This window comes from Streptosporangium sp. LJ11, assembly GCF_051918945.1.
Taxonomy (GTDB): domain Bacteria; phylum Actinomycetota; class Actinomycetes; order Streptosporangiales; family Streptosporangiaceae; genus Streptosporangium.
Genome location: NZ_JBPXMB010000010.1, coordinates 228,195 through 283,745, shown reverse-complemented (window position 1 = coordinate 283,745; position 55,551 = coordinate 228,195). Strand labels below are relative to the sequence as shown.

The window sequence follows — 55,551 nt, the reverse complement described above, 5'->3', positions numbered from 1 at the left end:
ACCGCGACGTTCGTCCGCCTCCAGGGCATCGGGCACGTTCGTGTCCACCAGCACCGCCCCGTGCGCGGCACGGTGAAAACGGTCAGCGTCAAGCGGGAAGGCCACCGCTGGTACGTGATCTTGTCGTGCGAGGACGTACCCGCCGAACCGCTTCCCGCGACCGGCGCGGTCGTCGGCATCGACCTGGGGGTGGCGTCGTTGGTCACCACCTCCGACGGAGACCACCTGGACAACCCGCGCCACCTGGCGGCGTCCGCAGACCGCCTCGCCGTCGCGCAGCGGGACCTCGCCCGCACCAAGCGCGGCTCGAAGCGGCGCCGCAAGGCTGTGGCCCGGATCGCCGCCCTGCACGGCAAGGTCCGCCGCCAACGCCTCGACGGCGCGCACAAGGCGGCTCTGCACCTGGTTCGTGACTACGACGTCATCGCCCACGAAGACCTGCGGATCGCCAACATGACCCGCTCGGCGTCCGGCACCGTGGAGACACCCGGCCGGAACGTCACGCAAAAGTCCGGCCTGAACCGCAGCCTCCTGGACGCGGGTTGGGGGGTGTTCCTGCGAATCCTCGCGGACAAGGCTGAAAGCGCCGGTCGAGAGCTGATCGCAGTGAACCCCCGAAACACCTCCCGCACGTGCGCCGCCTGCGGCCACGTCGCGAAGGAGAACCGCCTCACCCAAGCCGGGTTCCACTGTCAGCGGTGCGCTCATACGGCGCACGCCGACGTGAATGCGGCGATCAACATCTTGAGGGCAGGGCTTGCCCTTCGCGACGTCGCGCAAGCGGCTTAACGAGAAGCCGCTCCCTTCAGGGAGCGGAGGAGTCACGTCCAAGGAGAACCGATGAACCCCGTCCTCAGTGATGTCGAGGTCCCCGGCGGCGCGCTGCGTGTCGCCCGCTTCGGCACCGGGCCCCGCGTGATCGTGGCGGTGCACGGCATCACCGCCTCGCTGATGGCCTGGGCCGGCGTCACCCGCCGGCTCCCCGCCGAGTGGTCGCTGGTCGCGATGGACCTGCGGGGCCGCGGCCACAGCGCCGGGCTCCCCGGCCCGTACGGCCTGGCCGCGCACGCCGAGGACGTGAACCTCGTCGCCCGCTCCGTGGGCGCCGAGTCCGGCATCGTGCTCACCGGTCACTCGATGGGCGCCTACGTCGCGGCCCTCGCCGCCGCGGGACACGACTACGCCAGGGTGGTGCTGATCGACGGCGGGCTCCCGCTGCCGCCGCCCCCCGGCGCCGACCCCGACGCGGTCCTGGAGGCCACGCTCGGCCCGGCCCTCGCCCGGCTGGACCAGACCTTCCCGAGCGTCGGCGCGTACCTGGACTTCTTCAAGGCCCACCCCGCCTTCGCCGAGGCGTGGACGGAGGAGGCGGAGGAGTACGTCCGCTACGACGCGTCGGGGCCCGAGGGGGCGGTGCGCTCACGGGTGCGGCGGGAACCGGTCCGCGAGGACGGCCGGTGGATGCTCACCGAGGGCGAGACGGTCGGCGCGGCGCTGCGCGCGATCACCTCGCCCCTGTCGCTGCTGCGCGCCCCGCGGGGGTTGCTGAACCAGCCGGTCGGCATGCTGCCCGACGAGCTGGCCGCCGTGTGGGCCAGGCGGCTGCCCGCGCTGGAGGACGAGGTCGTCGACGACTGCAACCACTACACGATCCTCTTCGACGACCGCTGCGCCTCGCTGATCGCCGAGCACCTCTCCCGCTGAGCCCTCCGGCGGCTCCCACCGAGCTTCCGGCGGGAGCCGGCCGGACCGGGCGCGGGTCAGCCGGCCTGGGCGGGAGTGATCCAGGTGGCCTTGGCCGAGGCGACCAGGGTGCCGTCGGTCTCGTAGACGGCGCTCTCGCCGAAGAGCTTGCGGCCCTCGCGGCCGGTGGCTCGGGCGACGACGGAGTAGGTGCCGCCGGGGTAGATCCGGCGGTGGATCCGCGCGGTCAGGCGGCCCAGCAGGGCGAACTCACCGGGCCCGAAGTGCGCCCAGCCGGTGGGGCAGTCGAGGGCGGCCCACAGGATCGCGTCGGGGACGGTGCCGTCCGCGTCGGTGATGGTCATCGGGACCCGCCAGCCGGCGGCGACCAGGTCGGTGCCGGGCACCGGGCCGGGGAAGATCCGCAGGCCGTCGCCGGGATCGCGCAGGCCGCACGCGAAGCAGCCGGGGAAGGCGTGCCCGACGAGACCGGCGAAGCCGCCCTCGGCCTTCGCGGCCTCGTTGAAGGGCACGAAGGCCGGGACGTCGAACTCCTCGGCGACCGTGATGGCCTCGACGAGGAGCTTCTCACCGTGGGTGAGGGTCGCGGTGTTGGCGAGGTGGCCCAGGGACAGCTCGGTGTCCAGCGGGGTGGGTGCGTGCAGCGTGACCTCGACGGCCGAGTCGTGCCGGGCGCCGTGCAACGCCTCCGAGACCGTACCCGCGATCCAGCCGCCGTTCGCGGAGCCCTCGGGACCACGGAAACGCGCCGGAACGGTCAGCACGGTCTGCAGCTCGGACGTCGTCGTCATGCCGCACCTCCTGTCGCCTTTATGGCGATCAATCCTCAGAAATCACGTTAATCGGACCGACCGATTTTACCGGACTGCTTGTACATACAGCCAACTCGGGCTCGATGACGACCTCATTAGCTGCGGGTAACGCCGGTATGACGTTCGGCGGGCGGTCCCGGAGTACCTCGCCGGGGCGATTCCTCGCCGCGGGGCCCGGGTCACCGCCCCCGCCCTCCGGAGAGGGCGGGATCTTGTCATTCCGCCGAGGGTTTCTCCCTCTGCCGCCGCAGGACTTCCTCTCCTACGGAGCCTCCTGCCACCGGAATCGACAGGGGGCGGGGTCGGACGGCTCGTCGCCGTCCGACCCCGCCCCCTTTACGGTGTAAGAATCAATCTGACCCGGGATTACAGGACCGGCAGGTAGCGCCCCAGCTCGAACTCCGTCACCTGGCGGCGGTAGTCGTTCCACTCGGCGCGCTTGTTGCGCAGGAAGTAGTCGAAGACGTGCTCGCCGAGGGTCTCGGCGACGAGCTCGCTGCGCTCCATGACCGCGATGGCCTCGTCCAGCGACTGGGGCAGCGGCTGGATGCCCAGCGCCCTGCGCTCGGCCGAGGTCAGCGCCCACACGTCGTCCTCGGCGCCGGGGGGCATCTCGTACCCCTCCTCGATGCCCTTCAAACCGGCCGCGAGGATCACGGCGAAGGCGAGGTACGGGTTGCAGGCGGAGTCGAGCGAGCGGAACTCGATGCGGGTCGAGCCGCCCTTGTGCGGCTTGTACATCGGCACCCGGACCAGGGCGGAGCGGTTGTTGTGGCCCCAGGAGACGTAGCTCGGGGCCTCGCCGCCCGCTCCGGCGATCGCCTCGGCGCCGCCCCACAGCCGCTTGTAGGAGTTGACCCACTGGTTGCAGACCGCGGTGATCTCGGCGGCGTGCGTGAGCAGGCCGCCGATGAAGGACCGCCCGATCTTGGAGAGCTGGTAGTCGGCGCCGGGCTCGTAGAAGGCGTTGCGGTCGCCCTCGAAGAGCGACATGTGGGTGTGCATGCCGGAGCCGGGGTGCTCGGTGAAGGGCTTGGGCATGAAGCTCGCCCAGATGCCCTGCTCCAGCGCGACCTCCTTCATGACCAGGCGGAAGGTCATGATGTTGTCGGCGGTGGTGAGCGCGTCGGCGTAGCGCAGGTCGATCTCCTGCTGGCCGGGGCCGCCCTCGTGGTGGCTGTACTCGACGGAGATGCCCATCGACTCCAGCATCATGATCGCGTTGCGCCGGAAGTCGTGTCCCGAGCTGTGCGGCGTGTGGTCGAAGTAGCCGCCGCCGTCGATCGGCTCGGGCCGCTCGCCGCCCTCCGGCCGGCTCTTCAGCAGGAAGAACTCGATCTCCGGGTGGGTGTAGAAGCTGAAGCCCATATCCGAGGCCTTCGCCAGGGTGCGCTTGAGCACCCAGCGCGGGTCGGCGTGCGAGGGCGAGCCGTCCGGCATGAGGATGTCGCAGAACATGCGGGCCGCGCCCGGCGTCTCGCTGCGCCAGGGAAGGATCTGGAAGGTCGACGGGTCGGGCTTGGCGAGCATGTCCGACTCGTAGACCCGGGCGAAGCCCTCGATGGCCGAGCCGTCGAAGCCGATGCCCTCGGCGAAGGCCCCTTCGAGTTCGGCCGGGGCGATGGCCACCGACTTCAGGAACCCGAGCACGTCGGTGAACCACAGCCGGATGAACCGGATGTCGCGCTCCTCAAGGGTACGGAGAACGAACTCCTGCTGGCGGTCCAAGGCTTCTCCTTCATTGCCGACGTGCTGCAACACGCCTAGTGGTCTCCCAGTTTGCCCTCTCAGTGTTTCGCACACGTTACGAGGAAGAACGGTGAGATGTGGCATCCGGCCCGTCGCGCCTCCGCGTGGCGGCCTCCCTCTCCTCCTACAGTGTGCGACCGGAGCCGCTGGAAGTTCGATCCGGGGGGAAACGATGACGCGTACCGAAGTTCACGGACCACCGCACGCGATCTCACCACCGGCCAGGCTCACCGAACGCCTCGCGGCACTGGTGATGCCCTGCCCCGTCCATCCGTCGATACACCTGGTCGAGGCCGCGGCGGCCGACTGGGCGCGCGCGGCCGGGCTGGACCCCGACCCCGCCGCCTCCCGGCTGGCCGGGCGGGCGTTCGCCCGTTGCGAAACCGGCGCGGTCACGCCGCTGGCCCGCTGGCTGACCTGGATGTCGCGCCTGCGCCAGGCCCCCGAGGCCCTCACCCCGGTCCTCGCCGTGGCCGCGGGCGGCGAGCCGGGGCCGGCGCCGCTGGAGCGGGCCTTCTCCGGCCTCTGGGCGGCGTGCGCGCCGAGGATGAGCGGCGCGTGGCGCGAGCGGTTCACGGCCGGGCTGGCCGCCCAGCGCGAGGCGATCCTCCCGCGCGAGCCAGCCGCGGCCCTCTCCCCCGGGACACCCGCGAAGCCGCGCTCCTCCGGGGCACCCGCGGAGCCCTGCTCCTCGGGGACACCCGCGGAGCCGGGCGGGGACGCCTTCGGCCGCTACCTGTTCGACCTGGTGGAACCGTGCCTGGGGGTGGAGGTGCCGGCCCCGGTGTGGCGGAGCCCGCAGTGGCGGGCGCTCGTCGAGGCGAGCGGCAACGTGGCCGCCCGGTGCGAGGAGGCGGTGGCCGGACGCGGCCATGCGGGCACCGTTTTTTTGGAACGCTCCAATCGGGAGGCGGAAGAGTGGATCATCGACAGTGTCGCCACCCGCATGGAGGAGCTGTGGACGGCCGCCCGCGCGATCCCCGCGCTCACGGAGCGGCACGACCTGGGCTTCGCCGCCTCCCGTGAGGTGACGCGGGTGGCATGCGCTTTCTTGACCATCCCTCGGGCTTACCTGGAGTGGCTCCTGGAAACACCTCGCTATCGTCACTTAGGGTAACGGTTCGATTTCGACAAGTAATGCTGGAGTAACGATGAGCACCATGCTCCTCAATCACAAGCTCGACCGTGCCTTCGGGCACATGGACGTCGACGGCAGCGGATCGATCGAGCGCGAGGACCTTCTCGGCCTCGGTGCCCGGATCCTCGTCGGCTTCGGCGAGTCGCCGACCTCCCCGGCCGGTCACAGGCTCGCCCAGGGCTTCGAGGGGATCTGGCGGACCCTGGCCGCGGAGATCGACACCGACGGCGACGGCGCCATCTCGTCCGAGGAGTTCCGCGCGGGCATGACCTCCGCGTTCATCGAGGGCGACCACTTCGACGCGGTGTTCGCGCCCGCCGCCGAGGCGGTGGCCGGCCTGTGCGACACCGACGGCGACGGGGCCGTGGGGCCGGACGAGTTCTGGACCATGATGGCCGCGTTCGGCACCGCGCGCGAGGACGTGCGGGCCACCTTCGAGCGGCTCGACGGCGACGGCGACGGCGTCGTGTCCGTGGGCGAGCTGGTCGAGGCGACCCGGCAGTTCTACACGAGCGCCGATCCGGAAGTGGCCGGCAACTGGCTGTTCGGTCCGCTGTAGTGGCGCTCACCCCGACGTTCGGCGATCCCCTCACCCGTTCCCGACCCCACCCACAGCCCTTGTCGCACTCCATGTCACTTTCCCTGTCCCCTTCCTCCTCTTCGTCCCCCTCGTCCGCCGCGCCCTCCGGAACACCGGGCCACCCGGGGCCGCCGCGGCCCTCGGGAGTGGCCGCGGCGCTGCTGCTGCCCCTCACCGAGCTCGTGCCGGTGATGTCGGCACCGTGCCCGATGCACCCCTCGGTCGACCTGATCGGCACCGAGCTGGCCGCCTGGGCCCGCGAGGCCGGGCTCGAACCTCCCTCCGGCGCCGGATTCGAGCGGATGGCCGGCCGCGCCTTCTGCGGATTCGGCGTGGAGTCGGCGCTGCTGTTCGCCAAATGGCTGACCTGGCTGTTCCACTTCGACGACGAGTGGGACGAGAAGCCCGCCGGGCGCGCGGCCGAGATCGTCGGAGCCACCTTCGCGCGGCTCGACCTCGTCGCACGCGCGCCCGCGCACGCCTCCTCGCCCGTCGAGCTTGCCTTCGGCGACCTCTGGAAGGCCACCACCGGGCGGATGAGCACCCGCTGGCGGCACCGGTTCCTGGCGGGGCTGGCGGCGCAGGGCGAGGCCTGCCGTACCGAGGCCGAGAACCGCTGCGCGGGCCGCGTGCCCTCCCCCGCCGAGTACCCGCGGCTGCGGCGGGGCACCGCCGGCCCCTACCTGTTCGACCTGGTGGAGCCCTGCCTGGGGGTGGAGGTACCCGCGGGACTGCGCGAGAGCACGACCTGGCGGACGCTGGTGGACGCCTGCAACGACGTCACCGCCTGGTGCAACGACGTCGCCTCGCACCACAAGGAACGGGCCAACGGCGACGTGCACAACTACGTGACGGTCGCCGCGACCGCGTTCGGCCTCTCCGACACCGGAGCCGTCGCCTGGGTGAACGACCGGATCGCCGCCCGAGCCGAGGACCTGCGGACCTCCGCACGGCGGCTGCCGGCGCTGTTCGACCGTTTCGGGTTCTCGACCGGCCAGGCCAGGGACGTCAGCAAGGTCGCGTGCGCCTTCCTCACGGCGCCGAGGGCCCAGCTGGAATGGCTCCTGGAGTCCAGCCGGTACGACGTGCCGTGACCCGGTGACCGGCCGCCCCCACCCGCGCGTACGTGCCCGGGCGGGGGCGGGGACCGGCGGGCGAACCGGATCCGAGGCGCCGTACGAGATCCGACCCGCGTTGATCGCTCGTTGATTAAATTGCGGTCTGCGCCGGTTAAGGTCCCTTTAAGCACGAATGAAGGGCCTAAACCATCATGCGCGGGCTGTACCGGGGAATCCCGAGGGTGACGCCCGTCCAGAGGCGGATCACGGCGGTGCTCGCCGCCGCCGCGTCCGTGGCGATGGAGTGCGTCAACATCTGGGTCACGGCGCAGCTCCCGCAGCCTTCCTACACACCGCTGCCGTTCGCGCCCGAGGACGTGGCCGGCGCCGTGTTCCCCATCCTCGGTGCGCTCCTGGTGTTCCAGCGGCCCCGGCTGGTCATCGGCTGGCTGCTCTGCCTGGGCGGGCTGTGCTCCGCGCTGAACAGCCTCACGGTGAACCTCGCGCTCCTGGACACCACGCGAGAGTGGATGGTCCTGCCGAAGGCGATCTGGGCGATCGCCGGGGTGAGCTGGAAGCTGACCATCCTCTTCCTGGTCGTGCTGCTGCCGCTGCTCTATCCGGACGGGAAACTGCCCTCCCCGCGCTGGCGGGCCCTGGTCTGGGGCTCCGTCGCCGTCCTGGCGGCCGACGTGCTCGTCACGGACCTGATGCCCCTCCTCGGACAGCGGCCCGTGGGTTCCTCCCCCCACCTCCTGCGGTTCTCGCTGGACATGCTCACCAACGCGATGATGATCCTGGCCTTCGCCTCGCTGGCCGCCCGGTTCCGGCGGGCCGGTCACGAGGAGCGCGGGCAGATCCTCTGGACGCTGGTCGCGCTCGCCACCGTGATCGTCCCCTGGGTGGTCGGCAACCCGGTGTGGTGGCTGGCGTCGTTCACGATCCCGCTGGTCCCGGTCGCGATCACCTTCTCGGTGCTGCGGCACCGCCTCTACGGAATCGACACGCTCATCACCAGGACGCTGGTCGGCGCGGGCCTGGTCGGCGTGATCGGCGGGGTGTACGTGGCGGTGGGCGCCGCCTCCAGCCTGTTCCTGTCGGACGTGGACCGGATCGGCGGCCTGGTCGCCGCGCTCTGCGCGGGGGCGTTCTTCCACCCGATGCGGCGGCTGCTCCAGCGCGGCGCCGACCGCCTCCTGTACGGCGGCAGGGGCGACCCGGTGGCGCTCGCCGCCGAGCTCGGGCGCAGGCTCCAGCGCACCGATCCCGCGGGGGGACTGGCCGCGGCCCTGGACGTGCTGCGCGACGGCCTGGCGGTCACCGGCACGGGCGTGCGCTTCCAGGGCGGCTGGCCCGAGGAGTCGACGGTGGGGACGCTGGAGGAGGTGGCGCGCGACATCCTGCTGGTCTGGCACGGCGAGCCCGTCGGCCGCCTGCTCATCGGCCCGCCGGGCGCCCGGCGCCTGCCGGCCGCGCACAACGAGCGGGTCATCACCGCGCTCACGCCGTACGTGGCCGACGCCGCCCACGCGGTCCGGCTGGTCGGCGCGCTGCGGCGCTCCCGGGAGCGGATCGTCACCACCCGCGAGGAGGAGCGCCGTCGTCTCCGCCGCGACCTGCACGACGGTCTCGGCCAGTCGCTCAGCGGGATGGCGATGTCCATCAACGCGGCCAGGCTCTCCCTGCGCGCCTCCCCCGAGACGGCCGAGCGCATGCTCGGCGAGCTGCGTTCCGGCATGGACAGCGTCACCGACGACATCAGGCACCTGGTGTACGGCCTGCGGCCGCCGGCGCTGGACGACCTCGGCCTGGCCGGGGCCGTGGCGGAGATGGCGGGCCCCGACGTCGCCGTGGAGGTCAGGGGCGAGCTGCCGGGCCTGCCCGCCGCGACCGAGGTCGCGGCGTACCGGATCGCGCAGGAGGCGCTGACGAACGCGCGCAAGCACGCCGGGGCCGCGACGGTGCGGGTGTCGCTGGAGCGGGGCGAGAACGGCCTGAGCGTCCGGGTGCGCGACGACGGGATCGGCGTCCCCGCCGGGCGTCGCTCAGGGGTCGGGCTGGCGTCGATGCGCGAGCGCGCCGCCGAACTGGGCGGGACATGCGTGATCACGACGCCTCCCGAGGGGGGCACCGTGGTCGAGGCGATACTCCCGGTGAACTTGAATGTGAAGATCTGACCACCGATGATTTCTTACGGCTCGCGAACGATGGTGAGTATTGCCCTATGACGTTGGTTCAGGTAGCCCTACCCTTGCGCCTGCAATGCTGACATTTCGTGCTCTTGGCCCGTTCCAGGCCCTTCATGGTGAGACATCACTCGACCTCGGTGGCCAGCGCCAGATGGCGGTGCTGGCCCGGCTCCTCGTGGCCGGTGGCCGCGCCGTCCCGGTGGCCATGCTCATCGACGAGCTGTGGCCCGGTGAGCCTCCCGCCCAGGCCCTGTCGACCATCCAGGGATACGTGTCGCGGCTGCGGCGCGCCCTGGAACCCGGCCGCGCGCCACGGGAGGAGGCCGAGGTCCTGGTCTCCGCCCCGCCGGGGTACGCGCTGCGCGCCTCGCCCGGCCAGGTGGACACCTGGAGTTTCGAGAGCGCGGTCAAGACGAGCGGCGAGCCCGCCGAGGTGTGGGAGCGCCTGGAGGCGGCCCTCGCCCTCTGGCGCGGCCCGGCCCTGGCCGAGTTCTCCGACCTGCCGTGGGCGGTGAGCGAGGCGGGCAGGCTGGAGGAGCTGCGGCTGATCGCGGTCGAGCGCCGGGCCGACGCGGGGCTGCTGCTGGGACACTCCGGCGCCCTGGTCGCCGACCTGGAGGCGCACGCCTCGGCGCATCCGCTGCGGGAGGAGGCCTGGCGGCTGCTCGCGCTGGCCCTGTACCGCAACGGCAGGCAGGGGGACGCGCTGGGCGCGCTCCGGCGCGCCAGGATGATGCTCCGCGACGAGCTCGGCCTCGACCTGGGCGCCACCCTGCAACGTCTGGAGTCCGACATGCTGGCCCAGGCCGTCCATCTCCATCCGCCCGCGGAGCCGGTACGGGCCGCGGAACCGGCGGCGGCGGCGCGCGTGACGCCCGCCGAGAAGCGGGCGCTGCCGGGGCTGCGGGTCGTGGTGGTGGACGACCAGGCGCTGGTCCGCACCGGCCTGCGCGTGGTGCTGGACAGCGAACCCGGTTTCGAGCTGGTCGGGGAGGCCGAGAACGGCGAGCAGGCGATCACGGTGGTCAGGGAGACCTCCCCCGACCTGGTGCTGATGGACATCCAGATGCCCAGGCTGGACGGGCTGACCGCCGCGCGCAGGATCCTGGCCGACGCGGCGCCGCCGAAGGTCGTGATGATGACCACGTTCGGCACGGACGACAACCTCTACGCGGCGCTGCGGGCCGGGGTGAGCGGGTTCGTCCTCAAGACGTCGGCGCCCGAGCAGCTCATCACCGCGATGCGGGCCGCGCAGGCCGGTGACGCGCTGATCGACCCCGCCGTCACCACCCGCCTGATCGCGGCCTTCGCCGGGCGCACCGACCCGTCGGCGCCACCCGGCCTCGCCGGTCTCGGCGACACGGAACTCGACCTGATGAAGCTGGTCGCCCGGGGGCTGACCAACCGGCAGATCGCGGCGACCCTGGCGGTCCCCGAGCGGTCGGTCTCGCAGTCGGTGGTCAAGCTGCTCGACCATCTCGGGCTGTTCGACCGGGCCCAGCTCGTCGTCACCGCGTACGAGTCCGGGCTGGTCAACCCCGGCGACGTGGGCAGATAGCCGTGTCCCTGCGGCACCGCGACCGCGGCCGGGTGCTCGACGGCACCGGTGGCGTGCCCAGGCGGGTCGTCGACGCGGTCACCGTGGCCGGCACCGTGACCGAGGACGCCCCCGCCTGGCCCGCCACCTCGCTCGCACGCGGGCTGCTGCGCTCCCCGCTGCGGCTCGCCGCCCTCTCCACGGCGCTCCTGTCGGTCGGACTCACCGTGATCGGCCTCGTGCTGCGTCTCGACCTGCCGCCCGGGTGGCAACCACAGGAGCCGGCCACGCCCGACCTGGCGGCGGGACTGACGTTCCCCGTGGTGGGGGCCTTCCTGCTGGCGCACCGCTCGCGTCCGGCCACCGCGTGGCTGATGTGCGCGGGTGGCCTGATGTGCGCGGTCAACTCCTTCTCCGAGGCGGCGATGTTCACCTTCGCCGCGGCGGGCGACATGGAGTCCGCCGGGTACCTCCGCCTGAGCATGATCACGGGAAAGGCGGCCGGCGGGTTCCTGCTGGCGATCCTGTTCCCGCTGTACTCCCCCGACGGCCGGCTGCCCTCGCGGCGGTGGTGGCCGCTGGCGGCGGCCGGCGTGGTCGTGTTCTCGGTGGACATGCTGCTGAACCTCACCCGCCCGGACCCCGACCCGGCGCTCTACCCCTGGCCGCGGGTCATCCCCAACCCGCTCGCGGTGGACTTCCTCGCCCCCCACAACATGGCGGCGCGCGGGGTCACCGCCGTCCTGATCTCGGTCCTCGCGGTCCTGGCGCTGGTCTCCCTGGTGCTGCGCTTCCGGCGGGCGGGCCCCGAGCTGCGCCGCCAGATCGCCTGGCCGGTCTTCGCCTTCGCCGTCTACGTCGCCTTCCTGCTCGCCGGTCCGGCCTGGTGGCTGGCCGGGACGATCTGGACCGGGCTGATCCCGGGGGCCATCGTCTTCTCGGTGCTGCGCTACCAGCTCTACGGCATCGACACGGTGGTGAGCCGCGCCTTCGTCGCCGCCGGGCTGATCGCCGCGGTCAGCGCCATGTACGCGGTCGGCGCGGTCGCCGGGCTCGCACTGTCGGGATACGACCGGATCGGCGGCCTGGTGGCGGCCCTGCTCGCCGGGGTCGTCTTCCAGCCGCTCCGGCACCGGCTCAGGAGCCTGGTCGACCGGCTCATGTACGGCACGCACGGCGACCCGCAGGCGCTCGCCGAGCGCCTGGCCAGAGAGGTCCGCGAGACCGAGCCGGCCAACGCGCTCGCCGCCGTCGCCGCCGTGGTCAAGGACGGGCTGAGCGTCACCGGCGTCGCCGTCGAGGTCTACGAGCCCGGTGCCAGGCAGGTCCAGGTCGGCCTGCTGGGCCCGGCGCCGCGCCGGGTACCGCTGGTCTGGCACGGCGAGCCGGTCGGGCGGCTGCTCCTCGGCTCCCCCGGCCCCCGCAGGTTCGCCGCCGCGCACAACGGCCGGCTGGTCGCGGCGGCCGTCCCGTACGTCGCCGACGTGGCGCACGCCGTGCGGATGACCGCCGACCTGCAGCGCTCCCGGGAGCGCATCCTCACCGCCCGCGAGGAGGAACGCCGCCGCCTGCGCAGGGACCTGCACGACGGGCTCGGCCACGCGCTGACCGACATGGCCATGTCGATCAACATGGCCAGGATCAGCCTGCGCACCGCCCCCGCCTCGGCGGACAGGCTCCTGCTCGACCTGCGCGGCGGCATGGACGCGGTCAGCGAGGAGATCAGGGAACTGGTGTACGGCCTGCGCCCGCCCACCCTCGACGAGCTCGGCCTGGCGGGGGCCGTACGTGCCCTGGCGCAGGAGGGCACGCCGCGGGTCGCGGTGGAGACCGAGGGCGACCTGTCGGATCTGCCCGCGGCGGCCGAGGTGGCCGCGTACCGCATCGCGCAGGAGGGGCTGACCAACGTCCGCAAGCACGCGGGGGCCGGCTCCGCGGTGATCTCGTTGCGGCGCGGGGAGTCGCTGGTGGTACGCGTCCAGGACGACGGGCGCGGGCTGCCCTCGGGACCGCGCTCGGGGGTCGGGCTGCTCTCCATGCGTGAGCGGGCCGCCGAGCTGGGCGGTACCTGCGTGATCGAGGCGGCCCCGGGCGGCGGGACGGTCGTGGAGGCCGTGCTGCCGATCCCGGCCGCACCGATCACGGCGGGCCGCCACACCCGGATCTCGCCGAGCCTTTAGGGTCCACCCGTCGACGAATGCTCATGTCCAGCGAGAAACCATACTTTCTCGAAAATTGCCAAAATAAACAAAAATAGGCAAAATCAAATCCTTCTTAACTTACCCTGAAAATAAGAAAGTGGGCAGTTCGGTCCTTTAGTCCGAACGGCTTGCCTTATATCTTTCCCCCTAATCACGGCCGTCGAGCGAGCTCTGCTCGCGGCTCGATCAAAGGAGAAGGCATGTACGGCAAGCGACAGCTGACGGTGCTCGGGGCGGCGCTCCTCGCCGCACTCACCCTCGGACCCACCTCGTTCTCACAGGCCTCGGCCACGCCGGATCCCGAGCCGGGCGTGACGGCGAACACCCCGCAGAAAGGGACCATGACTGATCCGGCCCCATCGGCGGAAAACCCGAGGGACTACTGGCGGGGATATCGGGACGGCTACCGGGCCGCCGCACGGGACTGCCGCAGGGCCACGTCACGCAGCTACATCGGGCGGCCCAGCGACTACGACAGAGGGTGGCTGGACGGCTACGACGCCGGATACGCCCGCTTCTGCTGAACGGCGGAACCAGGACCCCGGGCACACCGAAGCACGGTGGGCCTCCGCGAGTCCGGCGCCGGGTACCGGGAAAGGACCGGGAAGTGGGCCGAGGTCCCCGGAGGAGGCCTGACCGGGGAACCCGGCGACGGCAGGGGTCACCTCTTGGCGTCCGCGCGTCCATCGGCGGCCGGGGCGAGATCACCTGCACGGCGGGCTCCGGGCACGCCCCAATAGGATGGCCACGTGGCTCAACTCCGCATCGCCCTGGCCCAGAGCAATCCCGCCGTCGGTGACCTGGCCGCCAACACGGACAGGCTCGTCGAGTGGACCCGCCGAGCCGCCGACCGCGGCGCGCACCTGGTCGTCTTCACCGAGATGTTCCTGACCGGGTACCCCGTCGAGGACCTCGTGCTGCGCACCTCGTTCGTGGAGGCGTCGATCGCCGCGATCGAGGAGGCCGCGCGAAGGCTGGACGAGGCGGGGCTCGGCGAGATCCCCGTGGTCGTCGGCTACGTGGACCGCGCGAAGCTCGCCCCGCGCGTCGGCCAGCCCAAGGGCGCCCCGCTCGACGCGGCCGCTCTGCTGCACCGGGGCCGGGTGGTCGTCAAGACCGCCAAGCACCACCTGCCGAACTACGGCGTCTTCGACGAGTACCGCTACTTCGTCCGCGGCGACCGCCTGCCGATCTTCCGGTTGCACGGCGTCGACGTGGCGATCGCGGTCTGCGAGGACCTCTGGCAGGAGGGCGGCCCCGTCGCGGTGGTGGCCGAGGCCGGAGCCGGGCTGCTCGTGGTGCCGAACGCCTCCCCGTACGAGAAGGAGAAGGACGACGTACGCCTGGCCCTGGTGGCCAGGCGCGCCCGCGAGGCCGGATGCGCCCTCGCCTACGTCAACCAGGTCGGCGGCCAGGACGAGCTGGTCTTCGACGGGGACTCGGTGGTCGTCTCCGCCTCCGGCGAGCTGGTCGCGCGCGCGGCGCGCTTCTCCGAGGAGCTGCTGATCACCGACCTGGAACTGCCCGAGGCCAGGTACGGAGGGCTCGGCACCTTCCAGGTGGACGCCGGCGACGGCACCGTGATCACGGTGGAGCGGCTGGAGCTGTCGGCCCACCCCGTCGAGCCGTACGAGCCGCAGGCCCCCACGATCGCCGAGCACCTCGACGACACCGCCGAGGTCTACTCGGCACTGGTCCTCGCGGTCCGCGACTACGTCGCCAAGAACGGCTTCCAGTCGGTCGTCCTCGGCCTGTCCGGCGGCATCGACTCGGCGCTGACCGCCACGATCGCCTCCGACGCCATCGGCCCCGACCGGGTGCACGTGGTGCTCATGCCCTCCCGCTACTCCTCGGACCACTCGGTGAGCGACGCCCAGGAGCTGGTCGACCGGCAGGGGATCAACGCCAGGACCGTGCCGATCGCCGACATCGTCAGCGGCTTCGAGAAGGAGATCGAGCTCTCCGGCCTGGCCGCGGAGAACCTCCAGGCCCGGGTGCGCGGCATGATCCTGATGGGCCTGTCCAACGAGCACGGCCATCTCGTCCTCACCACCGGCAACAAGAGCGAGCTGGCCACCGGCTACTCCACCCTCTACGGCGACTCGGCGGGCGGCTTCGCCCCCATCAAGGACGTGCTCAAGACCCTGGTCTGGGAGCTGGCGCGCTGGCGCAACGCCCAGGCGGGCCGGTCGGGCGAGTTCCTGCACGGGTTCGCGGTGCCGCCGATCCCGGAGAGCTCGATCGAGAAGGAGCCCAGCGCGGAGCTCCGCCCCGACCAGCGCGACACCGACTCCCTGCCCGAGTACGACATCCTGGACAGGCTGCTGGACGACTACGTCGAGAAGGACATGGGCTCAGCCGAGCTCGTCGCCGCCGGACACGACCCGGCCCTGGTCACCCGGGTGATCCGCCTGGTCGACCTGGCCGAGTACAAGCGCCGCCAGTATCCTCCGGGCCCGAAGATCACCCCCAAGAACTTCGGCCGCGACCGCCGCCTCCCCATCACCAACCGCTGGCGCGAGACCACCACCTGACCCCCGGACCGTTTCCGGACGCCGGGCTCCCCCGCCGGGGAAACGATCAGTACAGTCGACAGGGTGCGTCATGTCGCGGGATGTGCCCTGATACTGCTTCTGGCCGTCGGTTGCAGCACCGGCGGCCCCAGCCTCGACGAGGCCGCCCAGGTGCTCGCCCAGGACGTGAGTAAACTCGCACCCTTCCATCCGACGGCGAACAAAAAAATCGTCGACAATACCGGAAAAGGGAACGATAATTTCTCAAACTGCTCGAATAATGATACCGCTATTCGCTCATATCAAATCAGTGGCAACTTCGGTGAAGGTGTCCAGGCCACCCCTGCCGAGCGAGCCGACCTGCTTGGGCGGCCCTTACGCGACAAGTTACAACAGATCGGTTACGAAATAGATCGAAACGCTAGCTGGTCACAGCCTGGCCGAAGTGTTTCGATATTGAGAAAGACAGATCCAGGAATTACCCTTATCATTCTCCTGCAAGCTTCCGATCCCAATGTGGAGATCATCGGGAAAACCGACTGTTTAGCAGCCCCCAGCCCATTAGAGCGGGGCATTCGGTAGGCGGGCTTGTTCCCGGAGCTGCGACGCGACCTCTCGTAGATTGCGTGCGGCACTCCGACATTGATCTGCAAGACGATCGAGCTCTGATCGCTTTCGAACGAGGTCATTGTCAAAACGCTGAGCGGCGGATCCTGTCCAGATCGGACCATCACCGACCGTACCGGTCTTGATGCGGTCCAGGAGCACTTCGAGATTCTTTACGTAAGCATCGAACCTATCAGCCAGCGTTTCCTTTGCTTCAACCTTTCGCATCAGTTCGGCCGGTTCCACTCTCCTACCCTCCACGAGCCTTGAGGGCGGCCTTCAGGACCGGAGTCAACTGACCGGAGAATACCGCTCTAAGTTGGTCAAGGTCAGAACCACTGATAGCAGGATTGCCATGGAATTGGCGAGAAACATTAAAAGCGGACACCTGGGCATCAACAAGGGCGTCGAAAAAGCCCGAGGCGTCCCCCGCCCTGTCACCATCCAAGAAGTCTTCGATGAAGTCTTTCAATGGATTTTTCTGGGCTATGTCGGTCACCTTGCCAAACAACAGCTCATTCGCTGTGCCGCCAATAAGTTCGCCACTTGCCCCTGCGGTCAGGACATCCAGCGGAAGGACCAGAAGCTCTGTGATTATCTTATCGGTTTCGTCTGCCGAAAGATCGGCCTCATGCAAACCGCTGAACAGTATCGACGCCAGGGCCCCCGATGCGAGCGCTTTCTCATAGAAGCGACCACGCTGTTCCTGCCGATCACTCTCCGTTGAGGCATCACCGAAGGGATGCTCCTTACCCAGATCCAGACCCAACAGAAACCTGCCATAACCGCTCTTAAGCAGAGGTAACGTTTCAGGGCTCTGCAGCAGACCTCCAAAGAACATCGCAATTCTTTCAGGAGAGATTCCTTTCCACTCTTCGCTCGCAGAGACGTCCACGACATCGTTTTTCTGGTTCCAGACATCGATGAGTTCGGGAAAATACCGCGATATGTGTGTGGCGAGCACCCGGCCGACCGGAGATGGGGTGGACAGCGCGGGCCAGAAGTTCTTCCTGCTGTAGAGATCGATGATGTTAAGCCAGACGTCACGACGGAGGGTGACGTCCCCCGCGCCCGGAGCCAAAGCCCCGTCCAGAGCAGTGGCCAGTAGTTGCTCGAAGTCCGTGCCGTCGAGGCCGTTCATTACCTCGGACCGCAACAGCAATGCCGCGTTCTCGGCCGAGGCCAGAAATCGCTGGGTCGCCCCCGCATCCCCGCTCAACGCCTTGACCAGCCAATAGACGTTCCAGTCTTTCCCGTCCACCCGCGAGCCGCCGTATTGGAGCAACTTGGCTCCGGCCGCCAAGACGAATTCCCGCGACTGGCGAGCCAGGCCGAGGAGAGCGGCCATGTCCGCGATGGGCAGATCCCCCAACGCGCGGTCGCGCAGATCCCTGGGAAGGGTGCCCGCCGCGTCCGTTGAGGCGAACGCCTCGGCCAGCGGGCCCAGGTCCTTCTTCGCCTTCGCCAGGTTGGCGGGACTGTAGCCGCGCGCGTCGTTCTGGTTTCTCGCGCTCACCGCGGCGAAGATGCCCGCGAAAGTGCCTGCGCCCAGTGTGGTCAGCAACCCCGCCGAGTAGGCGGCGTCGACGGTCCTGCCCTTCCCCAAGCGCCTCCTGGACCTTCTTCCAGTTCTGGACGCTGGGGTCCTTCTGGTACGCCTGCCATGCCGTCAGGGTTCGTTTTCCGGCGAGGGTCCCGGCGGTCCGGGCCTCCACCGCGTCGCCGAACGCGAACTCCGCCGCCCTGAGGCCTCCTTGTGAAGTGGCGCCCTCGACGCGCTCGATCGTCTGGGTCCGCCAGGTCAGATCTCGCCGCGTCTCGTCAAGGAAGCGCCCGACACCATCGAGCACCTCGGCGCCCGGCCCGGCGGGCCAGTCGGTGCCGGCCTCGGCGATGGAGGCCGACAGCGAGGGCCTCAGCTTCTGAACGCGCTGCACGGCGTCGTCCATGGAGGTGATGAGCCGCCGCGCCCCTGCCGGATCAATGCCGACAAACTCCGCCATTCGACCCGGCCTCCTCGGGGCACAGACGCCAGAACAACAAAGCCTCAACAGATTATCGCGGATTCTCAACAAATGAAGATGTTGATAAGAAAAGACTGGCGGCCACCGGGGAAATATGCATCCAGCGAGACCCCTGGCTGCGGACCCAAAGTACTTTTCACCGCGTTTCGGATACGCGCTTCCTGTTGCGGCAGCGGGCCATTACTTTTCGTAGTGATCTGATGACGAAGCACGCGCCGGCCCCTCAGTGGCCCCGGCGCGAGAAAGGAGCCCGCGATGCCCGCCCCGTGGGAACCGGACGGTGAGGCCAGCCCGCTCGCCTTCTTCGCCTCCGAGCTTCGCCGCCTGCGCGATCAGGCCGGATTGTCACAGGACCAGCTGGCCCAGCAGATCGCCTATTCGACCGGCCTGGTCAGCATGGTCGAGAGGGCCAAGCGCAACCCGTCACTCGATTTCACCGAGCGGTGCGACCGGGCGCTCAACGCCGACGGCGCACTCAACCGGATCTGGCCGATGCTGACCTACGGCGTTCTCCCGTCACGCTTCCGGCCCTGGGTGGACATCGAACGGCAGGCTCACACCCTGCGGGGCTGGCATCCGTTATTGGTCCCCGGCCTTCTCCAGACCCCCGACTACGCCCGTACGATCCTGGAGGCCTACCCCGGAGCGACCGACGAGCGGGTGCAGGAGCTCCTGACCGCCCGCCTGGAGCGCCAGAAACTACTGGCGCGCGACAACCCTCCGCCGCTGTGGACCGTGCTCGACGAGGGAATCCTGCACCGGGGTGTCGGGGGTCCGGACATCATGCGCGACCAGCTCGCCGCGCTTCTGGCCGCGTCCGAGCACAGGAACATCTCCATCCAGGTCGTCCCCAGAGGCGCCTACGTGACCGGCGGTGCGATCGCGGGTCTGGAAGGGGGATTCTTCATTGCGAGCGTCGAGGGCAGCCTGGATAGTGTATTCGTGGAGTCCGCCGCCGTAGGGCACGTCACGGACCATCCACGCGACGTGGCGGCGATCTGCAGGCGGTACGAAGCGGTCCGCTCGGCGGCCCTGCCCGCGCGGGCGAGCGCCGACCTCATAGCGAAGGTGATGACGGAATGGCAGCAGACCTGACCGGCGCGACCTGGCGCAAATCTTCCCTGAGCGGCTCCAGCGGCGGCGAGTGCGTCGAGGTGGCGGTCGTCGACGCTCCTCGCACCGGATACAAGGCGGACCTCGGCACGCTGCACGTGCTGCGCGACTCCAAGAACCCCGGCGGGCCGAAGCTCTTCTTCACCCGGGCCGAATGGGACGTCTTCATCGCGGGCGTGAAGCTCGGCGAGTTCGACCACCTCGGCGACTGACACCCGCTTTCGGTCGCGAAGCGCTCAAGACACCGAAACCCCGGCGGTTAACCGCCGGGGTTTTTCGTCACGACATCCACGACGCCACCCGTACGAGAGGTCCCCCGGACAGCCGTACGGGGAAGCCTCAGGGGCCGAGGCCCGCCAGGAGGTGGTCGACGATCCGTTCGGCCAGGTCGGAGGACGCGGCGTAGTCGTCGACGCCCTCGGTGCGGATGTACCACACGACGGTGCCGACCAGGTTCGCCATCGCGAGGGGGACGTCGAGGCCGGCCCGCAGTTCGCCGGTGGCGACGCCGCGCCGCAGCAGGGCGGTGATCGCCGCCCTGCGCGGCTCGATGGTCGCCTGGCGGATGCGCTCCACCAGACGGGGGTGCCGCTCGGCCTCGTTCATCGCGATGTTCATCACGCAGCGGTTGCGCGCGTCGCACGCGTCGCGCAGGAACACCCGCGCGTAGACGACGAGATCCTCGCGGACCGAGACGCCCGCGACCGGGGGCAGCGGCGTCTTGAGCGTGGACAGCGCGTCGACGAGCAGATCCTCCTTGTTCGACCAGCGCCGGTAGATCGTGGTCTTGCCGACCCCCGCGCGAGCCGCGATCGCCTCGATCGACAGCTCGGAGAGACCCACGCTCTCCGCGACCAGGTCGAGGGTCGCGTCGATGATGGCCTTCTCCGCCCTGGCACTGCGGGGACGGCCCGCGGGACGGGGCATCTGGGCCCCTGCCGCCTGAATCTCGTCGGTGGTCGTCATAGCGCTCCTACACTACCGCCGGTTCCTTACCTGGGCTGATCTCCTCGGGGACGGCAGCGGCCCCGGAGGACTTGCCGGGCAGCCACCTGAACACCACCAGGGCTCCGAGCAGCGCGATGACCGCGGAGACGAGGGCGGTGATGTGCATGCCCTCGACGAAGGCGAGCTTGGCCGGTTCGATCAGCGCCGCGCCCCGGGCGCCGAGGCCCTGGGCCACGCCCAGCGTGCCGGTCAGCGACTCGCCCGCCAGGTGCCTGAGCTGGTCGGGCAGGCCCGTCAAGGCCGGGGCGATCTGGTCGCGGTAGGTGGCCGAGAGCAGCGAGCCGAGAAGCGCGACGCCGAGCGCTCCGGCCACCTGGCGGACCGTGTTGCTCATGGCCGAGCCGACGCCGGCCTTCTCCCTGGGAAGCGCCTCCATGATCGCGGTGGTCGCCGGGGGCATGATGTTGGCCATCGCCGCGCCCTGGACGAAGAACACGATCTCCAGCAGGACGACCGGGGTGTGCTGGTCCATCAGCGCGTAGGAGGCCAGCGCGGCGGCCACGACGACCATGCTGACGGTGGCGCTCAGCTTGCCCCCGAAGCGCACGGCCATCTGCTGGCTCAGCGGCGCGAAGATCAGCTGTGCGGCGGCGAAGGGGATCATCAGGGCGCCGGCCTGCAGCGCGCTGAATCCCAGCACGATCTGCAGGTAGAAGACCAGGAAGAACATCGCGCCCATCATCGCGAAGAACACGATGCCGATCATGCCGACCGCGGTGGCGAAGCGCGGGTCGCGGAAGTAGCTGACGTCGAAGGCCGGGTGGTCGATACGGCGCTCGTACCAGACGAAGGCGGCGAGCACGACGATGCCGAGGATGGTCGGTACGAGCACCTCGGCGCTGGCGATCGTGGCCAGTTCCCCGCCCCGGATGATGCCGTAGGTGACGGCGACGAGGCCGATGATGGAGAGGACCACGCCGACCGGGTCGAGCCTGGAGGGCTTGGGATCACGCGACTCGGGCACGACCAGGCTGATGAGCACCATGCTGACCAGCACGATCGGCAGGTTGACCAGGAAGACCGAGCCCCACCAGAAGTGCTCGATGAGCAGGCCGCCGGTGATCGGGCCGATCGCCACGGCCAGGCCCACCCCGCCGGCCCAGACGCCGATCGCCTTGCCGCGCTCCTGCGGGGGAAAGACGTTGGAGATGATCGCCAGCGTGGCCGGCATGATCGCGGCACCGCCGATGCCCATGAACGCGCGGGCGACGATCAGCTGCATGGGGTCCTGGGCGTAGGCGCTGGCCAGCGAGGCCAGGCCGAAGAGCACCATGCCGACCATGAGCATGCGCTTGCGCCCGGTGCGATCGCCGATCACCCCGAAGGTGAACAGCAGGCCCGCGAACACGAGCGTGTAGGAGTTGATCGCCCATTCCAGCTGGCTCTGGGTGGCACCCAGGCCCTCCACGGGGTCGGCGATCGTCTTGAGTGCGACGTTGAGGATGGTGTTGTCGAGCACGACCGCCAGGAGGCTGAAGACCAGCACTCCCAGGATCTGCCACCGCCGCGGGTGACCGAGCTGTTGTTCCACGAAGGCCCCGTATTCGATACGCTTAAGTTTCGAAACACCACCGTAGCGTTGATCATTACGATACGCAACCGTATCGTTTCATATTTGTCGTGAAATATCCCGATCTCAGGGTGCGCCCCCCGAGGTGACGCACCGGGACGGGCGGCGGCCGGGATCGGCGACAGCCCCGACCGGGTACGGCTGGAGCGGTGCCGCCCCCGCGCCGGCGACAGCCCGGAATCGGGTACGGCCGAGGTCAGGCGGCCACCGGGACAGGTTCGTCGGCCACGGCCGCGGTGCGCCGCCAGAACGGCAGGGCGACCAGCACCATCAGCACACCGACCAGCCCGGCGGCGGCGAAGGCCCAGCCGGGACCGGGACCGTCGATGATCACGCCCGCGATGGGCGCCGCGGAGCCGGCGCCGATCAGCAACGCCGTGCCGTGCAGGCCCATCGCCTCGCCACGGGCCCCGGCGGGCACCCAGCGGGTCACGGTCTCGATCGTGGAGGACAGCGCGGGGGCGCACAGCACCCCGGCCGGCAGCAGGGCCAGGACCAGCCAGTGCCAGTCACCGCCGACCAGCCCGACCGGGATGGTGAGCACACCCATGGCGCCGATCAGGATCAGCGGCGACACCCCTCGGGGCAGCATGCCGTACACGAAGCCGCCCATCAGCGAGTAGGCGCACCACAGGCCGATCGCCAGCCCGATCCAGGCGGTGTCGCCGCCCTGCTTCATCGTCGCCACCAGGGACAGCTCGGTGGCGGCCAGCACGAAGGTCGCCGCGACGACCGTACCGAGGAGCCCGAGCATGCCCGGGGTGAGCCACTGGCGCCGCGAGACCTTCCCCGCCACCTCCTGGAGTTCCTCCTCCGAGCGGACGGGCGGGTTCAGCGCGATCAGCGCCACCCCCGAGGCGACCAGACCGGCCGCGACGAGGCCCATGGTGGGCACGCTGCCGAGGATGGTCACCCCCGCGACCGCCAGGGCGGGACCGGCCATGTAGGAGAGTTCCACGATCATGGAGTCGAGGGAGAAGCCCATCCTGCGCCGGTCGACCGGGACCAGCGCCGTGAGGCACTGCCTGATCACGCTGAACACCGGAAGGCTGAGCAGGCCCGCGGGCACCGAGGCCGCGAGCAGCAGGGGGAACGGCATCGCCCACGCGGTGGACCAGAAGGCGAGCTGGGCGAGCGTGGTCACCACCAGCACCGGACGCAGGCCGTGGCTGTCGACGAACCTTCCGGCCAGCGGCGAGCCGACCGCCATCCCCACCGTGCTCGCCATGGTCACCAGACCGGCCGCGGCGAAGCCGAGCCCGAGCCCGCTGGAGTCGACGACGTGCATCGTCAGCGTGATGGCGACCGCGGTCGAGGGGATGCGGGCGACCAGTCCCACCAGCAGCAACGACCGCACGCCCGGGATCGCCAGCAGGCGGCGGTAAGGTTCGAAAGCCATTGTGATTACTTACCTCCGCGAGCATTGTGCCGTACGCCCCTGACACTTCCGCCACTGGATTACCGCGCCGAGGCGCCGCGCACCGCCCGCCGGACACCCCCGACGCACCGCGCACCGCCCGCCACCGCCCTGAACGCGCGCCCGCCGCGCCCGCCCGCGCGGCACCGGCGTGTTCGCCACGGAGTATCGTCCGGACGCGCGCGTCCTCACCCTCCGTTACGGCACCAAAAGGATGAACGTGTCACATACCACCCACACCTGCCCATTGGATTACCACGTCGATCGGGTCTGTTGAACCTGTCGTACGCGTGCAATCATCGAAAACGTCCGGGGACGCCACAGGGGCGCCTCGAGACTTCACTGGAGGTCCCATGTCCTCTTCCGTCACCAACCGGCCGACCTCTCTGTACGGCGGCCAGGCTGGACGAAGGATCACCGTACGCGACGTCGCCGCCGCCAAGGAGCGCGGCGAGCGGTGGCCGATGGTCACCGCGTACGACGCGATGACCGCCAGGGTCTTCGACGAGGCCGGCATCCCCGTGCTGCTCGTCGGCGATTCGGCCGCCATGGTCGTGTACGGGTACGACTCGACACTGCCCGTGTCGGTGGACGATCTCATGCCCCTGACGGCGGCCGTGGTCCGCGGTTCCTCCCGCGCGATGGTCGTGGCCGACCTGCCGTTCGGTTCCTACCAGTCATCTCCCCAGCAGGCCCTGGAGACGGCCGCCCGATTCATGAAGGAGGCCGGGGCCCACGCGGTCAAGCTCGAGGGCGGGCGGCGGGTGCTTCCCCAGGTCGAGGCCCTGGTCTCGGCAGGCATCCCGGTGATGGCCCACCTGGGCCTGACCCCCCAGTCGGTCAACGCGCTCGGCGGCTACCGCGTGCAGGGCCGCGGCCAGTCGGGCGACGAGCTGATGGCCGACGCCAAGGACCTGGAGTACGCCGGGGCGTTCTCGGTGGTCCTGGAGTGCGTTCCCACCGATCTGGCCGAGCGGGTCACCGCGTCCCTGTCGATCCCCACGATCGGCATCGGTGCCGGGCCCGGCACCGACGCGCAGGTCCTCGTCTGGCAGGACCTGATGGGCCTGACCGCAAGCCCCGCCAAGTTCGTCAAGAAGTACTTCGACCTGGCCCACGAGATGGACAGGGCCGTGCGCAGCTTCGCCGACGAGGTGTCGACCGGCGCCTTCCCCGCCGCCGAGCACAGCTACCGCTGACCGGCCGGGACCGCGCCGCCCCCGGGCGCCGCGGAACCGGTGACCACCGCTGAGCCGCCCCGGCGCCCCAGGAGAACCTGGCGGCACCGGGGCGTCCCTCTCGTACGGAACGTACGAGAGGTCAGACGAGCGTGGCGGGGTCGGTGTTGGCGCCGCACACGACGACGGCCACCCGCTCGCCGGGGGCCGGGGTGTAGGCGCCGGACAGCAGGGCCGCGTACGCCGCGGCGCCCGCGTGCTCGGCGGCGATCCTGTGTCCCCGCCACAGCTCGCGCCGCGCCTCGACGATGGCCTCGTCGGAGACCAGGAGGCTTCGCACCCCCGCCGCGCTCGTGATCTCGCAGGCGATCTCGCCCGCCCGGCTGGCGCCCAGGGCGTCGGCCCCCACCCCCGAGACCTCGACGCCGACCGGCCCGCCGGCCTCCAGGGCCCGGTGCAGGGTCGGGATGAGCTCGGGCTCGACGGCGACCACGCGGGCCCGGCCGCCGAGGGCGACGGTGATCCCGGCGACGAGCCCGCCGCCGCCGACCGCGACGACGACCGTGTCGACACCCCCGGTCTGTTCCAGGATCTCCAGGCCGACCGTGCCCTGCCCCGCGACCACCTCCGCCTGGTCGTAGGCGTGGATGTCCAGGGCTCCGGTCTCGGACGCGCGCTTGACCGAGGCCTCGTACGCGTCGGCGTAGACGGCGCCGATCTGGGTCACCCGCGCGCCCAGCGCGCGCAGCCCGGCGACCTTCACCGGGCTGGACACCGTCGGTACGAAGATCTCCGCCTGGACGCCGAGGCTGCGCGCCACGTACGCCACCGCCAGGCCGTGGTTGCCCCCGCTCGCCGCGATCAGCCCGGCCTCGGGGATCCTCTCCGAGGCCAGGGCGCGGTTGAAGCCTCCGCGCGCCTTGAACGACCCCGAGTGCTGCAGTCCCTCCAGCTTCAGGAACAACCCCGGCGACACCTCGACCACCGGTGTACGCAGGACATGCCCGGCGATGCGCCCGGCGGCCCGCTCCACGTCCTCGATCGACACGCTCACGCGCGCTCCCTCCCTGCAAAGCGATCCGGAGGCGGCCGCCCGGTCCTGCGGGCGGCCCCGCGCCGCAGTGTAGGAGACGGCGCGGGCCGTGCTCCCGGCGGCCTCAGGAGGCGTCAGGAGGCGTCAGGAGAGCGCCTGCTCGAAGTCGGCCCACAGGTCCTCGACGTGCTCGATGCCGACCGCCACCCGCACGGTGCCCTCGCCGATCCCGTGCCGGGCGAGCTCCTCGGCCGTCAGGGAGCGGTGGGAGGTGGTCGCGGGGTGCAGGATGAGGGTCTCGACGCCGCCGAGGGACGGGGCCAGCAGGGCCAGCTTCACCGAGCTCATGAACCGCTCCCCCGCCTCCCGCCCGCCCGCCAGGTCGAAGGAGAAGACCCCCCCGAAGTCGGGCAGGAGCTTGGCCGCCAGCTCGTACGAGGGGTGCGAGGGCAGTCCCGGCCAGTGCACGACGGAGACGGCGGGGTGGGCGTTCAGGCGGGTGGCCAGCTCGCGGGTGTTGGAGCAGTGGCGCTCCATCCGCAGCGGCAGCGTCTGGATGCCGCGCAGGGTGAGCCAGGCGGCGAACGGGTCCGCGGTGGCGCCCAGCTTGGTGGAGAAGGACCACACCTTGCGGTACAGCTCGTCGGAGGCGAAGACGGCGATTCCGCCGAGCACGTCGGTGTGCCCGCTCAGGTATTTGGTCGTGGAGTGCACCACGATGTCGGCGCCGTGCTCGATCGGCCTGCACAGGATCGGGGAGGCGAAGGTGTTGTCGACAACCGAGACCAGTCCGGCCTCACGGGCCGCGGCGCACATGCCCGGCAGGTCGGCGACCTGGGTCACCGGGTTGGCGATGGTCTCCAGGTAGACCAGCCTGGTCTCCGGCCGCACGGCCTCGCGCAGCGCCGCCGGGTCGTCCTCGGGGACGTAGGAGACCGAGATCCGGAACCGCGCCACCAGGTCGTTGATCATCGCGGCGGTGCCGCCGTAGAGCGGCTTCTGCGCGATCAGGTGGTCGCCGGGCTCGAGCAGCCCGAGCAGTACGGAGTTGACGGCTCCCATCCCGGAGCCGGTGGCCACGGCGCCGACGCCGCCCTCCAGCCCGGCGACGGCCTCCTCCAGGGAGCGGACCGTCGGGTTCGACAGCCGCCCGTAGACGAAGGCTCCGTCCGGACGGCCCATCCCGTCGGCGAAAACGGCCGGGTCGTCGAAGACGAACCCGGAGGTCTGGTAGAGCGGCACCGTGATGGGACGGCTGCCGTTCAGGGGCGGCTGGGGCAGGTGGACGGTGCGGGTCTCCGGACGAAAATCAGTCATGCGTCAAGAATGTCCGGTTAACTAGCTATTTGTCAGATCCAATCAGGCAAGATTGGCCCGCCTCGGGGATCGGATCCGGCCGATCGGTCACCGGCCGAGCCTGAATCCCTCACCGCCCCCGCACCCACGCGACCGGCCACCAAAGCGTTCCCGGGGCCACTCCACGGGGCACCGAACCGCGCGGCCGGCCGGTGAGGCGACGACCACGGACGGAGGCCCGCTCGTCGCGGGCCGGAACGCCGCCCCGCTAGACGTCGGTGACGCGCAGGCCCGCGTGGGCCTTGTAGCGGCGGTTGATCGAGATGAGGTTGGCGGTCAGCGCCTCGATCTGGTGGGCGTTGCGCAGGCGGCCGGCGTACACGCCGCGCGCGCCGGGAATCCGGCCCGCCAGCGCCTGGACGGTGTCGGTGGCCTCGCGGTCGTCACCCGCCACGAGCACGTCCAGGGCGATCTCCTCGACCTCGGGATCCAGCAGCAGGACGGCCGAGACGTGGTGGAAGGCGGCGACCACGCGGCTGTCGGGCAGGACGGCGGCCGCCTGCTGGGCGGCGCTGCCCTCCTCGACCGCGAGCGCGTAGGCGCCCTGCTTGTCGAACCCGAGCGGGTTGACGCAGTCGACGACGATCTTCCCTGCCAGCTCGGAGCGGAGGGACTCCAGCGTTGAGCGGTGCCCGTCCCAGGGAATGGCCACGATCACCACGTCGGCCTCGGCCGCCACGGCCGGGTTGTCCGCGCCGCGCACCGATCCGCCGATGCTCTCCGCCGCCGCCTGAGCCCGTTCCGCGCTCCGCGAGCCGATCAGCACGGTGTGCCCGGCGAGGGCGAACCGCCGGGCCAGGCCCTTGCCCTGGTCGCCGGTCCCGCCCAGGATCCCGATCGAGATCTTGCTCACGTCCGGAATGTCACTGCTCACTCGCCGCTCCTCATCGTCCCCGGTCGCTCAGGGCCGGACTCCATCGACCATATCGCCTGTCCAGATCATCTCAGGGTCGCGTTTCCGGGATCGGCGCGGGGTGTCTGGGGCACGATGGTGCGATGGACGCTGGGTCGGTGACGCTGCTGCGTGAAATCCTGGCCTCGACCGGCTGGGTCGAGCGGACCCGCGAGCTGGGCCTCGCCCTCCGCGCGACGCGCTCCCCCGGCGGGCTGCTGGTGGTCGGTACGCCTCAGGAGGAACCCTGGCACCTGACCGCGCACCTGAGCGACGAGGCCAGGTTCTCCGGGATGCCCCAGCTCACCCCGACGCTGGTCCGCTGGGCGCCCGCCCCGGGAGCGCCCGAGCACCTGCGGGTCGGGCTGGAGCGGATCGAGCGGGCCGGGCGGGGCGAGACGCTGTTCGTGGTGGCCGAGGAACGCGCCCCCGAGGCCCTGCTGGAACGGGTGAGCGACGCCCGCAGGACCGGTACGACGATCCTGGCCCTGGACGGCGGCGACCCGGATCTGACGGGTCTGGCCCACGACGCGCTGACGGTCCCCGAGCGGGCGCCGTTCTCCTTCGACGGAGCCCAGCACCTGGTGAGCATGGCCGCGGGCGAGGTCGCCCGTCGTCCCGGCCCGCGCGACCGCCTGGCCAGGCTGCTGGAGCGGATCAGCGGCCCGCGGGTCACCGACTAGGCCCTCGGAGCGCCGGCCGGCCCTCGCCGACCGGCCCTCGCCGGCCGAGACACGGCTAGGAGGCGTTCCAGCGCGCTCCGAGCCGTCCCGACAGCTCCTCTGCCGCGTCCCTGAGCGCCGCGATGACCACGGCCTGCACCGGGTCGGGCTCACCCGAGCGGGTACGGCCGAGGCGGGTCACCGCGTCCAGCTTCCTGGCGCCCACGTTGGGGATGCCCGTGACGACGACCTCGCCGTCCGGGACGTCGAGCAGGGCCAGCGACGGCACGATCGCCACCCCGTGCCCCGCCGCGACCAGGGCGAGCGTGGGCGGGAACTCCTGGATCATGTGCACCCGGCGCGGGGTGAATCCGTGCAGGGCGGCGAGCCGCTCCAGGGCGTGGCCGCAGGCCTGGTCGGGCGGCCCGGCGATCCACGGCACCCCCGCCAGGTCCGCGACCTGGCGCGGGACCTCCGCCCAGCCCGGCGGGGCCACGATCCGGTACTCGTCCACGTAGAGGGGGTGGGAGACGATGGACTGCCGCGCCGCGACGGTCTCGCCGGCCTTGTCGGCGTCCTCCTCGGTGAGGGCGAGGTCGACCCCGCCGAGGCGGAGCTCCTGCAGCGCGGGCGGCCCGTACAGTTCCCGGATGTGCGGCGTGATCCGGGGGTGGCGCTCGGCCAGCCTGCCCAGCGCGGGCACCAGCAGGTGCCGGATGACCGTGGGGAACGCGGCGATCGCCACCGGCCCGGCCAGCCGCTCGGTGAAGCGGATCAGCTCCCGCCTGGCCTCGCCCAGCTCCTCCTCGACGCGCTCGGCGTATCCGGCGAGGACCCTGCCCGCGGGAGTGAGGGCGACCCGGCGCTGCGACCTGTCGATGAGGGAGAGCCCGACCTCCCGCTCCAGGAGCGCGAGCTGCTGCGAGACCGCCGAGGCCGTCAGGTGGAGCGCCTCCGCCGCGCGCATGACGCCGCCACGACGGGCGACCTCGTGGAGCACCCGCAGCCTCCGGGGGTCGATATCCATGCAGCTCAGCTTACGTGGATATTAAGAAAACTTTATTTGCCCTTTAACGAGCGGGGTGGAAATCATGGGGTCATGAGCTTCTCACGGAAGAAGGTGAGCACCCCGTGACCCGGCTGGTCGAGCTGAGCCACCGCATCACCGAGGGGATGATCACCTACCCCGGCGTCCCCGGCCCCCGCCTGGGCGTGCACCTGAGCCGGGAGGCCTCGCGGGAGGTCTACGCCCCGGGCACGGAGTTCCACATCGGCAGCGTCGAGCTGGTCGCCAACACCGGCACCTACCTCGACACCCCCTACCACCGCTACCCGCAGGGGCCCGACCTGTCGGGGATGCCGCTGGAGTCGCTCGCCGACCTGCCCGGCCTGGTCGTACGGGCCGAGGGGGCGCCCTCCGTGGGGCTCGACCGGTTCGCGGGGCTGGACGTGCGCGGCAGGGCCGTACTCCTGCACACCGGCTGGGACCGGCACTTCGGCACCGAGACGTACTTCCACGGCCACCCCTACCTCGAACCGGAGGCGGCCCGCTGGCTCGCGGAGCGGGGACCCGCGCTCGTCGGCATCGACAGCCTCAACATCGACGACACCCCGCCCCGCGGTGAACGTCCCGCGCACACGCTGCTGCTCGGAGCGGGCATCCCGATCGTGGAGCACATGACGGGGCTGGCCGCGCTGCCCGGTAGCGGGTTCCGCCTCCACGCCGCACCACCGCTGCTGGCCGGCCTGGGGACCTTCCCCGTCCGCGCGTACGCCGTCGTGGACGGCTAGCGGCCGGCCGGCGACCAGCCGACGACAGGCCGACGACCTCAGTCGTCCCCGTCCCAGGCGCGGTCGTTCTTCTTCCACTCCTCGTTCCTGTCGGCCGCGGTCTTCAGCGCGGCGGCCGCCGCGTCACGGGTCGGGTACGGTCCCATCCGGTCCTTGTTCGGGCACCCGTCGTCGGGCTCGACGGCCATGTGCGTCAGGCAGAACCACCATTGATCACTCATGCGGCAATACTGCCCAGTGGGAAGCACAACTAGACTGGGGGACCATGACGACACTGCTCCAGCCCGGGCGGATCTCTCCCATCCGCAAGGTGCCCTCTCACATCCAGCGGCCGGAGTACGTCGGGAAGAAATCCCCGAAGACCGGGGAGTCCGACGTCAAGACCCCCGAGATCATCGAACGGATGCGGGTCGCGGGCAGGCTGGCGGCCCAGGCGCTCGAAGAGGTCGGCAGGCACGTGGCACCCGGCGTCACCACCGACGAGCTCGACCGGATCGGCCACGAGTTCCTCTGCGACCGCGGCGCGTATCCCAGCACGCTCGGCTACCGCGGGTATCCCAAGTCGCTGTGCACCTCGATCAACGAGGTGATCTGTCACGGCATCCCGGACGACACCGTGCTGCGCGACGGCGACATCGTCAACATCGACATCACCGCCTTCATCGGCGGCGTGCACGGCGACACCGACGCCACCTTCCTGGTCGGCGACGTGGACGAGGAGTCACGCCTGCTGGTCGAGCGCACCCGCGAGGCCACCAACCGGGCCATCAAGGCCATCGCCCCCGGCCGCCAGCTCAACGTGGCCGGCCGCGTGATCGAGGCCTACGCCAAGCGGTTCGGCTACGGGGTGGTCCGCGACTTCACCGGCCACGGCATCGGCACCACGTTCCACTCGGGCCTGATCGTGCCCCACTACGACGACCCGTCACTGGCGGTCACGCTGGAGCCGGGCATGACGTTCACGATCGAGCCCATGCTGACGCTCGGCACCATCGACTACGACATCTGGCCCGACGGCTGGACCGCCGTCACCAAGGACCGCATGCGGACCGCCCAGTTCGAGCACACCATCCTGGTGACCGAGACCGGCCACGAGATCCTGACACTCCCCTGAGCCGCCGGTCCGCTCCGCGGCCACACACCTCCGAACTGGGAGAACATCGAGATCTCCCAGCCTTGCGAGCCCCCTCCCGCAGGTGGGCGCCCGATCCGGGCTAGTCCTGGCAGGGCACCACGCAGGTGACGGTGGTTCCCTCGCCGGGAACGCCGTTGACACTGCACGAACCGCCGAGCTGTTCGAAATGGGCGCGCATGGCGGCGACACCCCGGCCCTTCGCCTCCCCGAAGAAGCCGATGCCGTTGTCACTCACCGTCATGCGCAGGCCGCCACGCCCGAAGGTGACGGCGACGGAGACGACACGGGCACCGCTGTGCCGCTCGACGTTGGACAACGCCTCCCCGAGCGCGGCCAGCACGGCTCTGGCGACCCCGGGCGGAACGTCCTGGGCGGGCAGTGCCCAGATCTCGACGGCGACCCCGGTGCGCTCGGCCCATTCGGTGAGATGCTCTTCGAGCGCCTGGGCCAGGCTCCGGCTGCGGCCCTCACGTACGCGCACTTCCTCGGACACAGCTCAACCTTCCTGATGCACATTGCAGCCACCGGCCCCCCGACCGGATGTGTGACTGGGCGTGGCGCGCGGTGAAAAAAAGCGCTGCACCCGCTGCGGTGAGCACGAGCCCCCTGGAATACAGGCTACCGGGAGGTGTCCAGGAGAGAGCTCGAAGATAGAAGGGCGTAGCCGTCCGGCTACTCCGCGCCGTCGCGCCTGTTGAGTTTGGCCAGGTAATCATTGTAGGCGTCGAGCTGGGCATCACCACTGCCGCCATGGCGGGCCGCGGCGGCGTCGGCGCGACGGTCGGCGCGGCGGGCCCCGCGGTCGTCGTGGCGCCACCACTGGAAGGCCAGCGCGAGGAGCACGATGAGGGTCGGGATCTCACCGAACCCCCAGGCGATGGCGCCGCCGGTCTGCTGGTCCTCGATCGCGGACGCGCCCCAGGTGCGGCCGAGCTGGTCGTACCAGTCGGAGGCCAGCACGGTGGTCATGCTCATCAGCGCGATGCCGAAGAACGCGTGGAACGGCATGGTCACGAACAGCAGGATGAGCCGGGCCACGTGCGGCAGCCGGTATGGGGCGGGATCGACCCCGATGATCACCCAGAAGAACAGGCACCCGCTGAGCAGGAAGTGCACCGTCATCACGATGTGGCCGAGGTGCTCCTCCATCGCGGCGGCGAACAGCGGCGTGAAGTACAGCGCGTAGGTGGAGACGATGAAGATCGCGGTGGCGATCGCCGGATGGGCGATGACGCGGACGAACCTGCTGTGCAGGATCGTCGTCAGCCACTCCCTGGGCCCCCGGTCGCCCCTGCGGGCGGCGGGGCGCAGGGCGCGCAGCGCCAGGGTGACGGGCGCGCCGAGCACGAGGAAGATCGGCACCATCATCGACAGCGTCATGTGCTCGGCCATGTGCGCGCTGAACAGCACCTTGGCGTAGCGGGCGACACCGCTCTGGGTGGCGATCAGCAGGATCAGCACGCCGGTGAACCAGGCGGCCGTGCGGCCCTTGGACCAGGAGTCGCCGCGCCGGGCGAGTCGTACGACACCGGCGAGGTAGAGACCGGCCAGCAGGGCGACGAGCGTGCCGGAGAACAGGTCGAACCACCACAGCGTGGCCAGGTTGGCCAGCGAGATCTCCGGCGGCATGGTGTAGCCGAGCACGTCGAAGGCCCTGTCGACGGGCAGGACCGCCGGGGGCGGCGCGGTGCGGGACAGCGCGACGGCCAGCCCGACGGCCGCGAACATGACGACGATCTCGCCGGCGGCGAAGCGGAGGAACGTACCGGATCCGCCCGCCGCGAGCAGCGGCAGGGTCCGCCTGCGGTGCCACCAGCCGACGGCGCCGAGCAGCGCGAACGCGACGGTCTTGGCCACCAGCAGCAGGCCGTAGGCGGAGGTGAACAGCTCGGAGACCGCGCTGAGCCTGGCCAGGACGCTGAAGAGGCCGGACAGCCCCACCCCGACGAAGCACCACAGCGCCAGGGCCGAGAAGCGGGCGACGGCGATCTCCAGATGCGGCTGGCGGCGCAGCGCGTGCGCGCAGAGCATGCCGAGGCCGCCCACCCAGAGCGCGAGGACGACCAGGTGGACGGCGACACCGGTGGTCGCCAGGTCGTGGTTGGGCGAGGAGGAGGAGTGGCCGGTCAGCGCGGGCGGGAGCATGGTCGCCAGGGCGAGGACCAGCAGGCCGCCGGCCGTGCCGGCGGTGATCGCCCCACGGGCGAAGAGCGCGATCGCGACCGAGAACAGCACGACCAGGGTCAGCGAGATGCCCTGGGAGACCTGGCTGGCGAAGCTGGTGAGCTCGTCGCCGCCGAGCACGTCGGCCACCGGCATCCCGAACGCCTCCGAGAGGCTGAACACCATCGTGGCGGCGGCGGCCCCGGCCCAGACGAGGGCGATCCAGGAGGCGGCCTTGACGTAGCCGAGAGCGGATTTGCCCAGCAGGCCCTTGTCGTTGGGGAGCAGGATCGCGGCGGCCAGGAGCGCGCCGACGGTGAGCACGCCCGCCGCGTCCATCGTCAGCTTCGCCAGCGGCAGTCCCCAGCGGGTGAACGCGCCCTGGTCGGGCAGGCCGGGAATGATGCGCGGGCTCGCGACGCCTCCGGCGATCATGGCGATCACCAGGGCGGCGACGGCCGCCCCCGCGCCCACCAGGGCGAGCCTCACGACCCGGTCGTTCCGCGGCGCCTCGACCTGTGCCGCCTGCGCGGCCCGCGCGGTCTTGCTCATGGCTGCTTCCTGCCTCGCATGCTGAAGAACAGGCCGATGCCGATGCCGGTCAGGCCGCCGACGACGATCCACATCCAGCCGGGCACGCCCCCCGAGGAGCCGGCGTCCTCGGACTCTCCCGCCGCGGCCGGGCCGAGCGTGGCGGCCGGTGTGCTCGCGGCGGGGCCGCCCCCGGTGGCCGTGCTCTCGGCGGGGTCCGGGGACGACAGGGTCTCCGAGGACGGCGAGGACGGCGACGGGGAGGGGCCCGCGGAGCCGAGCAGGGTGAAGGGGATCTCCCCCTCGATCGGATGACCGTCGGAGGAGGTGACGCGGTAGGCGATGACGTACTCGCCGGGAGGGAGATCTCCCTTGACCTTCTGGGTCACCACGGAGCCGTCTGCGACGGCCTTGCCGTCCTGGTGGTTCTCGTCCCCGGAGCGGACGATGACGTTCGGGAAGCGCACCGTGGCGCTGAACGTCAGCTTCACCTCCTCCAGGTTCTCGACCTTCGCGCCCTTGGCCGGGTCGCTGCTCTTGAGCCGGTCATGGGCGAGGGCGGGCGAGGCGAAAGCCGTGCCGAGAACGAGGGCGACGAGAAGCGCGAGGGCGACCGCGACAGGGGAAGTCTTCATGGCAACCACAAGGCTACCGACGCGACCACGCGGTCTCGACCCCCCTGTCCGGTCTACGGCCTCGGGCGGGTCGCCCTCGCCGCCCCGATCTACAGCCCGACGCAGGCCATCGCCCGCTTGTAGGCGTCGACGCTCCGGTCCGGCTTGTCGATCCGCTCCAGGACCCGGGCCGCGGTGAGCCAGGCCTGGGCGGTGAAGTGGGTCTCCGGCGCCTGCTCCAGGCATTCGGCCCCGGCGAACAGCTCCCGCGAGGCCTCCGCCTGCAGGCCCAGCGCCGCGAGGGTCTCGCCGTGCAGCAGGCGGGCCTCCGCCTGCAGGGCCTTGGGCATGCCGTCGAGCAGGTCGCAGATGAAGCGCATGCGCTCCTCGGCCCGCTCGGGCTCGGCGAGCAGCAGATCCACCCGGACGAGGTTCATCGCGCAGCGCATCTTGTCGATCGAGCTGGCGGAACTCTCCGCCAGTTCCTTCTCCACCTTCAGCAGCACGTCGCGCCAGGTCTTGGCCTCCATGGGCCGGGCGATCAGCATGACCTGGGCGTAGTCGTTGCGCAGCCGGGCCAGCCGCCACGGGTCGCCGTACTCGGACTGGATGGCCAGGGCGCGCTCGGCGTGCGTGACCGCCTCGTCGGCGTGACCGGTCTCGATGGCGACGATCGCGGCTTCCCAGTGTGCCAGGGTGAGCGCCAGCGGGCTGGCCAGGAGCTCGGCGGCGGCGATCAGCTCGGCGGCGAACTGGCGGGCCCTGAGCAGGTCGCCGCGGTCGATGTAGGCGGCGAGGAGCTGGATGCCCAGCCTCATGAGGCCGTCGGTCCAGGCGGGACGGACCGCGCCGATGAGGATCTGCTCGGGGACCTGCATCGCCCGGGCCAGGTCTCCCTTCTCGCGGTAGCAGCGCGAGAGCACGACGGCGACCGCGACGTGACGCTCGGGGTTCGTGGTCGCCGTGTCGTTCTCGCGGAGCCCGTTGAGCAGGACGATCGCCTGGTCCAGATCGCCGCAGGCCTCGGTCGCGAGGGCCAGGCCGTACTCGACGTCCTGCCGCAGCTGGGGCAGGCCCGCCAGTCCGCTGTCGGCGAGAAGCTCGGCGTAGCGGGTGCGGGCCTCGACGACCTCGCCGTTGTCCAGGGCCATCTTCGCGTAGTTCAGCGCGAGCTCGATCTCCTGCATCTGCTCGGCCGTGACGCCGTTGATCAGATAGGTCAAGGAGCAGTCGAGTTTTTCGGCGAGAAGCTCCAGCACCGCGGGTGTCGGAGTACGCTTGCCACTCTCGATGAGAGAGACGTAACTGTCCGACAGTTCGGGATGAGCGAGCTGCGCCTGGGAAAGACCACGTTGCCGACGGACGGTTTTGATGCGCTGCCCCACCAAGTCTTGACCAGTCACGTTACCCCTTGAAAGATATCATTTGAGCAGCAGAACCTACGACAGGAGTCTCCCCGTGCGCCGACGTCTTGCCTTGTCTGCCCTCGCCATGCTGTTTGCGGCCGCTTTTGCCGTCACCGGCAATGTTACGACCGAGAGTGCTGATTCGTCTGCCCCCACGAAGGACCACGGTCAGTATTCTTTGCAGGCGGGCGTTGCCCAGGCCAGCCTGGGCTGGGGACACGGCGGCTGAGCGAAGGCTCAGCCAGTCCGAAAGACAAGGAACGAAACGACCCACCGCCCGCGTGGAGAGCTTTCAGCCAGCGAGCCGCTCCATACGGCGGAACCGGTGTCCTCGCACCGGAGTGAGCGTGCAGGCGTTCGTCATGCACGCTCCAACGAGAACGGGACCCATTTGAAGATCGGGGCGTCCTCGCCCCGAGATTCGGTGCCACCGATCGCGGCCGAGCCGGGATCCGAACCCTTCCGCGAAGATCGTTGTTTTTCGCGGGGGATCCCGGCCGGCGGAACACCCGCGTATGGTTCGCATTACATACGTACGGCTTCATCGCAGGTCACGGCTCACGGGCCACCCGGCCCGGGTCAAGGGTGCCGATGACGGCCCCTCGGCCCCTCTCGTCAGCGTCATACCGTTTCCATTCACCCCGTCGCCGACCGGTCCGCAGGCCGGTCGGCGCGGCGGTCCCCGTGTCACCGGCCGCCTCCCCGGGCGCCTTCACTTTTCGAACCGGTTATTACCCTGAAAATATATTGAAATAATCCATCATCAAGTCGATGTCCTAAAGCGGTCAGCCGGATTCCCAGAAGGCGGGCGGCCGGTTTGTCATGGGCACGAAGAAGGTATTCGGCCATGCGGATCCGTGAAAAACCGGGAAAGCGGCCTGTCCCCAAGGACGGGAAACATGATCCATCCTCCGGGAAACCCGTGAACACGCTCCGCCCGTGCACCCGCGGCCGCCTCGTCCTCCCTGAGTTCCGGCCTCCCGCGCCCGACGCCGCGAGCGTCTCTAGGTGATCTCTAGGATCACCTGCGACAGTAAAGCGGCGAGAACTCCGGAAAGATCCGGCGGGGACCGGTGACGGGGTCCGTTTCCCCGGGCCCGGCCCGAGAGGGCCTTCTCCTGGCGCCTCCCCCGCCCCACCGGCCCGGACGACAGGATGGAGGGACCATCGATGGGCGGCTCCCCCTCACGCGCGTACGACGGTGACGACCGCTTCCCCGCGCGTGCGGTTCTCCACCTCTTCCCCCGCTTCCCCCGCGTGGAACGGCTCCTTCCCGGTGTGGGACGTCTCGGAGACCCGTCGCGGCGCGGTCCGGCGGCGACGTGCGCCGGGAGGAACACGGACGCGTCCGGTCCGGCACGGTTCGCGAGCGGCACATGACCCACTCCTTACCCGCCTCTCCCTCCGCGGGAGAGCGGTCCCAGGTCCGGTACGACGCCGAGACCCTCTGCTCGTCCGCACGGCGGACGATCGTCATGTTCCTTCCTGAGCCGGCGAGGAACACCGCGTTCCTCCAGATTTTCGATTCCGCCGTCATCCCGCCGGGGGTGCGGACGAGGATCGTGGTCGATTCGCCGTACGAGACGGCCGGTCTCCCCGCGTCCGTGGAGCTGAGGATCGACCCGCTGATCTCCGAGAGATTCCTGGTGATCGACGATCACATCGCCTTGACGGGCCACGCCTCCCGGATGGCCGTGGTGCGCGCCCCCGTGCTGGTCTCGTTGCTGGGAGACCTGTTCGAGCACGTCTGGTCACGTGCCGAGCGGCGGCCCCGGGAGTGGAAGGCGCCGTTCTCGCTGACGGAGCAGGAGAAGACCGTTCTGAGAATGGCCGCGGAGGGCATGACGGACGAGGTGATCGGCCGCCAGCTCGGGCTCACCTCCCGCACCGTACGCCGTCACATGGCCAACGCGATGGAGCGGATCGGGGCGCAGAGCAGGCTCCAGGCGGGGGTCCGGATCGCCAAAGCGGGGATCGTCTAGGTGGTTCGCGGGAAATCCTGCGTCGCAAACCCGTCGGATAGTGTCTTCCTCACGACTTCGCTGCGCCATGCCCGACCGCGTGGAGGTCTGATGGACGAGACGCGCACCACCGCTCCCGTCGGGGAGAACCTCCCGGTGGAAAAGCTCGGCATTGACATTCTTGGGCCCGTGACCGGCCGGAGGGGCTCACAGCGGCTCGAGCTGGGAGAACCCAGGCGACAGGCCGTCCTCTGCGTCCTGGCGATCAATGCCGGGCAGGTCGTCACCAAGGAGAAGCTGATCGACGGGGTGTGGGGGGAGAGCCCGCCGAAGACCGCGGAACAGAGCGTCTACACCTACGTGTCCGGACTGCGCAGGACCCTGGACCCGGACCGGGATCCGCGCAGGCCTTCGAGGGTGCTGGCCTCCGTCTCGGGCGGATACTCGTTGCGGCTCGCACCCGAGCAGGTGGACGCCCTGGTGTTCGAACAGTGTCTCGACCTGGCGCGGAAGGCGCACGCGGACAACGCGTACGAGACCGCCCTGCGGTCTCTGGACAGGGCCGTGGGACTGTGGCGCGGCACCTGCCTGAGCGGCGTTCCCGGCCCGTCCGCCGAGCTCGAGCGGCACAGGCTGGGCGAGCTGCGCCTGACCGCGCTGGAGTTGCACACGGACCTGCTGCTCCTGCTCGGGCGTCCCCAGGAGGCCGCCGCCCGGCTGGTGCTCCTGACCTCCGAACACCCGCTGCGTGAGCGGCTCCGCGAGCTGTACATGATCGCGCTCTACCGCTGCGGCCGGCAGGTGGAGGCGCTGAGGGTCTATCAGGAGACCCGGCGCCTGCTCGCGGAGGAGTTCGGCATCCAGCCGCACGAGAGTCTGCGCAGGTGTCACGAGCTGATCCTGCGCGCCGACCCGCTGCTCGACCTGCCCTCGGCTCCTCCCACCGCCCCGGAGCCGGTCGCCGCCCCCGCCCCGACGCCCGTCCCCTCTCCCCAGGGCTCCGGGAACCGCGAGAGCTCCCGGAACGCCGGGGGCTCCGGAGGCTCCACGAAGCCGCAGGCCGGTGAGCGAGGATCCTCGAGTTCGCGGCGCCGCACAGCCCCGAGGACGAAGACGGCTCGCCAGTTGCCACGTGACCCCGTCGACTTCGTCGGACGCGCGGAGGAACTCGTACGGCTGAGAGGACTGCTCTCCCCCTGGGACGGTGGCCCGCCGCACCACGTCGTCGCGATCACCGGAGCACCCGGATCCGGCAAGTCGACCCTGGCCATCCGGACCGCGCACCTGGTACGCGACCGTTTTCCCGACGGGCAGCTGTACGCGAACCTGCGCGGGGCGACACCGGGCATGAAGCGGCTCGAACCGGCCGAGGTGATCAACAGGTTCCTGCGCGACCTCGGCATGCCCCCGCACGCCATCCCCGCGGACGTCGACGAGGCCGCGGCGCTGTGGCGCGGCGAGCTCGACGGCCGCGAGATGCTCATCGTGCTGGACGACGCCGCCGATCTGGCCCAGATCCGCCCGCTGCTGTCCGTGCCGATGGGCAACGCGATCCTGACGACCAGCCGGGAGAGCTTCACCCTGCTCGACGACTGCGCCCGCGTGCCGATCTCCGGGATGCGGCGGACCGAGTCCTCCGCGATGCTCGCGAAGCTGATCGGGGCGGAGCGGGTCGCCGAGGACGCCCGGGCCACGAGGCGCCTGATCGATCTGTGCGGAGGCCTGCCGCTGGCCGTCGGCATCGCGGGAGCCCGGCTGGCGAACCGGCCGCGCTGGAACGTGACCGATCTGGTGGTCCGGCTGGACGACGAGCACGGGCGGTTGCGGGAGCTGGCGGCGGGTGATCTCGCGGTGAGGTCCAGCCTGGCGGTCAGCTACGACATGCTCGCCGGCAGCGACCACCTCCTCGACCGGACGGCCGCCCGCGCGCTGCGCGCGCTCGGCGTGCTGCAGACGGCCGACGTGACGGCGCACATCGTCGGCGCCCTGCTGGACGTCCCGGTGGAGACGGCGGAGCAGGCCATGGAACGGCTGGTCGACGCGCATCTCTCGGAGATGGACGAGCCGGGAAGATACCGGCTGCACGACCTCGTGCGGCTGTTCGCCAAGGAGCGGGCCGCGCAGGAGGAGCCGGAGGCCGACCGCGACGCCGCACTGGACCGGGCGCTGAGCTCGTACGTCGGGACCACCCGCCTGGCCATGAAACTGGGCCGCTACCCCCGCCCGGCCTCGACGGACGTCGATCTCAGCGCCGCCCCCCTCCCCCTCGCCTCCGACGAGGAGGCCCGCGAGTGGCTGGACCGGGAACAGGCCAATCTCCTGTCCGCCGTCTCCCAGGCGATATCCGCCCCCCGGGAGCGGACCGCCCGTCTCGGTGTCGCCCTGGTCCTCGCGCTGTTCTGGCATCTCCACCACGCCGCTCTCCTCCCCTGGCTTCTCGCGATCAGCCCGCAGATTCTCGCGATCGGGCGGCGGCTGGACGATCGCGGCCTCGAGGCGAACGCGCACCACGTGGAGGGCATCCTGAGGAACACGGTCAACCGCCCGGAGGAGGCCGTGCCCCACTTCCAGCGGCAACTGATCCTGTGCCGCCGGCTGTCCGACTCTCACGGGGAGCAGAAGGCGCTGGGCAGTCTCGCCATGAACTACCTCGAGCTCGACCGCTACCAGAAGGCCATCGACTGCGCCAGGAAGCAACGGAAGATCGCGAACGCGATCGGGCACGGGTCGGGCGAGGCCTACGCGCTCACCATGATCGGCGCGGGGTACAACGGCCTGCGCCGGTTCGGACAGGCACGGGCGGCACTGGAGGAAGCCCTGCTCAAGTGCCGGGTGAGCGGCAACGTCTACCAGGAGTCCTCCGTGCACAACAGGTTCGGGGACCTCTACCTCAACCTGGGGGACGCCGAGTCCGCCAGAGCGTCCTTCGAGGCCGCCCTCGACTGTGCGCGCGTCGTGCGGCTGAACGTCGCCGAACCGTACCTGTTCCTCGGCATGGCCCGATCCCTCCGGCTCCTCGGTGAGACGGAACACGCCTCGGCCTACCTGGCGCGCTCCCTCGCGATGGCCAGGGAGGTGGGAAACGAGGAGGTGGAGAAGCAGGCGCTGGTGGAGGAGGCGGCCATCCTGGGCTCCCGGGAAAAGCCGATCACGCTCATGGGCCAGGCGATGCTTCTCTGAGCTTCCCCGAGCTTCCCCGAGCTTCCCTGACCCCGCAGGCGGGCACACGCGCGACGCTTCTCCGGGTACCGCGCAGCCGGGCACACGTGCGCGGCCCGGCACGACCGCCGGACACGAGCGGCCCGGCACGGCGGCCGGCACAACCGCAAGATTCGCCAACGGTCACCCCCCGCGTTCCGTCGTGCCTGCCATGTCCTCCCCCGGACCCGGCTGATGTACTGCTGGAATGAGCGGCATCGAAACACGGCGGCATCGCGGCGTCGGCGAGAGCGTCCTGCGTCCCGACGGGACGCTGAAGGTGACGGGCGAGTTCGCCTACTCGTCCGACCTGTACCTGGCGGACATGATCTGGGGGGTCACCCTCCGCAGCCCGCACCCGTCGGCGTGGATCCGCTCGATCGACATCGGCCCCGCGCTGGCCATGCCCGGCGTGTACGCGGTCCTCACCCACGAGGACGTGCCGGGCGCGAAGTTCTACGGCCTGGACCACCGGGACCAGCCGGTGCTCGCCGTCGACCAGGTCCGCTACCAGGGCGAGCCGGTCGCGTTGGTCGCGGCCGACCATCCCGAGCGCGCCAGGCGGGCGGCCGAGGCCGTCGTCGTGGAGTACGAGGTCCGCGAGGCCGTCACCGATCCGCGCCGGGCCGCCTTCGACGCCTCCTGCCCCTCGGTCCACGAGAGCGGCAACGTGCTGCGCCACCAGCCGATCCGGGTCGGCTCCTCGTTCGAGGCCCCCGTGGTCGTCACCGGCGAGTACGAGGTCGGCATGCAGGACCAGGCCTTCCTCGGCCCCGAGTCCGGGCTGGCCGTACCGGCCGAGGACGGCGGGGTGGACCTGTACATCGCCACCCAGTGGCTGCACGCCGACCGGGAGCAGATCGCGCCGTGCCTGGGGCTGCCCGAGGAGAAGGTACGGCTCTCGCTGGCCGGGGTGGGCGGGGCGTTCGGCGCCCGCGAGGACCTGTCCATGCAGGTCCACGCGTGCATGCTGGCCCTGCGCACCGGCCGTCCCGTGAAGATCGTCTACAACCGTGAGGAGTCCTTCTACGGCCATGTCCACCGCCATCCGGCCCGGATGCGCTACGAGCACGGCGCCACCCGCGACGGCGGGCTGCTGTACGTCAGGGCGGAGATCCTGCTGGACGGCGGCGCCTACTGCTCCACCTCTCCCGCCGTGGTCGGCAACGCGGCCTCCCTGGGGGTGGGCCCGTACGAGGTGGACAACGTGTGGATCGACGCCTACGGCGTCTACACCAACAACCCGCCCTGCGGCGCGATGCGCGGCTTCGGCGCGGTCCAGGCCTGTTACGCGTACGAGTCGCAGATGGACAGGCTGGCCGAGGCGTGCGGGATCTCCCCGGTCGAGGTCAGGGTCCGCAACGCCGTCTCCCAGGGGTCGGTGCTGGCCACCGGGCAGGTGATCGACTCACCCGCGCCGCTGGCCGAGATGCTCAGGGAACTCGCCGCGATGCCGCTGCCCGCCCCGCCGGACGCCTCGGATGTTCCGGGTGTCCCGGATCTGCGGAACATGCCGGGCGGAGTCTCGCAGACCACCCACGGCGAGGGGGTGCGGCGCGGTGTCGGGTACGGCGTGGGCATCAAGAACATCTGCTTCTCCGAGGGCTTCGACGACCACTCGACCGCCAGGGTGAGGGTGGAGCTGATCGGCGGCGAGCCGCACGTCCTGGTGCACACGGCGGCGGCCGAGGTGGGGCAGGGCCTGCTGATGGTCCAGGAGCAGATCGCCAGGACCGAGCTGGGGATCGACGCGGTGACGGTCGCGCAGGCCGACACGTCGGTCGGCTCTGCCGGGTCCTCGTCGGCGTCGCGCCAGTCCTACGTCACCGGCGGCGCGGTGAGGGCGGCCTGCGAGGCCGTGCGGGAGCGGCTGGCGAAGCTGACGAGCGACGGGTCGTCGCTGGTGGAGGCGCTGGAGCGGGCCGGGGCGGTGGAGGAGACGAGGGAGTACCGGCACCGGCCCACCTTCCCCCTGGACCCGGTCACCGGGCAGGGCGACTCGCACACCCAGCTCGCCCTGTGCGTCCACCGGGCCGTGGTGGACGTGGACGTGGAGCTGGGACTGGTCAAGGTGGTGGAGCTGGCGGCCGTCCAGGACGTGGGCAAGATCATGAACCCGCTGGCGCTGGAGGGGCAGATCCACGGCGGCTCGGCCCAGGGGCTGGGGCTGGCGCTGATGGAGGAGATCCAGGTCCGCGACGGGCTGGTGCTCAACCCGTCGTTCACCGACTACCTGATCCCCACCATCCTCGACATGCCGCCCATGCGGCTGTCGATCATGGAGAATCCCGACCCGAACGCCCCCTACGGCCTGCGCGGCGCGGGCGAGCCGCCCACGCTCTCCTCCACCCCCGCGGTGGCCGCCGCCGTACGGGCCGCCACCGGCCTGCGGCTGCCCCGGGTGCCCATCCGCCCCCATGACATCGCCCTGGAGGGGTGACTCCCTCCGTGAAGGAGGGGACCCGGAGGCATCGCGCCGGCCGGGGTCAGCCGGCGTCCTCCTGCTCGCAGACGACGCCGTCCTTGTCCCCGTCGATGTACCACTGGTACTCCTCGTGGATGTCCCGGGTGTAGGGGCCGTATCCGTTCTCCGTCGCGGCCTTGCAGCTGGAGAACCTGCGGTCGACGCCCTCGCCGGACGCGTTCTGCGAGGTGTCCCCGGTGGTGTCCGCCGGGCGGTTCGCGTCGGCCCCGGCGGTGTTCGTGGTGGCCGGGCCGGTGGCCGGCGGGGTCACGGGCTGGTTCGCCGGAGGGGTCACGGGCTGGTTGGCCGGAGGGGTCACGGGCTGGTTGGCCGGAGGGGTCGCGGCCGGGCCGTCCGACGGGGTGAAGACCGACGCGCTCGGCTGCGTGCCGCCCGTCGGCTGCGGGGCGACGGCCCCCGAGCCGAGCAGTCTGACGACCATCGCGTCCGCCTGCTCCTTGGTGAAGGACCCGGCGATGCTCAGGCTGTCGTCGGTGATCGCCTGGGCGACCCGGGGGGCCGCCACCACCTTCTGTCCCACGACGATCGCGATCTGCTGCCTGACCGGGTCGTCCTCGTTGACCGCCTCCGCGGTCAGGTCGTTGATCTGCTCGCGGAAGGCGGGCGCGAACGCGATCCTGACCGAGTAGGCGCCGCTCTTCTCCTGGATCGCCTCGATCTTCCGTACGGCGTTCACGTTGACCCCGGCGGCGACCGAGTAGCAGGTCTGCCCGAGGTCGTCGGGATAGGTCTCCGGAACCGTGCAGGCTCCGGGCTTCGCCTCGATCACCGGGGCGAAGTGGAGGGGGGTCGCGAGCCGCTTGGGCGGCGTGGCACCGAGCGGCATGTCGGGGTTGCGGGTCATGAGCACCGCGATGGTGCCGAGCACTCCGGTGATCAGCACGACGACGACCAGGACGGTCACCAGGATCGCGGTGGTGACCCGGCTCGCCCTGGGCTCCCCGGGCGTCCCGTCCGGCGACTCCCCGGCCCGCCGCCCGCCGCTCCCGGGAACCCCCGCCCCGGGCCCGCCCGCTTCCGGCTCGCCCGGTCCCTGGCCGGTGGGCGCCTGCCCCTCGGCGAGCGCCAGGGTGTCGGCATCGGGGCCACCCGGGCCCTCGGGAACCGAGCCCCCCGGACCGCCGGAGCCCCGCCCGCCGAGAGGGGTCCCCCCGAAGGCCGGATCGCCGATCCTCGTACCCCCGGGGCCCAGGGGGTCGGGGCCGGGATCGCCGAGCCCCGCACCACCGGCGCCGAAAGCCTCGGAGCCGGAACCTCTGGCGCCGAAAGCATCGAAGTCAGAACCACCGGACCCGGCACCGGGACCGCCGAAGGCGTCGAAGTCAGAGCCACCGGGACCGGCACCGGGACCGCCGAAGGCGTGGAGGCCGGAACCACCGGGACCGGGGCCCTGAACGGGGCCGCCGAAGGCGTCGAAGGAGGAACCGCCGGGACCGGAGCCGGCGCCGCCGAAGGCGTCGAAGGAGGAGCCGCCAGGGCCGGGAACGGGGCCGCCGAAACCCCGATCGCCGCGACCCGGCTCGTCGAAGCCGGCCGGACCGCCGGGGCCGGCGGGGGCGGCAGGGGGGCCGTCGTCCGATTTCCCCGCACCGCGGGCGTGGCGTCCGGGCGAGGCGCCAGGGCGGCCCGGCGGGGTGAAGGCGTCATAGGAGCCGGAGGAGGACCACGGCTCGTCAGAGGGGTCGTCAGGCCCGGCTGGAGGTCCCTGCGGTACGGGCGGCCCACCCTGCCCCGCGTGCATCCCCATCGTCATATCCCCGTATTCCTCGCATCTGTTCGCGGCGAGCCTACCGATCGGCGCGGGGAGCCGGTAACCCCGCACGTCACGACGACTCCCGGGAGACCGAACGTCGACGACCGCTGACGGAATGTCATCGACCTCGACCCCATTCCTGCCACCCCGTGCGTGACCGCCCCCTTTCGGGGAACGCACAGTGAAGAAGAGGACACGCGCCACCCTTGGAGGAGCCGTGAAGATCTCCGTTCCCCGTGAGGTCAAGAACCACGAGTACCGCGTGGCGCTGACCCCCGCCGGGGCCCACGAGTTCGTCCGGCACGGCCATCAGGTCTTCGTCGAGAAAGACGCCGGGACGGGATCTTCCATTCCCGACGCCGACTTCCAGAGCGCCGGCGCGACCATCCTCGACTCGGCCGACGACGTGTGGGCCGCGGGAGACCTGGTCCTGAAGGTCAAGGAGCCGGTTCCCGAGGAGTACCACCGGATGCGCAAGGGCCAGGTGCTCTTCACCTACCTGCACCTGGCCGCCTCGCCCGCGTGCACCCGCGCCCTGCTCGACGCCGGGGTCACCGGCATCGCCTACGAGACCGTGCAGAACGCGAACGGCTTCCTGCCCCTGCTGGCTCCCATGTCGGAGGTGGCCGGGCGGCTCGCCCCCCAGGTGGGGGCGTACCACCTGATGCGCCAGGGCGGCGGGCGCGGCGTGCTGATGGGCGGGGTGTCGGGCGTGCACGCGGCCAGCGTGGTCGTGATCGGCGCCGGGGTCTCCGGCATGAACGCCGCGGTCATCGCGCTGGGCATGCAGGCGGAGGTGCTGCTGCTGGACCGCGACATCGACAGGCTCCGCCAGGCGGACGTGATCTACAAGGGCCACTGCAAGACCATCGCCTCCACCACGTACGAGATCGAGCGGGCGGTGCTGAACGCGGACCTGGTCATCGGCGCGGTGCTGGTACCGGGCGCGAGGGCGCCCAAGCTGGTCGACAACCAGCTGGTCTCGCGGATGAGGCCGGGATCGGTCCTGGTGGACATCTCCATCGACCAGGGCGGCTGCTTCGAGGACTCCCGGCCCACCACCCACGCCGAGCCGACCTACCGGGTGCACGACTCGGTGTTCTACTGCGTGGCCAACATGCCGGGCGCGGTACCGCACACCTCGACGTACGCGCTCACCAACGTGACCGTCCCCTACGCGCTCGCGATCGCCCACCTGGGCTGGCGGGAGGCCCTGCGGAGCGACCCGGCGCTGGCGCTGGGCCTGAACACGCACGGGGGGCACCTGACCAACCGGCCCGTGGCCGAGGCTCACGGGCTGGAGGCGGTGCCCCTGGAACGGATCCTGCGGGCCTAGCGGCCGGGACGCCTCGTCAGGACGGCGTCACCGGCGTCCGTACCGGCTGTACCGGCCGGATCAGGGTGCCGGGGTGCCGCTGGGAGCCGGGGCGTCCGTGGCGGACGCGTCGGGGGCGGCCGACGGGCTCTGGCTGGGCGCGGTCTCCGGGATGGGCGCCTCGGCGGTGGTGGTGCCCACGCCGCCGCTGCAGGACGCGCCGAGCTCGGGGGTGTCCGGGCCGTTCTTGTACTTCTGGATGAACTTGGGCAGGCGCCCGTCGTTCGCGCTGTCCAGCTTGAGCTGGTGGTTCCAGGAGCTGGCCACGACCTTGGAGGGCAGGCCCGGGTACGGGCTCAGGAGCATGTACTCCTTGGAGGCCAGTTCCCTCAGCGTGTCCACCTCGGCCTTGGGGAGGTCCGGCCGGTAGGTGATCCACACGGCGCCGTGCTCCATGGCGTGAACGGCGTTCTCGTTGTTGATCGGCTGGTCGTAGATGCCGCAGTTCTGCCAGGCCGGGTTGTGCTCACCGCCCATCGGCGGAGTTTCCTTGTACGTCACCTTGGTCTGGGTGTGCTGGCTACCCGCGTACTTCGCGGTGACGACGTTGTCCAGCGAGTTCGTGGCCCGCTCGTTGACCATGTAGAAGGCGACCACCGCTACGAGCAGAACGACGACGGCACCTCCGGCACCCCACATCAGGAACGCGGCCCTGCGCTCCTTGCGCTTCTGCTCCTCACGCATACGGGTGAGGTGCTCACGCCTCGCCTGCGCCTTTTCCTTGGTCATCAACCCTCCAGCCGCAAACAACTTCGGGTCACCCTATGCCCTACCGGCGTATGTGGAGAATAAGGGGATGACAACGCCTGATACAGCGACGTTTCTCGACAGTGGGTACTCTGGGCAGGTAATGGAAATCCCCGGTAAAGATGGCACGAGGTCCAGGCGTGGCGTGGCGGCCGGAGTGCTGCTCGGCTGCCTGGTCGCGGCGGTCGCGTTGCTGCTGGTGGTGGGAAGGACGTCCACCCCGACCGACGCCTCGCCGGAGGCGGGCTTCGCTCGCGACATGTCCGTTCATCACGCCCAGGCCGTCGAGATGGCCTTCATCGCCAGGGACGGGAGCGCGGACGACACGCTCCGGCGGCTGGCCTACGACATCATCGTCACCCAGACGGCCCAGCGCGGCATGTTCATCGGCTGGTTGCAGCAGTGGGGCCTGAACCAGTCGAGCGAGCGCCCCTCCATGGCGTGGATGGCCGGTCACGGCGGCGGTCACGCTGTAACACCGGACGCTCCCGCCGCGATGCCCGGTATGGCAAGTGAGGACGAGCTCGAAAAGCTCCGCGAGGCCACAGGCAAGGACCAGGAGATCCTCTTCCTGCAACTCATGATCCGTCATCACGAGGGCGGCGTGCAGATGGGCAGGGGTCTGCTGAAACTGTCCGACCGCGAAGAGGTGGCCACCATGGCACAGCACATCGTCGACGGTCAGACGGGCGAGATCGAGTTGATGACCGACATGTTGCGGCAGCGCGGCGCCCAGCGGCTGCCTTCCATCCTTTAATGGCGTCGGCGCGTCCCTGTGCGGCCGGTCTCCGGCCAGGGCAGCATGGAGCCAACCTGGCCGGAGGAAAGAGAATGGTGAACGACGAGCCGGAGAACCGCCTGGAGGTGAGCATCTCCGCCGAGGTGGAAATGGGGCAGTACGCCAACTTCGCCTCTGTATGGCATACCCAGGATGGATTTGTCCTGGATTTCGCGGTGATCACCAGGCCGCCCCAGCTGGCCAACGACCCCTCCTCCGGGCAGCACTTCGTGAGCGTGCCGACCCGGATCGTCAGCCGGATCCGCATTCCCCCGAGCCAGGTGTTCGAGCTGATGAAGGCCCTCGAACAGCAGCTGACCGCGTACGAGCACGAGACGGGTCACAAGAACTGAGGCCCGGTGCGGGCACCCCCACGCCGGGCCCTCACGCCGGGCCCTCACGCCAGGCCGATGGCCTCACGCGCCTCGGCCAGCAGCCCGCCGGTGCGCTCGACGGCCAGCGCCGCCCCGCCCTCCAGGAGCCGCGACAGCTCGGCCTGGTCGGCCGACAACTCGGCGTGGCGCTCCTGGACGGGCCGCAGCGTCTCCACCACCGCCTCGGCCGTGTCCCGTTTGAGCGCCCCGTACGACCCGTACGAGAGCGACTCGACCGGCCGGTCCGAGCAGGCCGCGAGGACGGTGAGCAGGTTGGAGACGCCGGGCTTTCCCGCGGGGTCGTACGCGACCTCGGTGCCGGAGTCGGTCACCGCGCGCATGACCTTGCGCCGCAGGTCGGCGGGCGGGTCGAGCAGGTAGATCGTCCCGGCGGGCGAACCATCCGACTTGCCCATCTTCGAGGTGGGCGCGCTCAGGTCCATCACCCTGGCGGCGACCTGCGGGCGCACGGCCTCGGGCACCGTGAAGACCTCGCCGTACAGCCGGTTGAACCGCAGGGCCAGGTCCCGGGTCAGCTCCACGTGCTGGCGCTGGTCCTCCCCCACGGGCACGGCGTCCGCCCGGTGCAGCAGGATGTCGGCGGCCATCAGCGCGGGATAGGTGAGCAGCGAGAGCCGCACCTCCTCCTGCCGGGCGGATTTCTCCCTGAACTGGATCATGCGCCGCATCTCGCCGAAGTACGCCGTGCTCTCCAGCAGGTAGGCCAGCTCGGTGTGCGCGGGCACCCGCGACTGGACGTAGACGAGAGAGCGGTCCAGGCCGCAGGCGAGCAGCAGGGTCGCGGCCTCGCGGGTGCGGGCGCGCAACCGCTCCGGGTCGTGCTTGATCGTCAGGGCGTGCAGGTCCGCGACGGCGTAGACGCAGTCGGCCTCGTCCTGGAGCCGTACCGCGGGCATGATCGCGCCGAGGAGGTTGCCCAGCGTGAGACGGCCGGTGGGTTTGAAGGCGGAGAAGACGCGCTTTGTCATGGTCACTCCTGGTGAGAAGAGGACCGCCGCATACCGGTCGTACGGCAACGCGCCCGGAACGCGAAAACGACCGCCGGTGAACGGCGGCCGTTTGGTGCGCAGTCGGGACTGGCTAGCGGATCCGCCTCTCGACGGCCCGCCACAGACCCAGACTGTGCTTGCTCATGCCGGCGAGTCTAACTCCTGCGCCACCGCGGCGGCAAAGGCGTCCACGTCGGCCTCGGTGGTGTCGAACGCGGTCATCCAGCGGACCTCGCCGGTGGCCTCGTTCCAGGTGTAGAACCGGAAGCGCTTCTGCAGGCGCTCGGTCACGTCCCTGGGCAGGATCGCGAAGACCGCGTTGGCCTGCACGGGACGCGGGACCTCCACCCCGGGCACGTCCCGCACGGCGTCGGCGAGCCGCAGGGCCATCGCGTTGGCGTTGCGGGCGTTGCGCAGCCACAGGTCGCCCGCGAGCAGCGCCTCGAACTGCACCGAGACGAACCGCATCTTGGAGGCGAGCTGCATGGCGCTCTTGCGCAGGTAGCGCAGGCCGCGCACGGCATCGGGGTTGAGCACCACGACGGCCTCGCCGAACATCAGACCGGCCTTGGTGCCGCCGAAGGACAGCACGTCCACGCCCACGTCGGTGGTGAACGCGCGCAGCGGCACGTCCAGCGCGGCGGCGGCGTTGGTCGCGCGGGCGCCGTCGAGGTGGACGACCATGCCGAGGTCGTGGGCGTGGTCGCAGATCGCCCCGATCTCCTCCGGCGTGTAGAGCGTGCCCAGCTCGGTGGTCTGGGTGATCGACACCACCCTGGGCTGTGCCCGGTGCTCGTCGCCGAAGCCCCACGCCTGCCTGTCGATCAGCTCGGGCGTGAGCTTGCCGTCCGGGGTGGCGACCGGCAGCAGCTTGAGCCCGGCCGACCGCTCGGGGGCGCCGCCCTCGTCGGTGTGGATGTGCGCCGACTCCGCGCAGACCACCGCCTCCCAGTGGGCGGTCATCGAGCGGAGCGCGACCACGTTGGCTCCGGTGCCGTTGAACATCGGCCACGCCTGCGCGGCGGGGCCGAAGTGCTTCCTGAAGACCTCCTGCAGCGCGGCGGTGTAGACGTCGTCGCCGTACGCGGTCTGGTGGCCCCCGTTGGCGAGCGCGATCGCCTGGAGGATCTCCGGGTGGACCCCGGCGTAGTTGTCGCTGGCGAAGCCCTTCACCAGCGGGTCGTGCCTGCGGATGGCGTCCGTCACGCGGTCTTCCCCTCCTGTGTGGCGGTGAGGTCGATCCGGGTGCCGTTGGCGTCGGTGCTCCACAGGGCGTCGATCGCCTCGGCGAGGTCGTCGACGTCGGTGAAGCCGGGGAACGTCCGCTCGGGGCTCGCCGCGCGCATGCCCTCGTGCACGAGCGCCTTCACGACCAGGATGTTCGCGGTGGAGCCGGTGCCCTCCAGGGCGTCGGCGAAGGCCAGGGTCCACGCCTCGGAGGCGGCCTTGGCCGTGCCGTACGCCGCGTTGCCCTGGGTGGGACGCTCGGCCGCCTTCGCGGAGACGATGGCGAACCGGCCGCGCTCGCTCGCCTTGAGCAGCGGCTCGAAGGCGAGGGTGACGTGCTGGAGGGTACGGACCAGCAGGTCGTGCAGGAGCGCCCAGTCGTCCAGCGACGTCTCGGCGAAGGTCTTGGACCCGCGCCAGCCGCCGACCAGGTGCACGATCCCGTCCACCCTGCCGTGCTCGGCCCGCACGTCCGCCGCGAGCCTCGCGACGGCGTCGGCGTCGAGCAGGTCGACCGCCAGGGACCCCTCGGCTCCGCTCTTGTCGACGCCGATCACCGTGTGACCCTCGCCGGTGAACCTGCGGACGACGGCCCGGCCCGCGGGGCCGCCCGCACCGGTGACAAGGATGATCATGCTCGGATGCCCTTCGTGGAGTCGACGACATCGCCGAGCTTACGGCGCAGGGCCTCGTAGAACATGCTCAGGGGGAACTCGTCGGGCAGCACCGCGTCCACCACCGCCTTGGGGAATCCCTCGACGGGCAGGGCGCCGACCCCGCGGGCCCAGACCGAGGCGGGGTTCGGCTCGACATAGGCGGCGACCAGCTGGTGGGCGGCGAGCCAGTGGGCGAGCTTGGAGCGGTCGATGCCGTCCCGGTAGAGCTTCTCGACCTCGCCCCGCAGGTCCGCGACGCCCTCGGCGAGCCGGTCCCAGTCGACGCTCAGCCGGTTGTCGGTCCACCGGACGACGTCGTTGCGGTGCAGGTACGAGAAGAGCAGCTGCCCGCCCAGGCCGTCGTAGTTGCGGACCCGGTCACCGGTGATCGGGAAGCGGAACAGCCGGTCGAACAGGATCGCCAGCTGGACGTAGCGGGCGTGCGGCACGCCCTCCTTCTCCAGCTTCACGGCCTCGCCGAACGCGGTCAGGTCGCAGCGCAGCTCCTCGAGGGAGTAGAGCCAGTACGGCATCCGCTGCTTGATCATGAAAGGGTCGAACGGCAGGTCGCCGTGGCTGTGGGTGCGGTCGTGGATCAGGTCCCAGAGCACGAAGGTGTCCTGGGCCAGCTCCTGCGACGCGATCAGCCTGGCCGCGTCCGGCGGCAGCGCGAGCTTCAGCGTGGCCGCGGCGGCCCCGCTCACCGCGCGGAACCTCGCGGCCTCCCGGTCGGCGAAGATCCCGCCCCAGGTGAAGCGGGCCGGGGTCTCGCGGACCGCGACGGTCTCGGGGAAGAGCACCGCGGAGTTGGTGTCGTAGCCGGAGGTGAAGTCCTCGAAGGCGATCGGCACGAACATCGGGTTGTCGTAGCCGTTCCGCTCCAGCTCGGCCAGCCACTCGGGCCAGATCGTGCGGATCCACACGGCCTCGAGGTGGCGGAAGGTGGTGCCGTTCTGGGTGTACATCGGGAAGACGACCAGGTGCTCCAGCCCGTCCACCCGCTGGGTGTCGGGGTGGAAGGCGTCGAGCGCGTCGAGGAAGTCGGGGACGCCCAGCCCCTGGTCGGCCCACTTGCGGAGGTCGGCGACGACGGCGGCCAGGTAGGCGGCGTCGTGCGGGAAGCGCGGCGCGAGCCGCTCGACGTGCCCGGCGATCGCGGAGACCAGCTCGGCGGCCCGCGGCCTGTCGCCCTCCTCCGGGACCGAGCCGTCCTTGACCTGCAGCGGCCTGAGGGCCTCGACGGCGTCCTTGAGCTTCTGGAACTCGGCGCGGGCCTCGGAGTCGCCGGTCACCGAGTCCCCGGCGACCGCCGGGCTCTTGGCGGCGGGGACGCGGGCGGCCCAGGTGACGAGGTTGCCCCAGAGCGCGGCGTGGTCGTAGTCGCCGATCGAGTCGTCACCGAACAGGTCGGAGTCGGCGACCACCACGACGCGGCCCTCGCCGTGCCGTACGGCCACCGCCAGCGGGCGGTTCGCGGGGGTCGCGGTGGGCGAGGTGGTGAACAGGACGGCCGCGTGGTCGGGGGCGGTGAGCACGCCCGACCGGTAGAAGCAGGCGCGCCGGGCCCCGGCGAGCAGGTCCTGCCCGTTTTCCGAGGTGTCCCGGGGAGTGCCCAGGACCCAGGAGGCCACGCCGTTGTGGGCGTTCCCGGGATCCCGGACGAGGGTGTGCTCGACGCCCACGCCGAAGCGCGCGAGCAGCTCTGTGAGGTTGCTGCCGTACTTCTCCTGCTCGTACTCGGCCAGCACGACCAGCCCGCCGCCGTCGCGGACGTACTCCTCGATCGCGTCGAGTTCCTCGACGGGGAGGACCGGGCTGCCGAGCCCGGTGGTGTGCTCCCACCGGTCACCGGAGGGGTGCGCGATCACCAGCACGTCCCGCGCGCTCAGCAGGCCCGGGGTGAGCGGGCCCTCGACGTGCGCGTCCACGGAGTGCCCCAGCCCGCGCAGCAGCCCGGCCGCGCGCGCGTAGCTGCTGTCGTCGGGATGGCCGGGATTCATCGTCTCGGCCACATCCCGCCGGATGGTCCACGACTCGCTGTGTGCCTCGTCGAACAGTACGCGCGGGAAAGCTGACACGATAAATCCTCCTTCAGATGAGATTGGGTAACGGAAAATATACACAATCTATGCCCGTTTTGACGCATCCCTTATGGAGCGAGGAGGGTAAAAGATCGAGGTCCCGCAGCGGGGTCAGGCGGCGGACCGGTCGAGCCGGCCGACGACGGTGTCGACGGCCTCAGCGCTCAGATGTTCGGTGAGGAGGCGCCCGAGCCCTGTCTCGCCGAGGATCGCGCGCCGCCGTCCGAGCCGGTTCAGGTCAACGGTGATCTTGGATGCCTGAAGTCCGATGCGAACGGGCAGGCCGCGCGTGACGAAGACCACAGTCTCAGCGGCTCCGCCCGTCTCGGTGCGCAACGCACCGATCCGGCTGTGGCCACAAGCCGTGCCCGGCCCGGTCACCGGGTTCCTCGTTGACGGTCAGGGATCGGCGGTGGCGCTCCGGCCCCCGCTCGCACTCCCCCGTGTCCAGGTCGGCCTGGGCGCGCACGATGAAGACGTCGTACGCCTCCGCCGCCGGTTCGCTCACATGACCCCCGCGGACTTAATGTCGGTGTGTTCCTCCGTTTGCGGATAGACGGACAGTTGGTCATTTATTGCTACTCCCGGCCAGGGAAACATTTCGCGCCATAGCCTGATCGCATGGATATCGCGGATCTGGCGGTCGCCGTGATCGGTGCTGTGGCGGGCATCGCGGGCGCCTACTTCGCCTGGGTTTCCGTACGAAAGAAATCCCCCGGAAAGCGCGCCTCCCGCACCCCGATCTCCCCGGCGTCCTCCCCCGGAAGCGGTGGCACAGTGACGACTTACGATGTGTTTGTCTCCTATTCGCACGACGACGCCGACATCGTCACCGACCTGGCCGAGCGGCTGGAACGGCGCGGCATCCGGGTGGTCTACGACAAGCTGGTCGTCGGGCCCGCTTCGATCATCTTCCACGAGGTGGAGGAGGCGATCAGGAACTCGGCGCACGGGCTGCTCGTCTTCAGTCCCGCGTCGATGACGAGCGGCCCGGTGAAGAACGAGTACCACGTGTTGCTCCAGCGGTCCATGTACGACGGGCGGTTGCTCATCCCGGTCCTCGTCAAAGACGTGAAGACTCAGGATCTGCCGGAATTCGTCAAGATCCGCTTCTACAGCGACCTGCGCGGCGTTTCCGACACGGTCTTCGACCGGCGGGTGGACGAGATCGCGAAAGCCGTCCGGAGGGCACCGTGAGCGACGCGTACGTCTCCCACGCCCCGCAGGACGCCGAGTGGGTCCGCTGGCTCGCCGACCGGCTGCGCGCGGAGGGCCTGGAGGTCACCTACGGGGAGGTGCTCAGGTCTCCCGGCGCGATCGTCGTCGAGGTGATCGAGAAGGCGATCCGGGACGCGACCCACGGGATCCTGGTCTTCAGCCGGGCCTCCCTGACCGACCCCTGGGTGCGCCTGGCGTACGCCTCGCTGATCCGGCGCTCCGTCGAGGGTGGGCGGCGGTTCATCCCGGTGCTGATCGAGGACGTCGAGCTGCCTGAGTTCGCGGCCGACCGGTTTCACGTGGACCTGTCCTCGGTGGACGGACACGACCACGACCGGCGGCTGGACGAGCTGGTCCGGGCGCTGCGCGGGCGGGTGCCGGAGGTGGCGCCGGGCCCCGCCGTCAGGCCGGGCAGCGGGGTACGCCCGGAGAAGCCCCGGCGCTGCACGCTCCGGATCTCCCCGGACGAGGTCACGCTCCGGACCTCGTCGCACGAGTCCGTAAAGCAGGACGCACCGGATGGGACGCCGCGCCTGGCGCCGGCCGCCGGGAGCCCGGCGCGGGCGGCCCACTCCCCGGCCCGGAGTCCGAGGCTGGACGAGCTGGTCTGGCGGCTGGGGTCCGCTCGCGAGCGCGGCGACCACATCACGCGAGGTCCTGACGGCTCCGGCGGGGTCAGGGCGCTGCTGGCCGAGTGCGGCCGGGAGC

The 55,551-nt window shown here is 70.7% G+C and carries 48 protein-coding genes (1 of these 48 cut by a window edge); 26 read left to right on the top strand and 22 right to left on the bottom strand.

Annotated features, from left to right (window positions below; translation table 11 throughout):
* Together ACTOQ3_RS17485 and ACTOQ3_RS17480 are read left to right on the top strand one after the other, a co-directional pair.
* Window positions 1–789: RNA-guided endonuclease InsQ/TnpB family protein (locus ACTOQ3_RS17485; protein WP_440084435.1), on the top strand; the 789-nt coding region annotated here is incomplete at its 5' end.
* 51 nt (window positions 790–840) lie between these two features.
* Window positions 841–1,704 (top strand): alpha/beta hydrolase, encoded by an 864-nt coding sequence (locus tag ACTOQ3_RS17480; protein ID WP_440084434.1) that lies wholly within the window; start codon window positions 841–843, stop codon window positions 1,702–1,704.
* A gap of 56 nt (window positions 1,705–1,760) precedes the next feature.
* Here the strand turns inward: ACTOQ3_RS17480 and ACTOQ3_RS17475 are convergent, their stop codons facing one another.
* Together ACTOQ3_RS17475 and glnA are read right to left on the bottom strand one after the other, a co-directional pair.
* Window positions 1,761–2,495: a PaaI family thioesterase gene (locus ACTOQ3_RS17475; protein ID WP_440084433.1), complete on the bottom strand. Its 735-nt coding sequence runs from the start codon at window positions 2,493–2,495 to the stop codon at window positions 1,761–1,763.
* A gap of 387 nt (window positions 2,496–2,882) precedes the next feature.
* Window positions 2,883–4,244: a type I glutamate--ammonia ligase gene (gene glnA, locus ACTOQ3_RS17470; RefSeq protein ID WP_440084432.1), complete on the bottom strand. Its 1,362-nt coding sequence runs from the start codon at window positions 4,242–4,244 to the stop codon at window positions 2,883–2,885.
* Window positions 4,245–4,437: 193 nt separating this feature from the next.
* Between glnA and ACTOQ3_RS17465 the strand changes: the two genes are divergently transcribed.
* The 9 genes from ACTOQ3_RS17465 to ACTOQ3_RS17425 all read left to right on the top strand — a co-directional run bounded on the left by ACTOQ3_RS17465 (window position 4,438) and on the right by ACTOQ3_RS17425 (window position 16,063).
* A complete protein-coding gene (locus tag ACTOQ3_RS17465) occupies window positions 4,438–5,382 on the top strand; it encodes a hypothetical protein (RefSeq protein WP_440084431.1) in 945 nt (314 codons plus the stop codon).
* 34 nt (window positions 5,383–5,416) lie between these two features.
* Complete coding sequence (locus ACTOQ3_RS17460) at window positions 5,417–5,962, top strand: EF-hand domain-containing protein (protein WP_440065317.1); 546 nt, start codon at window positions 5,417–5,419, stop codon at window positions 5,960–5,962.
* Window positions 5,963–6,129: 167 nt separating this feature from the next.
* Window positions 6,130–7,077, top strand: coding sequence for a terpene synthase family protein (locus ACTOQ3_RS17455; RefSeq protein ID WP_440084430.1), 948 nt, complete (start codon window positions 6,130–6,132; stop codon window positions 7,075–7,077).
* A 206-nt stretch (window positions 7,078–7,283) separates the two neighbouring features.
* Window positions 7,284–9,218: a sensor histidine kinase gene (locus ACTOQ3_RS17450; RefSeq protein ID WP_440084429.1), complete on the top strand. Its 1,935-nt coding sequence runs from the start codon at window positions 7,284–7,286 to the stop codon at window positions 9,216–9,218.
* A gap of 85 nt (window positions 9,219–9,303) precedes the next feature.
* On the top strand, window positions 9,304–10,788 hold the full coding sequence (locus tag ACTOQ3_RS17445; protein ID WP_440084428.1) for a BTAD domain-containing putative transcriptional regulator: 1,485 nt from the start codon (window positions 9,304–9,306) through the stop codon (window positions 10,786–10,788).
* A gap of 2 nt (window positions 10,789–10,790) precedes the next feature.
* Window positions 10,791–12,947 carry a sensor histidine kinase gene (locus ACTOQ3_RS17440; protein ID WP_440084427.1) on the top strand — a complete coding sequence of 719 codons (2,157 nt, stop codon included), beginning with the start codon at window positions 10,791–10,793 and terminating at the stop codon, window positions 12,945–12,947.
* A gap of 221 nt (window positions 12,948–13,168) precedes the next feature.
* Window positions 13,169–13,492: a hypothetical protein gene (locus ACTOQ3_RS17435; RefSeq protein ID WP_440084426.1), complete on the top strand. Its 324-nt coding sequence runs from the start codon at window positions 13,169–13,171 to the stop codon at window positions 13,490–13,492.
* A gap of 225 nt (window positions 13,493–13,717) precedes the next feature.
* Window positions 13,718–15,502, top strand: a complete 1,785-nt coding sequence (locus ACTOQ3_RS17430; protein WP_440084425.1) for an NAD+ synthase — start codon at window positions 13,718–13,720, stop codon at window positions 15,500–15,502.
* 63 nt (window positions 15,503–15,565) lie between these two features.
* Window positions 15,566–16,063 (top strand): hypothetical protein, encoded by a 498-nt coding sequence (locus tag ACTOQ3_RS17425; protein ID WP_440084424.1) that lies wholly within the window; start codon window positions 15,566–15,568, stop codon window positions 16,061–16,063.
* A 274-nt stretch (window positions 16,064–16,337) separates the two neighbouring features.
* Here ACTOQ3_RS17425 and ACTOQ3_RS17420 read toward each other — a convergent pair whose 3' ends face one another.
* Window positions 16,338–17,651: a hypothetical protein gene (locus ACTOQ3_RS17420; RefSeq protein WP_440084423.1), complete on the bottom strand. Its 1,314-nt coding sequence runs from the start codon at window positions 17,649–17,651 to the stop codon at window positions 16,338–16,340.
* Between the two features lie 715 nt (window positions 17,652–18,366).
* Here ACTOQ3_RS17420 and ACTOQ3_RS17415 point away from each other — a divergent pair.
* Together ACTOQ3_RS17415 and ACTOQ3_RS17410 are read left to right on the top strand one after the other, a co-directional pair.
* On the top strand, window positions 18,367–19,206 hold the full coding sequence (locus tag ACTOQ3_RS17415) for a helix-turn-helix domain-containing protein (protein WP_440084422.1): 840 nt from the start codon (window positions 18,367–18,369) through the stop codon (window positions 19,204–19,206).
* A complete protein-coding gene (locus tag ACTOQ3_RS17410) occupies window positions 19,191–19,436 on the top strand; it encodes a DUF397 domain-containing protein (RefSeq protein ID WP_440084421.1) in 246 nt (81 codons plus the stop codon). The genes ACTOQ3_RS17415 and ACTOQ3_RS17410 overlap by 16 nt, the downstream gene beginning before the upstream one ends.
* 127 nt (window positions 19,437–19,563) lie before the next feature.
* Here the strand turns inward: ACTOQ3_RS17410 and ACTOQ3_RS17405 are convergent, their stop codons facing one another.
* The 3 genes from ACTOQ3_RS17405 to ACTOQ3_RS17395 form a co-directional block, all read right to left on the bottom strand.
* Window positions 19,564–20,190, bottom strand: a complete 627-nt coding sequence (locus ACTOQ3_RS17405; RefSeq protein WP_440084420.1) for a TetR/AcrR family transcriptional regulator — start codon at window positions 20,188–20,190, stop codon at window positions 19,564–19,566.
* Between the two features lie 7 nt (window positions 20,191–20,197).
* A complete protein-coding gene (locus ACTOQ3_RS17400) occupies window positions 20,198–21,763 on the bottom strand; it encodes an MFS transporter (protein WP_440084419.1) in 1,566 nt (521 codons plus the stop codon).
* 235 nt (window positions 21,764–21,998) lie between these two features.
* The gene (locus ACTOQ3_RS17395) at window positions 21,999–23,201 is read right to left on the bottom strand and encodes an MFS transporter (protein ID WP_440084418.1); all 1,203 of its coding nucleotides are present in this window, start codon (window positions 23,199–23,201) and stop codon (window positions 21,999–22,001) included.
* A 371-nt stretch (window positions 23,202–23,572) separates the two neighbouring features.
* Here ACTOQ3_RS17395 and panB point away from each other — a divergent pair, with 371 nt between their 5' ends.
* Entirely contained in the window at window positions 23,573–24,418 is an 846-nt protein-coding gene (panB, locus tag ACTOQ3_RS17390) for a 3-methyl-2-oxobutanoate hydroxymethyltransferase (RefSeq protein ID WP_440084417.1), read from the top strand.
* Window positions 24,419–24,539: 121 nt separating this feature from the next.
* On the opposite strand, the gene ACTOQ3_RS17385 is transcribed toward panB, so the two are convergent.
* The 3 genes from ACTOQ3_RS17385 to npdG all read right to left on the bottom strand — a co-directional run bounded on the left by ACTOQ3_RS17385 (window position 24,540) and on the right by npdG (window position 27,660).
* Complete coding sequence (locus ACTOQ3_RS17385; RefSeq protein WP_440084416.1) at window positions 24,540–25,451, bottom strand: threonine/serine dehydratase; 912 nt, start codon at window positions 25,449–25,451, stop codon at window positions 24,540–24,542.
* A 123-nt stretch (window positions 25,452–25,574) separates the two neighbouring features.
* Window positions 25,575–26,747, bottom strand: a complete 1,173-nt coding sequence (locus tag ACTOQ3_RS17380; protein WP_440084415.1) for a trans-sulfuration enzyme family protein — start codon at window positions 26,745–26,747, stop codon at window positions 25,575–25,577.
* Window positions 26,748–26,994: 247 nt separating this feature from the next.
* Window positions 26,995–27,660, bottom strand: coding sequence for an NADPH-dependent F420 reductase (npdG, locus tag ACTOQ3_RS17375; protein WP_440084414.1), 666 nt, complete (start codon window positions 27,658–27,660; stop codon window positions 26,995–26,997).
* A 122-nt stretch (window positions 27,661–27,782) separates the two neighbouring features.
* Between npdG and ACTOQ3_RS17370 the strand changes: the two genes are divergently transcribed.
* The gene (locus tag ACTOQ3_RS17370) at window positions 27,783–28,361 is read left to right on the top strand and encodes a hypothetical protein (RefSeq protein WP_440084413.1); all 579 of its coding nucleotides are present in this window, start codon (window positions 27,783–27,785) and stop codon (window positions 28,359–28,361) included.
* Between the two features lie 55 nt (window positions 28,362–28,416).
* Here ACTOQ3_RS17370 and ACTOQ3_RS17365 read toward each other — a convergent pair whose 3' ends face one another.
* A complete protein-coding gene (locus ACTOQ3_RS17365) occupies window positions 28,417–29,367 on the bottom strand; it encodes a LysR family transcriptional regulator (RefSeq protein ID WP_440084412.1) in 951 nt (316 codons plus the stop codon).
* Window positions 29,368–29,471: 104 nt separating this feature from the next.
* Here ACTOQ3_RS17365 and ACTOQ3_RS17360 point away from each other — a divergent pair, with 104 nt between their 5' ends.
* On the top strand, window positions 29,472–30,131 hold the full coding sequence (locus tag ACTOQ3_RS17360; RefSeq protein ID WP_440084411.1) for a cyclase family protein: 660 nt from the start codon (window positions 29,472–29,474) through the stop codon (window positions 30,129–30,131).
* 38 nt (window positions 30,132–30,169) lie between these two features.
* Here the strand turns inward: ACTOQ3_RS17360 and ACTOQ3_RS17355 are convergent, their stop codons facing one another.
* The gene (locus tag ACTOQ3_RS17355) at window positions 30,170–30,352 is read right to left on the bottom strand and encodes a hypothetical protein (RefSeq protein WP_440065341.1); all 183 of its coding nucleotides are present in this window, start codon (window positions 30,350–30,352) and stop codon (window positions 30,170–30,172) included.
* Between the two features lie 44 nt (window positions 30,353–30,396).
* Between ACTOQ3_RS17355 and map the strand changes: the two genes are divergently transcribed.
* Window positions 30,397–31,245 (top strand): type I methionyl aminopeptidase, encoded by an 849-nt coding sequence (map, locus tag ACTOQ3_RS17350; protein WP_440084410.1) that lies wholly within the window; start codon window positions 30,397–30,399, stop codon window positions 31,243–31,245.
* Between the two features lie 100 nt (window positions 31,246–31,345).
* Here map and ACTOQ3_RS17345 read toward each other — a convergent pair whose 3' ends face one another.
* The 4 genes from ACTOQ3_RS17345 to ACTOQ3_RS17330 all read right to left on the bottom strand — a co-directional run bounded on the left by ACTOQ3_RS17345 (window position 31,346) and on the right by ACTOQ3_RS17330 (window position 35,959).
* Window positions 31,346–31,759 (bottom strand): sensor histidine kinase, encoded by a 414-nt coding sequence (locus ACTOQ3_RS17345; protein ID WP_440084409.1) that lies wholly within the window; start codon window positions 31,757–31,759, stop codon window positions 31,346–31,348.
* A gap of 179 nt (window positions 31,760–31,938) precedes the next feature.
* Window positions 31,939–33,981: a cytochrome c oxidase assembly protein gene (locus ACTOQ3_RS17340; RefSeq protein WP_440084408.1), complete on the bottom strand. Its 2,043-nt coding sequence runs from the start codon at window positions 33,979–33,981 to the stop codon at window positions 31,939–31,941.
* A complete protein-coding gene (locus ACTOQ3_RS17335) occupies window positions 33,978–34,595 on the bottom strand; it encodes a copper resistance CopC family protein (protein ID WP_440084407.1) in 618 nt (205 codons plus the stop codon). The genes ACTOQ3_RS17340 and ACTOQ3_RS17335 overlap by 4 nt, the downstream gene beginning before the upstream one ends.
* An 89-nt stretch (window positions 34,596–34,684) precedes the next feature.
* Window positions 34,685–35,959: a helix-turn-helix domain-containing protein gene (locus ACTOQ3_RS17330; RefSeq protein WP_440084442.1), complete on the bottom strand. Its 1,275-nt coding sequence runs from the start codon at window positions 35,957–35,959 to the stop codon at window positions 34,685–34,687.
* A gap of 73 nt (window positions 35,960–36,032) precedes the next feature.
* Between ACTOQ3_RS17330 and ACTOQ3_RS17325 the strand changes: the two genes are divergently transcribed.
* The 4 genes from ACTOQ3_RS17325 (at window position 36,033) to ACTOQ3_RS17310 (ending at window position 43,579) form a co-directional block, all read left to right on the top strand.
* The gene (locus tag ACTOQ3_RS17325; RefSeq protein WP_440084406.1) at window positions 36,033–36,209 is read left to right on the top strand and encodes a hypothetical protein; all 177 of its coding nucleotides are present in this window, start codon (window positions 36,033–36,035) and stop codon (window positions 36,207–36,209) included.
* A 1,147-nt stretch (window positions 36,210–37,356) separates the two neighbouring features.
* Window positions 37,357–37,962, top strand: a complete 606-nt coding sequence (locus ACTOQ3_RS17320) for a helix-turn-helix transcriptional regulator (RefSeq protein ID WP_440084405.1) — start codon at window positions 37,357–37,359, stop codon at window positions 37,960–37,962.
* Window positions 37,963–38,052: 90 nt separating this feature from the next.
* Entirely contained in the window at window positions 38,053–41,121 is a 3,069-nt protein-coding gene (locus ACTOQ3_RS17315) for an AfsR/SARP family transcriptional regulator (protein WP_440084404.1), read from the top strand.
* 226 nt (window positions 41,122–41,347) lie between these two features.
* Window positions 41,348–43,579 (top strand): xanthine dehydrogenase family protein molybdopterin-binding subunit, encoded by a 2,232-nt coding sequence (locus tag ACTOQ3_RS17310; protein ID WP_440084403.1) that lies wholly within the window; start codon window positions 41,348–41,350, stop codon window positions 43,577–43,579.
* A gap of 46 nt (window positions 43,580–43,625) precedes the next feature.
* Here ACTOQ3_RS17310 and ACTOQ3_RS17305 read toward each other — a convergent pair whose 3' ends face one another.
* Complete coding sequence (locus ACTOQ3_RS17305; RefSeq protein WP_440084402.1) at window positions 43,626–45,377, bottom strand: excalibur calcium-binding domain-containing protein; 1,752 nt, start codon at window positions 45,375–45,377, stop codon at window positions 43,626–43,628.
* Between the two features lie 217 nt (window positions 45,378–45,594).
* Here ACTOQ3_RS17305 and ald point away from each other — a divergent pair, with 217 nt between their 5' ends.
* A complete protein-coding gene (ald, locus tag ACTOQ3_RS17300) occupies window positions 45,595–46,713 on the top strand; it encodes an alanine dehydrogenase (RefSeq protein ID WP_440084401.1) in 1,119 nt (372 codons plus the stop codon).
* Between the two features lie 60 nt (window positions 46,714–46,773).
* On the opposite strand, the gene ACTOQ3_RS17295 is transcribed toward ald, so the two are convergent.
* Window positions 46,774–47,481 carry a DUF3105 domain-containing protein gene (locus ACTOQ3_RS17295; RefSeq protein WP_440084400.1) on the bottom strand — a complete coding sequence of 236 codons (708 nt, stop codon included), beginning with the start codon at window positions 47,479–47,481 and terminating at the stop codon, window positions 46,774–46,776.
* 163 nt (window positions 47,482–47,644) lie between these two features.
* Here ACTOQ3_RS17295 and ACTOQ3_RS17290 point away from each other — a divergent pair, with 163 nt between their 5' ends.
* Both ACTOQ3_RS17290 and ACTOQ3_RS17285 read left to right on the top strand, forming a co-directional pair.
* On the top strand, window positions 47,645–48,256 hold the full coding sequence (locus tag ACTOQ3_RS17290) for a DUF305 domain-containing protein (RefSeq protein ID WP_440084399.1): 612 nt from the start codon (window positions 47,645–47,647) through the stop codon (window positions 48,254–48,256).
* Between the two features lie 74 nt (window positions 48,257–48,330).
* On the top strand, window positions 48,331–48,630 hold the full coding sequence (locus ACTOQ3_RS17285; protein WP_329092600.1) for a DUF3467 domain-containing protein: 300 nt from the start codon (window positions 48,331–48,333) through the stop codon (window positions 48,628–48,630).
* A 44-nt stretch (window positions 48,631–48,674) separates the two neighbouring features.
* Here the strand turns inward: ACTOQ3_RS17285 and trpS are convergent, their stop codons facing one another.
* The 5 genes from trpS to ACTOQ3_RS17260 form a co-directional block, all read right to left on the bottom strand.
* Complete coding sequence (gene trpS, locus ACTOQ3_RS17280; RefSeq protein WP_440084398.1) at window positions 48,675–49,640, bottom strand: tryptophan--tRNA ligase; 966 nt, start codon at window positions 49,638–49,640, stop codon at window positions 48,675–48,677.
* A gap of 162 nt (window positions 49,641–49,802) precedes the next feature.
* On the bottom strand, window positions 49,803–50,867 hold the full coding sequence (locus ACTOQ3_RS17275; protein ID WP_440084397.1) for a threonine aldolase family protein: 1,065 nt from the start codon (window positions 50,865–50,867) through the stop codon (window positions 49,803–49,805).
* The gene (locus tag ACTOQ3_RS17270) at window positions 50,864–51,523 is read right to left on the bottom strand and encodes an SDR family NAD(P)-dependent oxidoreductase (protein WP_440084396.1); all 660 of its coding nucleotides are present in this window, start codon (window positions 51,521–51,523) and stop codon (window positions 50,864–50,866) included. The genes ACTOQ3_RS17275 and ACTOQ3_RS17270 overlap by 4 nt, the downstream gene beginning before the upstream one ends.
* On the bottom strand, window positions 51,520–53,622 hold the full coding sequence (locus tag ACTOQ3_RS17265; protein WP_440084395.1) for a DUF6421 family protein: 2,103 nt from the start codon (window positions 53,620–53,622) through the stop codon (window positions 51,520–51,522). Before ACTOQ3_RS17265 ends, ACTOQ3_RS17270 begins: the two co-directional genes overlap by 4 nt.
* A gap of 114 nt (window positions 53,623–53,736) precedes the next feature.
* Entirely contained in the window at window positions 53,737–53,961 is a 225-nt protein-coding gene (locus ACTOQ3_RS17260) for a hypothetical protein (protein WP_440084394.1), read from the bottom strand.
* A 285-nt stretch (window positions 53,962–54,246) separates the two neighbouring features.
* On the opposite strand from ACTOQ3_RS17260, the gene ACTOQ3_RS17255 reads away from it, so the two are divergent.
* Window positions 54,247–54,822, top strand: coding sequence for a toll/interleukin-1 receptor domain-containing protein (locus ACTOQ3_RS17255; RefSeq protein ID WP_440084393.1), 576 nt, complete (start codon window positions 54,247–54,249; stop codon window positions 54,820–54,822).
* Window positions 54,819–55,551 carry the 5' end (the start) of a tetratricopeptide repeat protein gene (locus tag ACTOQ3_RS17250; RefSeq protein ID WP_440084392.1) on the top strand. It continues 3,386 nt past the right edge of the window, so only the first 733 of its 4,119 coding nucleotides appear in the window; it begins with the start codon at window positions 54,819–54,821; its stop codon lies off the right edge, out of view. Before ACTOQ3_RS17255 ends, ACTOQ3_RS17250 begins: the two co-directional genes overlap by 4 nt.

Excerpts from the sequence above, each read along its gene's own strand:
- ACTOQ3_RS17315 (WP_440084404.1), top strand. The coding sequence starts at position 38,053 with ATGGACGAGACGCGCACCACCGCTCCCGTCGGGGAGAACCTCCCGGTG.
- ACTOQ3_RS17320 (WP_440084405.1), top strand. The coding sequence starts at position 37,357 with ATGACCCACTCCTTACCCGCCTCTCCCTCCGCGGGAGAGCGGTCCCAG.
- ACTOQ3_RS17410 (WP_440084421.1), top strand. The coding sequence starts at position 19,191 with ATGGCAGCAGACCTGACCGGCGCGACCTGGCGCAAATCTTCCCTGAGC.
- ACTOQ3_RS17465 (WP_440084431.1), top strand. The coding sequence starts at position 4,438 with ATGACGCGTACCGAAGTTCACGGACCACCGCACGCGATCTCACCACCG.
- ACTOQ3_RS17380 (WP_440084415.1), bottom strand. The coding sequence starts at position 26,747 with ATGACTGATTTTCGTCCGGAGACCCGCACCGTCCACCTGCCCCAGCCG.
- ACTOQ3_RS17335 (WP_440084407.1), bottom strand. The coding sequence starts at position 34,595 with ATGAAGACTTCCCCTGTCGCGGTCGCCCTCGCGCTTCTCGTCGCCCTC.
- ACTOQ3_RS17310 (WP_440084403.1), top strand. The coding sequence starts at position 41,348 with ATGAGCGGCATCGAAACACGGCGGCATCGCGGCGTCGGCGAGAGCGTC.
- ACTOQ3_RS17270 (WP_440084396.1), bottom strand. The coding sequence starts at position 51,523 with ATGATCATCCTTGTCACCGGTGCGGGCGGCCCCGCGGGCCGGGCCGTC.
- ACTOQ3_RS17415 (WP_440084422.1), top strand. The coding sequence starts at position 18,367 with ATGCCCGCCCCGTGGGAACCGGACGGTGAGGCCAGCCCGCTCGCCTTC.
- ACTOQ3_RS17305 (WP_440084402.1), bottom strand. The coding sequence starts at position 45,377 with ATGACGATGGGGATGCACGCGGGGCAGGGTGGGCCGCCCGTACCGCAG.
- trpS (WP_440084398.1), bottom strand. The coding sequence starts at position 49,640 with ATGACAAAGCGCGTCTTCTCCGCCTTCAAACCCACCGGCCGTCTCACG.
- ACTOQ3_RS17395 (WP_440084418.1), bottom strand. The coding sequence starts at position 23,201 with ATGGCTTTCGAACCTTACCGCCGCCTGCTGGCGATCCCGGGCGTGCGG.
- ACTOQ3_RS17445 (WP_440084428.1), top strand. The coding sequence starts at position 9,304 with ATGCTGACATTTCGTGCTCTTGGCCCGTTCCAGGCCCTTCATGGTGAG.
- map (WP_440084410.1), top strand. The coding sequence starts at position 30,397 with ATGACGACACTGCTCCAGCCCGGGCGGATCTCTCCCATCCGCAAGGTG.
- ACTOQ3_RS17475 (WP_440084433.1), bottom strand. The coding sequence starts at position 2,495 with ATGACGACGACGTCCGAGCTGCAGACCGTGCTGACCGTTCCGGCGCGT.
- ACTOQ3_RS17480 (WP_440084434.1), top strand. The coding sequence starts at position 841 with ATGAACCCCGTCCTCAGTGATGTCGAGGTCCCCGGCGGCGCGCTGCGT.
- ACTOQ3_RS17255 (WP_440084393.1), top strand. The coding sequence starts at position 54,247 with ATGGATATCGCGGATCTGGCGGTCGCCGTGATCGGTGCTGTGGCGGGC.
- ACTOQ3_RS17285 (WP_329092600.1), top strand. The coding sequence starts at position 48,331 with ATGGTGAACGACGAGCCGGAGAACCGCCTGGAGGTGAGCATCTCCGCC.
- ACTOQ3_RS17405 (WP_440084420.1), bottom strand. The coding sequence starts at position 20,190 with ATGACGACCACCGACGAGATTCAGGCGGCAGGGGCCCAGATGCCCCGT.
- ACTOQ3_RS17460 (WP_440065317.1), top strand. The coding sequence starts at position 5,417 with ATGAGCACCATGCTCCTCAATCACAAGCTCGACCGTGCCTTCGGGCAC.
- ACTOQ3_RS17370 (WP_440084413.1), top strand. The coding sequence starts at position 27,783 with ATGGACGCTGGGTCGGTGACGCTGCTGCGTGAAATCCTGGCCTCGACC.
- ACTOQ3_RS17295 (WP_440084400.1), bottom strand. The coding sequence starts at position 47,481 with ATGACCAAGGAAAAGGCGCAGGCGAGGCGTGAGCACCTCACCCGTATG.
- ACTOQ3_RS17355 (WP_440065341.1), bottom strand. The coding sequence starts at position 30,352 with ATGAGTGATCAATGGTGGTTCTGCCTGACGCACATGGCCGTCGAGCCC.
- ACTOQ3_RS17340 (WP_440084408.1), bottom strand. The coding sequence starts at position 33,981 with ATGAGCAAGACCGCGCGGGCCGCGCAGGCGGCACAGGTCGAGGCGCCG.
- ACTOQ3_RS17365 (WP_440084412.1), bottom strand. The coding sequence starts at position 29,367 with ATGGATATCGACCCCCGGAGGCTGCGGGTGCTCCACGAGGTCGCCCGT.
- ACTOQ3_RS17435 (WP_440084426.1), top strand. The coding sequence starts at position 13,169 with ATGTACGGCAAGCGACAGCTGACGGTGCTCGGGGCGGCGCTCCTCGCC.
- panB (WP_440084417.1), top strand. The coding sequence starts at position 23,573 with ATGTCCTCTTCCGTCACCAACCGGCCGACCTCTCTGTACGGCGGCCAG.